This is a genomic window from Deltaproteobacteria bacterium (genome assembly GCA_016874775.1).
Classification (GTDB): domain Bacteria; phylum Desulfobacterota; class Binatia; order Bin18; family Bin18; genus VGTJ01.
The window spans coordinates 1-57,671 of record VGTJ01000001.1; the positions used below are offsets into that span (position 1 = coordinate 1).

General features: G+C 53.5%; 51 protein-coding genes and 1 pseudogene (1 of these 52 running past the window's edge). 23 read left to right on the forward strand and 29 right to left on the reverse strand.

Translation table 11 applies throughout. The features are described 5' to 3' along the window. Positions 1-125 precede the first annotated feature (125 nt). From FJ147_00005 to FJ147_00015, 3 genes are all read right to left on the reverse strand, one after another. Complete coding sequence (locus tag FJ147_00005) at positions 126-929, reverse strand: PEP-CTERM sorting domain-containing protein (GenBank protein MBM4254261.1); 804 nt, start codon at positions 927-929, stop codon at positions 126-128. Between the two features lie 220 nt (positions 930-1,149). After that, positions 1,150-3,516, reverse strand: a complete 2,367-nt coding sequence (locus FJ147_00010) for a hypothetical protein (protein ID MBM4254262.1) — start codon at positions 3,514-3,516, stop codon at positions 1,150-1,152. A gap of 155 nt (positions 3,517-3,671) precedes the next feature. Beyond that, positions 3,672-3,908 carry a hypothetical protein gene (locus FJ147_00015; GenBank protein MBM4254263.1) on the reverse strand — a complete coding sequence of 79 codons (237 nt, stop codon included), beginning with the start codon at positions 3,906-3,908 and terminating at the stop codon, positions 3,672-3,674. A 132-nt stretch (positions 3,909-4,040) separates the two neighbouring features. Here FJ147_00015 and FJ147_00020 point away from each other — a divergent pair, with 132 nt between their 5' ends. After that, the gene (locus FJ147_00020; GenBank protein MBM4254264.1) at positions 4,041-7,076 is read left to right on the forward strand and encodes a hypothetical protein; all 3,036 of its coding nucleotides are present in this window, start codon (positions 4,041-4,043) and stop codon (positions 7,074-7,076) included. Between the two features lie 198 nt (positions 7,077-7,274). Here the strand turns inward: FJ147_00020 and FJ147_00025 are convergent, their stop codons facing one another. The 4 genes from FJ147_00025 to FJ147_00040 all read right to left on the reverse strand — a co-directional run bounded on the left by FJ147_00025 (position 7,275) and on the right by FJ147_00040 (position 9,840). Further along, positions 7,275-7,730: a hypothetical protein gene (locus FJ147_00025; GenBank protein MBM4254265.1), complete on the reverse strand. Its 456-nt coding sequence runs from the start codon at positions 7,728-7,730 to the stop codon at positions 7,275-7,277. A 219-nt stretch (positions 7,731-7,949) separates the two neighbouring features. Beyond that, entirely contained in the window at positions 7,950-8,945 is a 996-nt protein-coding gene (locus FJ147_00030; protein ID MBM4254266.1) for a sigma-70 family RNA polymerase sigma factor, read from the reverse strand. Between the two features lie 197 nt (positions 8,946-9,142). Continuing rightward, complete coding sequence (locus FJ147_00035) at positions 9,143-9,622, reverse strand: hypothetical protein (GenBank protein MBM4254267.1); 480 nt, start codon at positions 9,620-9,622, stop codon at positions 9,143-9,145. After that, a complete protein-coding gene (locus FJ147_00040) occupies positions 9,619-9,840 on the reverse strand; it encodes a hypothetical protein (GenBank protein ID MBM4254268.1) in 222 nt (73 codons plus the stop codon). Before FJ147_00040 ends, FJ147_00035 begins: the two co-directional genes overlap by 4 nt. Positions 9,841-10,252: 412 nt before the next feature. Between FJ147_00040 and FJ147_00045 the strand changes: the two genes are divergently transcribed. The 4 genes from FJ147_00045 to FJ147_00060 all read left to right on the forward strand — a co-directional run bounded on the left by FJ147_00045 (position 10,253) and on the right by FJ147_00060 (position 13,975). Next, the gene (locus tag FJ147_00045) at positions 10,253-11,767 is read left to right on the forward strand and encodes a gluconolaconase (GenBank protein ID MBM4254269.1); all 1,515 of its coding nucleotides are present in this window, start codon (positions 10,253-10,255) and stop codon (positions 11,765-11,767) included. A 123-nt stretch (positions 11,768-11,890) separates the two neighbouring features. Further along, a complete protein-coding gene (locus FJ147_00050) occupies positions 11,891-12,454 on the forward strand; it encodes a lipocalin-like domain-containing protein (protein MBM4254270.1) in 564 nt (187 codons plus the stop codon). Between the two features lie 31 nt (positions 12,455-12,485). Then, complete coding sequence (locus tag FJ147_00055) at positions 12,486-13,076, forward strand: DUF3011 domain-containing protein (protein ID MBM4254271.1); 591 nt, start codon at positions 12,486-12,488, stop codon at positions 13,074-13,076. A 215-nt stretch (positions 13,077-13,291) separates the two neighbouring features. Continuing rightward, on the forward strand, positions 13,292-13,975 hold the full coding sequence (locus FJ147_00060; protein ID MBM4254272.1) for an NUDIX hydrolase: 684 nt from the start codon (positions 13,292-13,294) through the stop codon (positions 13,973-13,975). 204 nt (positions 13,976-14,179) lie between these two features. Here the strand turns inward: FJ147_00060 and FJ147_00065 are convergent, their stop codons facing one another. Next, a complete protein-coding gene (locus FJ147_00065; GenBank protein ID MBM4254273.1) occupies positions 14,180-15,157 on the reverse strand; it encodes an NAD(P)H-quinone oxidoreductase in 978 nt (325 codons plus the stop codon). Positions 15,158-15,168: 11 nt separating this feature from the next. Then, positions 15,169-15,963, reverse strand: a complete 795-nt coding sequence (locus tag FJ147_00070) for a hypothetical protein (protein MBM4254274.1) — start codon at positions 15,961-15,963, stop codon at positions 15,169-15,171. Positions 15,964-16,320: 357 nt separating this feature from the next. On the opposite strand from FJ147_00070, the gene FJ147_00075 reads away from it, so the two are divergent. Beyond that, positions 16,321-16,767, forward strand: coding sequence for a rhodanese-like domain-containing protein (locus FJ147_00075; protein ID MBM4254275.1), 447 nt, complete (start codon positions 16,321-16,323; stop codon positions 16,765-16,767). A 71-nt stretch (positions 16,768-16,838) separates the two neighbouring features. On the opposite strand, the gene FJ147_00080 is transcribed toward FJ147_00075, so the two are convergent. Genes FJ147_00080 through FJ147_00090 form a run of 3 tightly spaced genes read right to left on the reverse strand, consistent with a single transcriptional unit; the run spans position 16,839 to position 18,956 of the window. Then, a complete protein-coding gene (locus tag FJ147_00080; GenBank protein MBM4254276.1) occupies positions 16,839-17,558 on the reverse strand; it encodes a pyridoxine 5'-phosphate synthase in 720 nt (239 codons plus the stop codon). A 27-nt stretch (positions 17,559-17,585) separates the two neighbouring features. Beyond that, complete coding sequence (locus FJ147_00085) at positions 17,586-18,347, reverse strand: 3-oxoacyl-ACP reductase FabG (GenBank protein MBM4254277.1); 762 nt, start codon at positions 18,345-18,347, stop codon at positions 17,586-17,588. Between the two features lie 33 nt (positions 18,348-18,380). Next, positions 18,381-18,956: a hypothetical protein gene (locus FJ147_00090; protein MBM4254278.1), complete on the reverse strand. Its 576-nt coding sequence runs from the start codon at positions 18,954-18,956 to the stop codon at positions 18,381-18,383. Between the two features lie 129 nt (positions 18,957-19,085). Here FJ147_00090 and argE point away from each other — a divergent pair, with 129 nt between their 5' ends. Then, on the forward strand, positions 19,086-20,282 hold the full coding sequence (argE, locus tag FJ147_00095; GenBank protein MBM4254279.1) for an acetylornithine deacetylase: 1,197 nt from the start codon (positions 19,086-19,088) through the stop codon (positions 20,280-20,282). A 75-nt stretch (positions 20,283-20,357) separates the two neighbouring features. Here argE and FJ147_00100 read toward each other — a convergent pair whose 3' ends face one another. The 5 genes from FJ147_00100 to FJ147_00120 all read right to left on the reverse strand — a co-directional run bounded on the left by FJ147_00100 (position 20,358) and on the right by FJ147_00120 (position 26,102). Continuing rightward, complete coding sequence (locus tag FJ147_00100; protein ID MBM4254280.1) at positions 20,358-21,830, reverse strand: GAF domain-containing sensor histidine kinase; 1,473 nt, start codon at positions 21,828-21,830, stop codon at positions 20,358-20,360. Beyond that, a complete protein-coding gene (locus FJ147_00105) occupies positions 21,811-22,689 on the reverse strand; it encodes an HDOD domain-containing protein (protein ID MBM4254281.1) in 879 nt (292 codons plus the stop codon). The genes FJ147_00100 and FJ147_00105 overlap by 20 nt, the downstream gene beginning before the upstream one ends. Continuing rightward, positions 22,686-22,994 carry a hypothetical protein gene (locus FJ147_00110; GenBank protein ID MBM4254282.1) on the reverse strand — a complete coding sequence of 103 codons (309 nt, stop codon included), beginning with the start codon at positions 22,992-22,994 and terminating at the stop codon, positions 22,686-22,688. The genes FJ147_00105 and FJ147_00110 overlap by 4 nt, the downstream gene beginning before the upstream one ends. 321 nt (positions 22,995-23,315) lie before the next feature. Further along, positions 23,316-24,335, reverse strand: coding sequence for a cation transporter (locus tag FJ147_00115; GenBank protein MBM4254283.1), 1,020 nt, complete (start codon positions 24,333-24,335; stop codon positions 23,316-23,318). Positions 24,336-24,827: 492 nt separating this feature from the next. Continuing rightward, entirely contained in the window at positions 24,828-26,102 is a 1,275-nt protein-coding gene (locus FJ147_00120) for an amidohydrolase family protein (GenBank protein MBM4254284.1), read from the reverse strand. A 55-nt stretch (positions 26,103-26,157) separates the two neighbouring features. Here FJ147_00120 and FJ147_00125 point away from each other — a divergent pair, with 55 nt between their 5' ends. Then, positions 26,158-26,370, forward strand: a complete 213-nt coding sequence (locus tag FJ147_00125) for a hypothetical protein (GenBank protein MBM4254285.1) — start codon at positions 26,158-26,160, stop codon at positions 26,368-26,370. A 327-nt stretch (positions 26,371-26,697) separates the two neighbouring features. Here the strand turns inward: FJ147_00125 and FJ147_00130 are convergent, their stop codons facing one another. From FJ147_00130 to FJ147_00140, 3 genes are all read right to left on the reverse strand, one after another. Further along, positions 26,698-27,099: a hypothetical protein gene (locus tag FJ147_00130; protein ID MBM4254286.1), complete on the reverse strand. Its 402-nt coding sequence runs from the start codon at positions 27,097-27,099 to the stop codon at positions 26,698-26,700. A gap of 158 nt (positions 27,100-27,257) precedes the next feature. Beyond that, entirely contained in the window at positions 27,258-28,427 is a 1,170-nt protein-coding gene (locus FJ147_00135; GenBank protein MBM4254287.1) for a mandelate racemase/muconate lactonizing enzyme family protein, read from the reverse strand. 8 nt (positions 28,428-28,435) lie between these two features. After that, positions 28,436-29,512, reverse strand: a complete 1,077-nt coding sequence (locus FJ147_00140) for an LLM class flavin-dependent oxidoreductase (protein ID MBM4254288.1) — start codon at positions 29,510-29,512, stop codon at positions 28,436-28,438. 183 nt (positions 29,513-29,695) lie between these two features. Between FJ147_00140 and FJ147_00145 the strand changes: the two genes are divergently transcribed. The 7 genes from FJ147_00145 to epsI all read left to right on the forward strand — a co-directional run bounded on the left by FJ147_00145 (position 29,696) and on the right by epsI (position 37,026). Then, entirely contained in the window at positions 29,696-30,073 is a 378-nt protein-coding gene (locus FJ147_00145) for a carboxymuconolactone decarboxylase family protein (GenBank protein MBM4254289.1), read from the forward strand. Between the two features lie 133 nt (positions 30,074-30,206). Further along, positions 30,207-31,511, forward strand: coding sequence for an MFS transporter (locus tag FJ147_00150; protein ID MBM4254290.1), 1,305 nt, complete (start codon positions 30,207-30,209; stop codon positions 31,509-31,511). A gap of 97 nt (positions 31,512-31,608) precedes the next feature. Beyond that, complete coding sequence (locus tag FJ147_00155; protein MBM4254291.1) at positions 31,609-32,811, forward strand: acyltransferase; 1,203 nt, start codon at positions 31,609-31,611, stop codon at positions 32,809-32,811. Positions 32,812-32,930: 119 nt separating this feature from the next. Continuing rightward, entirely contained in the window at positions 32,931-34,208 is a 1,278-nt protein-coding gene (locus FJ147_00160; protein ID MBM4254292.1) for a M20/M25/M40 family metallo-hydrolase, read from the forward strand. A gap of 16 nt (positions 34,209-34,224) precedes the next feature. After that, positions 34,225-35,175: an aldo/keto reductase gene (locus FJ147_00165; GenBank protein MBM4254293.1), complete on the forward strand. Its 951-nt coding sequence runs from the start codon at positions 34,225-34,227 to the stop codon at positions 35,173-35,175. Between the two features lie 448 nt (positions 35,176-35,623). Beyond that, positions 35,624-36,406, forward strand: a complete 783-nt coding sequence (gene xrt / locus FJ147_00170) for an exosortase (GenBank protein MBM4254294.1) — start codon at positions 35,624-35,626, stop codon at positions 36,404-36,406. After that, positions 36,367-37,026: an EpsI family protein gene (epsI, locus tag FJ147_00175; GenBank protein MBM4254295.1), complete on the forward strand. Its 660-nt coding sequence runs from the start codon at positions 36,367-36,369 to the stop codon at positions 37,024-37,026. The genes xrt and epsI overlap by 40 nt, the downstream gene beginning before the upstream one ends. Positions 37,027-37,407: 381 nt before the next feature. Here the strand turns inward: epsI and FJ147_00180 are convergent. Beyond that, a pseudogene (locus FJ147_00180) lies at positions 37,408-37,737 on the reverse strand (nucleoside 2-deoxyribosyltransferase). 80 nt (positions 37,738-37,817) lie between these two features. Between FJ147_00180 and FJ147_00185 the strand changes: the two are divergent. After that, complete coding sequence (locus FJ147_00185) at positions 37,818-38,072, forward strand: acyl-CoA dehydrogenase family protein (GenBank protein ID MBM4254296.1); 255 nt, start codon at positions 37,818-37,820, stop codon at positions 38,070-38,072. Positions 38,073-38,081: 9 nt separating this feature from the next. Continuing rightward, complete coding sequence (locus FJ147_00190) at positions 38,082-38,981, forward strand: acyl-CoA dehydrogenase (protein ID MBM4254297.1); 900 nt, start codon at positions 38,082-38,084, stop codon at positions 38,979-38,981. Between the two features lie 18 nt (positions 38,982-38,999). On the opposite strand, the gene FJ147_00195 is transcribed toward FJ147_00190, so the two are convergent. Together FJ147_00195 and FJ147_00200 are read right to left on the reverse strand one after the other, a co-directional pair. Further along, positions 39,000-40,196, reverse strand: a complete 1,197-nt coding sequence (locus FJ147_00195) for an MFS transporter (protein ID MBM4254298.1) — start codon at positions 40,194-40,196, stop codon at positions 39,000-39,002. A 4-nt stretch (positions 40,197-40,200) separates the two neighbouring features. Beyond that, positions 40,201-41,706, reverse strand: a complete 1,506-nt coding sequence (locus tag FJ147_00200) for an MFS transporter (protein ID MBM4254299.1) — start codon at positions 41,704-41,706, stop codon at positions 40,201-40,203. Here FJ147_00200 and FJ147_00205 point away from each other — a divergent pair. Together FJ147_00205 and FJ147_00210 are read left to right on the forward strand one after the other, a co-directional pair. Beyond that, on the forward strand, positions 41,438-42,136 hold the full coding sequence (locus FJ147_00205; GenBank protein ID MBM4254300.1) for a DMT family transporter: 699 nt from the start codon (positions 41,438-41,440) through the stop codon (positions 42,134-42,136). The two genes, FJ147_00200 and FJ147_00205, sit on opposite strands and share 269 nt — an antisense overlap. After that, on the forward strand, positions 42,133-42,564 hold the full coding sequence (locus FJ147_00210) for a DMT family transporter (protein ID MBM4254301.1): 432 nt from the start codon (positions 42,133-42,135) through the stop codon (positions 42,562-42,564). Before FJ147_00205 ends, FJ147_00210 begins: the two co-directional genes overlap by 4 nt. Before the next feature lie 1,158 nt (positions 42,565-43,722). Here FJ147_00210 and FJ147_00215 read toward each other — a convergent pair. The 3 genes from FJ147_00215 to FJ147_00225 form a co-directional block, all read right to left on the reverse strand. Further along, complete coding sequence (locus FJ147_00215) at positions 43,723-45,075, reverse strand: amidase (GenBank protein ID MBM4254302.1); 1,353 nt, start codon at positions 45,073-45,075, stop codon at positions 43,723-43,725. Positions 45,076-45,185: 110 nt separating this feature from the next. Continuing rightward, a complete protein-coding gene (locus tag FJ147_00220; protein ID MBM4254303.1) occupies positions 45,186-45,641 on the reverse strand; it encodes a VOC family protein in 456 nt (151 codons plus the stop codon). Between the two features lie 162 nt (positions 45,642-45,803). Next, positions 45,804-47,126 (reverse strand): MFS transporter, encoded by a 1,323-nt coding sequence (locus FJ147_00225; protein MBM4254304.1) that lies wholly within the window; start codon positions 47,124-47,126, stop codon positions 45,804-45,806. 205 nt (positions 47,127-47,331) lie between these two features. Here FJ147_00225 and FJ147_00230 point away from each other — a divergent pair, with 205 nt between their 5' ends. Together FJ147_00230 and FJ147_00235 are read left to right on the forward strand one after the other, a co-directional pair. Beyond that, the gene (locus FJ147_00230) at positions 47,332-49,122 is read left to right on the forward strand and encodes a M3 family oligoendopeptidase (protein MBM4254305.1); all 1,791 of its coding nucleotides are present in this window, start codon (positions 47,332-47,334) and stop codon (positions 49,120-49,122) included. A gap of 39 nt (positions 49,123-49,161) precedes the next feature. Beyond that, complete coding sequence (locus tag FJ147_00235) at positions 49,162-49,974, forward strand: crotonase/enoyl-CoA hydratase family protein (GenBank protein ID MBM4254306.1); 813 nt, start codon at positions 49,162-49,164, stop codon at positions 49,972-49,974. 1,127 nt (positions 49,975-51,101) lie between these two features. Here the strand turns inward: FJ147_00235 and FJ147_00240 are convergent. Next, positions 51,102-53,153, reverse strand: a complete 2,052-nt coding sequence (locus FJ147_00240) for a hypothetical protein (protein ID MBM4254307.1) — start codon at positions 53,151-53,153, stop codon at positions 51,102-51,104. Beyond that, entirely contained in the window at positions 52,879-53,394 is a 516-nt protein-coding gene (locus FJ147_00245) for a hypothetical protein (protein ID MBM4254308.1), read from the reverse strand. Before FJ147_00245 ends, FJ147_00240 begins: the two co-directional genes overlap by 275 nt. 231 nt (positions 53,395-53,625) lie before the next feature. Here FJ147_00245 and FJ147_00250 point away from each other — a divergent pair, with 231 nt between their 5' ends. Both FJ147_00250 and FJ147_00255 read left to right on the forward strand, forming a co-directional pair. After that, positions 53,626-54,204 (forward strand): hypothetical protein, encoded by a 579-nt coding sequence (locus FJ147_00250; GenBank protein MBM4254309.1) that lies wholly within the window; start codon positions 53,626-53,628, stop codon positions 54,202-54,204. 371 nt (positions 54,205-54,575) lie between these two features. Then, entirely contained in the window at positions 54,576-57,467 is a 2,892-nt protein-coding gene (locus FJ147_00255; GenBank protein ID MBM4254310.1) for a hypothetical protein, read from the forward strand. 104 nt (positions 57,468-57,571) lie between these two features. Here FJ147_00255 and FJ147_00260 read toward each other — a convergent pair whose 3' ends face one another. Next, positions 57,572-57,671: the 3' portion of an SCP2 sterol-binding domain-containing protein gene (locus FJ147_00260; protein MBM4254311.1), read on the reverse strand. Its footprint extends 524 nt past the window's final position; only the last 100 of its 624 coding nucleotides appear in the window; its start codon lies beyond the right edge, outside the window; the stop codon is at positions 57,572-57,574.

Sequence of the window (57,671 nt, forward strand, 5' to 3'; positions counted from 1 at the left end):
CAAAGGCCTACAGGTCTCCGACGATGAGTTTCAAGCGCTCAATATCAAACCCGGTAAGTTTCATGGCGATTGGAACTATACGCTTCTTCCTCGCTCTTAATCGGTAACTTAATTCTTGCCCATGCCTAACAGACCGCTTTCCGTTGGAATCGCCGCTGGATCAACAACAGAAAGATCCCAGAGACGAACAGGCCGATGGTCCCTGGCTCCGGAACCGCGGAGATGTCTTTGAGCAATGTGAGATCCGCGTTGCCGCCATTCGGAATAGTGAAATTGTGCTGAAAGGCAAACTGCAAATCCCCAAGTCCCGTCGGGCTTCCAGAGTTATCCAGATTCGTTAGGCCTGAATCATTGAAACTATCGATGAGATCATCGAACAGCGCAATTTGGAAAGCTTGACCTGCCAACGAAGGACGGACGTTTGCGACCACGAGTCCATCTCCTTGAGTGATTCCAATCGCGTCGCCTGAGGCTTGCTGATCGAGCGAGGTGCCATCCAGATCGAAATCACTTAAAGAGAATAGCGAGATCGTCAACGGAGCGCCGCTGGTGTTGATGAGCGAAATATCTTCTCTAATCTGCGATGCCCCACTCCCATTCGCTCCGCCATTCAGGGTGTACTCAAGGTCAACATCGAACCCCGTGCCATTATACGAGAGCGTGGCTGTATTCCCGCTGGTAGCAGCGGATGAGAGCGACAACGTATCGAGCGACGATTCTTGCGTATCACTGCTAGTTCGTAGCCAGAACCACTCGCGTGACAGGTGACTCACGCCATCGACGTTCCACGTGAACAACCCATCTTGGCTGTTGGTATCAATGGAGATCGATGAGTTGTTATCGATAACATCGAGGACGACAGCGACCGCTGGAGATGTGAAAGTCATGAAGGTTGAGAACGTCATTGCCAAGAGTACTTGTGTCCGCATAGTTGAAGCTCCTTTCTTCTAACAAGAGGAAGAGGGTGAAATAAAAATGACGAAAGACCGGATGAAGAAGGAGGAGATAAGGATAAAGGAGGGCGGGAGAAAACACGCCGGAAGTTCCTGCACGTTTCTCCTGTCTCCCTTATCCGTTTTCTCTTATCCATTTCGCCCCGTCTTATATGCTGTCCCATGTCACAACGCAAGCTGTTCTAGGTATCAGTTACTACTTCGCACATGGTCTCGCGACGAACGGAAACGTTGAGGTGGTGATGTCGATCGTCTTCAAGAACCGTATGAGTTTTGTCCGGTCCTTAGGATTGCTCAGGGTGTCCACGCCACCTGTGCCAGCACTGCGATGGGTGACGTTATTGAGCACGCATTCTAGATCTGGGCACTGACCGTTATGCAGGTACGGTGCACCCACGAAGACTGACAACAGCGAAGGGATGTTGAACCCCAATACGCCGTTGGCCACCAGAATCGGTGGATTCACTTGGGTCACACCAGCCGCTCTGACTTCGTTAAATGCGTTCGGATCAAACGTCCCTACATCACAGAGGAAATTCTTGAGTTGAGCGGCTTGAATCTCGGCGGCGTTTGGTGGCGGTGTGAAATCAACCTGGCTACTCGTCCAGTTCTGTCCACCATGACACTGCTGACAGTTGGCTGCTGCGAACAACTGCCGTCCTGGCGACTCCTCTTGTCCACGGAGAGGAGAAATAGGAGCACGGATGCCAAACGCAATGTATGAACAGAGGGCATCGAGATCAGCGCTCCGTCCTGTCGTGGAGGTTGGGGTCAGGTTGACGACTGCTTGCCCATCCGCAATCAACCCTTGCCCGCCGGAGACATTGCGGATGTTCAATTCGAAATCTTGGCATTCATCGCGCACCGCAGACCAGTTGAGCACCCGTTGCTTGAAGTTGGGCAGTAGTGGCCCACCAAACGCATTGAGAAAGGTTGGGCTTTGGGGGTGCTCGTAGGTGCTTTCCATCGAGATCGTCTGGCGTGGTCCATCACCGAACATCCAGGTGACACCGTCCATGAGGCCATTGGGATGACAGCCGTAACACGATCCCCAGCCGAAGTCGGACATGCGTCCAGCTGGAGGGAGGGAGCGTTCTTCGGTGCCTGTTGGACCTATGGCGGTGTTAAACAACTGATGCCCTCGGCTTACGATTGCGGCGAGCGAACCTGGGGTCGGGAGATCCGTCGATAAAATCCGCGCCAGCGTTTTGTATTTGCTTGGATCAGTGCCAGCAATATCGACGACCGCGACATCACGTGTGATCAGACTCATCACGTACGCACGGGTATCGGTGGAGTTGATCACAATACCACGCGGATTTTTGCTACCGATCGTGTCATTGGGATCTGGTTGAGTGATCTCGTGGGGATCTTTTAGCTCGATGCGAATGATATTCGCTGGCGAGTTGATGGTAGGGTCACCACTGCCATTGAGTTCCACTCTCAGCAGTCGGTTGGTTGCTGCGAGAGGGATAAAGCCTTCACTTTTACTTTTCTTGAAGGCAATCGCCAAAGGATTGGTATTGAATAAGCGTTTACCTACCGGCTCACCCCCAACACCGACATTCATGTTCAAGAACGCTGCCTGCACTTCGGCGAGGGCATTGATGTCGATCGACGACAAACAACTCTGCACGTTGACATTGAAGCGAGCGTTCCCGTCTGGTGATGAACAGGTGCCTGGCACATAGGCACGATGGCCCCTGATGACGATACTTTGGAGTAGGTTTGGAAAACCGGAAGTTGGAACCAGCGTATTATCCGGGTTGGCAGGGTCCGCCACAGGAATACGTTGCAACACACTCCCACGTGAGGAGAACCCCATCAGCGCTGGGTTCAGCTTAATGGTGGTCGCGACACGGTCGTGCTTTGTATCAATCACCACAACCCGCCCTTCTTTACTGTCATCCAGACCTTCAGTCGCAGGAGAGTTGCCTTCGCGAAGCTGGGCGAGGAATAATGTCACGAACACCGTCTTGCCGTCTTCGCTAATAGCGATGGCTCTGGGTTTTGAGCCAACGCGTTTGATCGTTCTGATGACTTTGTCGTCACTGGTCCGAATGACCGAGACATAGTCAGATGAGAAGTTGGCAATATAGACTTTCTCACCGTTCGGGGTTACTGCACATCCCCACGGTTCAGTGCCGACCTGCACAGTCGTGATGACCTGATATGTCTGCGCGTTGATGACTGTGACTGTATTGCTGCCATGATTGGTGACGTAGGCTTTTTTATTGTCCGGGGTAAGCGCGACACACACCGGATCATCGCCTACCGGAATTTCAGCGACTTTCTGATTTTTGTCATTCCATACGTCATGCACGGTGACGGTATCGTTTACCACCGGCTCGATAAGATCAACGTTTGGGTTGACCGCCCAAACGTATTTATCGTCGCTCGTCAGTGCGATCGGGCTTGAGTTGGTCGGCAGGGCAAACGATACGCCGCTCGGAGTATGCGCTCCTAAAACTAAAAGGAACGCCGTACAGGAAAAAATTGTTCGTACATACCGCATGAGAAGTCCTCCTTTGCTGTTGATTGCGGTGTCATTCGTTGACGTCATTTCTTGCCGTAGTGATGATATGATGATGTAAAAAGCGGAAAAGCTGCAGAAGAGAGAAGGAAGTTTTCGGGCAAAGTTGCCCTACAGGTAATTCCTCAGAGTCTGCTGCTTTTATCGGGCCTCACCTCGGGTTATTAGCGGGCGTGTCTGCCCTCTTATGAGGGGTCTTCCTTTCCTTGTTTTTCACCGAGCATTTGTGCAATAAAGGACCAGAGTTCTTGCAGCGAGCGGAAGTGAGAGCTGTGGCCTGACGCCACATGTTCGACGCGGCCAGCGACTCGCCGCTGGTGCATGTCGGTGGTTGTCGTGAACTGGACAACAAACGCCCGGTCAGTGGGGAGTGAGGCCTGCTGCGATTTCGCTCGGTGCGTCACAAGCTGTATTTCACCCATTGCGATAGTACAGTGTAATCGAACTCCGGTGACCATTCACAAAGCAAACAATAGGCTACGGATCGGCAGAAGTCATAAAGAAACGGTAAAGTTTCGGTAAATTTTTGGTAAAGCGGCCCCAGAGTGGCATGAATGAAGAGCGAGGAAAGAAGTATGGCAGCGGAGGTACTCTCATTCGGACCCTTTCGTTGTGATCCCCGCAACGCGCTTATGTGGCGGGACGAGCAGACGGTGAGTTTGCCGCCGAAGGCGCTCGAGGTGTTACTGTATTTGTTGCGTCACCCTGGCCAGTTGGTCAACAAAGAAGAGTTACTCAAAACCATCTGGGCAGAGACGTATGTCGGTGATGCGGTGCTGAAAGTCGCAATTGGCGAAATTCGTAAAGCATTGGCTGATGATCCCAAGAAGCCACAATTTGTCGAAACCGTGCATCGTCGCGGATATCGCAGGCTTGCTCCGTTGCGTGCGGCTTCGCCCGCTCAGGAGTCGGGGGTGAGGAGTCAGGAGCCGGTCAGAACGGCACAGAATGACGTTGACCGTTATCGTGATCATACCGTAGTTCTTCCAACCCCTGACCCTCGACCTCTGTCCCCTGTCCTCGTTGGTCGCGAAGCCGAACTGGCGCAACTGCACGCAGTATGGGCCAAGGCGCTCAGCGGGCACCGCCAGGTTGTGTTTGTCACCGGTGAGCCGGGAATCGGCAAGACCACGCTCATTGAAGCGTTTTTGTCTGAAGCCTCACAGGGGGTTAGGGGCTGGGGGCTAGGGGCTGGCGAGGACGAAGCGCGAAGAGCAGAAAGCAAAAGGCAAAACGTAAAAATTTGTGATACTCAGCCCTTAGCCCCCGGCCTTCAGTTTTTACCTTCCCTACCAGCCCCAAGTCCCCAGCCCCTAGCCCCTCAGCTGTGGATTGCACGGGGGCAATGTGTTGAGCACTACGGCGTTGGCGAGGCATACTTGCCGATACTCGAAGCGCTCGGGGATTTAAGTCGCCGGTCACAAAAAGAACAAATAGTGAAATGGCTGATGCAATATGCGCCGACGTGGTTGGCGCAACTCCCGGCATTGACGAACCTCTCAGAGCGCGAACGCCTGCATGACGACATTCTTGGCGCTACGCCCGAGCGCATGTTACGCGAAGGTGCAGAAGCGTTTGCTGCGGTGACCCAAGAAATTCCGCTCATTCTCGTCTTAGAAGATCTCCACTGGGGCGACTATGCCACATTGGATTTATTGGCAGCGCTTGCCCGTCGTCGTGAAGCGGCACGATTGTTAGTCCTTGGTACTTACCGACCGGTTGAGGTCATCGTCAGTGAGCATCCCTTGAAAAACCTGAAACACGACCTCAAAAGGCAGGGACAGTGTGAAGAGCTGGCCTTAGCGCTACTGACGCCAATCGAGGTTGTGACGTATCTCGCGCGTCGTTTTCCTAAAAGTGCCTTTCCCGAGCGGGTTGCTGACCTGCTCCATCAACGCACCGACGGCAATCCACTCTTTTTGACGAATGTGGTGGAAGATCTCATCGAGCAGGGAGTATTCCGCCGGCAGGATGGGCAGTGGGAATTGTATGGGACGACAGCGCAAGTTGCTGTAGGCATACCCGAGAATACGCGGCGAATGATTGAGCGACAGATCGAGCGGCTGACGCCAGATGAGCAGCAGATAGTAGAAGCGGCCAGTGTGATAGGCAGGGAATTTCCGGCGGCTGCGGTAGATGCCGCGCTCGCCGCGTCGGACGGGACGAGTGAAGAGCGGTGCGAACAACTGGCGCGTCAGCAGCGTTTTTTGCAAGTGCGGGAACCACGAACGTGGCCTGATGGAACAATAACAGGTAGTTATGCGTTTACGCACGCCCTCTATCAGAGGATTCTGGTGCAACGTATACCCCCGGTGCGGAGACTGCGTCTCCATCAGCGGATTGGCGAGCGCTTGGAAACAGCCTATGGCGCACAGGTCGATACGATTGCTGCTGAGTTAGCCATTCACTTTGAACAGGCACGAGACTATGACCGTGCACTCCGCTATCTGCAGCAGGCAGCTGAAAATGCTGTCCGTCGTCACGCATATCGTGTGGCGCTGCGCTACCTCGATAGAGGATTACAGTTATTACCCCATCTTTCCGAGACTCCTGAGCGTACACGGCACGAGCTACGGCTGCAGGCGACGTTGGGACCAACGCTGATGGCAGTCAAAGGGACTGCAGCGCCGGAAGTCGAACAGGCGTATCTGCGGGCCCGGGAACTGTGTCATCAGACCGAAGAGACCAGCACTCTTTTTCCGATCCTCCGAGGCCTTTTTGCTTCAGTCGTCATGCAAGGGAAGCTGGCCACTGGCCGGGAATATGCTGAACAGTTGCTACACCTCGCGCAGAACCGTGATGACTCCGCATTGCTTCTACAAGCACGCTACGCGTTGGGAATGACGCACTATCGACAAGGGCAGTTTGTCACCGCTCGAACCCACTTGGAAAAATGCCTCACCCTGTATGATTCGCGGCAGCATCTTTCTTATACCCTGCCCTACGGCGGTGCTGATCCAGGGGTTGGTGCACACTGTTTTCTGGCCTGGACGCTCTGGTATCTCGGCTATGCAGACCAGGCGCTTGCCCACGGGCGTGCAGCAACGACGTTGGCACAGTCGCTGGCTCATCCCTATAGCCAGGCATTCGCCCGCAATTTTGTCGCGTGGGTCCATAAACTCCGTGGCGAGCCGGTTGCTACGCAAACCAACGCCGACGCCGCCATTGCTATTGCTGCAGAATATGAATACTCACAGATGGTCACATTGGGAACGGTTTTACGCGGCTGGGCGCTCGGTGCCCAAGGGTACACAGACGACGGTTTGTCTGAACTGCAGCGCGGCATAGAGGCGTGGCGGGCGACTGGAACTGAAGGTGGCCGCCCCTATTTTCTGGCGTTACTCGCGGATGCATACGGAAAGGCCGCGCGGGTTGTCGAGAGTCTCTCCCTTGTGGACGAAGCTATAGCCGCGGTCGATAAGAACGAAGAACAGGTGCACGCTGCCTATGTCTATCTCCTCAAGGGACGTTTTCTCCTCACACAGCTTCCAACCCCGACCTCCAAGGTGAAGCTGAAGCGTGTTTTCGCCATGCGTTACAAGTCGCGCGACGCCAGAAGGCCAAGGCGATGGAGTTACGGGCAACCGTGAGCCTCGGCCAGCTCTGGGCTCACAACGGTAAACAACGTGAGGCGCGACAGATGCTCGCCAAGATTTACCGCTGGTTTACTGAGGCACATGCGACGGCTGATCTCCGCGAGGCGCAGGAATTGCTCGATCAATGGTCATGAACTGCGCTGTACGCAACAATGGGCGGTTCCCGTGTTCGTAACAGAGAGTTTGCGAGTTTCAAGCTGCGGATTTGATGCGCCGTGGTTTTAACACGGCATGACCAGTCGGGCGGGCAACGTGGAGCAGTGGGGCCTGCTGCCAACGACGAAGCCCGCGACGAATATAGTTTGGTTCCAAACCTAAGGCCACACAAATGTTGACAAAGGCAAAGGGCCAGGATGCGTTATTGCTCTCGAACCACCGCTCAGCTTCATGTGCGAGCCGTCGCTCCCGTCGGCTCTTGGTCGCGAATTGTTTTTGCCAACAGGTGAGCGCGTCCTCAAGCACGGCGCGCATTAAAGCCTGGACGCCGTGCATCGATGCAGGTGTTGAACCGAGATGGTAAAACTGTTCAGGTAATACCGCCACTGGTGAGAAAGTGTGTGGTCCAGTTTGCCAAGTGCTTGATAGCGCAGACAATGGACGAGTGAGGGCGTGCGGGCGAGTCACCTGGTCATAGCAAAGTGTTGTCATACACTACTCCTTCTTTATGATCGCGTAGCGTAATACGCGAACTGTTCACCGTTTACAGTGTGCGCAATGCGCACCAAAAGAGTAATCCTGACAGCAGGAAGCTGCCGATGATAACTGTCATTTCTGCTTTGCGCTCTTGGGTCCAATACGCCTGCCAAGCCACTTTGCGGGTATAGAAGAATCGGTGCAGCACATGTCCGCAGGGCGTCGAGTGCGTTTTCATGCGGCCTTCCTCCTGTGTCGTTGAGGTTCTGGTTTCTTCTCCTGTAAGGTCTGTGTCGAGCGTTTCAGATACATCCGCAAGCGTACCAGCGCGCGTTGTTCGCGTACTCGCACTTGCTCACGGGTGCAATGCAATTGTTGGCTGACTTCCGCCAGCGTATAGGGGCGGGTCTTTCCGATTCCGAAGCGCAGACGGAGAATGTCCGCCTCCTGGGCCGGGAGACTAGCAAGAGCATGATGTAACTGTTTGGTCGTGTCCGCGTTCTGGAGAGTGCTCTCAGGAGACGCCTCTTCAGGGGCTGCGATGAGGTCGATTAATGAGCCATCGTTCTTTTCTTCAAGAGCAGCATCAGAAAAGCCGTGCGTAGGTTGTTGGCAGGCTAGCGTGCGAGCAAACGCCTCGCGTATCCACCAGACCGCATACGAGGCGAACCTCACCCCTCGGTCAGGGTCGAACTTCTCCACCGCGCGCATCAGTCCTAGGGCTCCCTCCTGAACGAGGTCAAGGAGACTTACACCCTGCTGTTGATAACGCCGAGCTAACATGACAACGAAACGAAGATTGCGATGCACCATTTCGTCCCGGCAGTGGCGGAAGTGAGCGAGATGCGCGTGCATCTGTGTCAGCCAGGTCTGGAGGGAGGCAGGAGGGGGCTGTGTTGCGTGCCGGTTACTCTGCTTGACATGTGCTTCGACATGGTACACAAGGCGTAGGATGTCTCCCTCACTCAGTGTGTCAGATGATACTGGCAGCAGCTGTTCGCCAACATGATGGAGAAGGAGAGCACGATGGGTTTGGACTGAAGTGATCAGCGCGAGCCACGCGGCCCGCGTCCGACAGGCTAAAGCGTATTCCTCTGCGCGATCGAATCGCGGACAATGCGCAAGATCAAGCGAGAACAAGTGTAACAGGTTCGGTGTGGTTAGTGGGCGTTGTTTTTCTTGCTCCGATTCAGTTGCATCGTGACTGTAACTCTGTTGAGAGATACTCATTGCTACCGACTCCCTACTTTTTTGTGTCGACTTGCGAAGAAGATAGACAAGGGCGAAGTCGAAGTCATAAGGAAACGGTCAAATTTTGGTAAAGTTTTGGTAAAGGCGCTGAGCGAGGCTGAGATTGTCCTACATGTGGACCTTATCCGCCCCCCTCTCTCCGGTCACGGAGAGAGGGAAAAATCACTGAAATCTACTTATGGGAAGATCGGTGTCTGCGCATCGATCGATTTGAGGAACTTCACCAACCGTTGGCGGTCTTTGGGCTTGCTTAAGGAATCAGTCCCGTTTGTTCCTGCACTACAGTGCGTCACGTTTTCCACGACGCATTCCAAGGTCGGGCATGCACCACTATGAAAAGAGGTTGCATTGATGACGGACACTGTGCCACTGACCGTGTTGGTGACATACACCTTGCTATTGTCAGGCGTAATGGCGATACACCCTGGTTCATCTCCTACGGTAATCTCCTTCGCTTTCTGTGCGCCTCCACTGCTGACATCAAAAATGGTGACCGAGTCGTTGTCTGGATTGGCAACCCACAGTTGACGATCGTTACTCGCTAACGCGATCAGGGTCGAATGTGTGGGTTTGGCCCACAATGGTGTTGCTGTTATCGTGACGCCTAACGTTGTCGCGATGGCAGCGGCAAAGAAACGTCTCCTGGATCTCTTCATATCTCCTCCTCCTGTTTGCTTTGGTTTTCTTCTAAGACCGATGTGATGAATGCCAACAACTCCTCAATGGAGCCACAACGACGAGCACGACCAGACGAAATATGTTCCACGCGCCCATAGATGCGTCCCTGGGAGAGGTCAGCCTGAGTCGACAATTGGAGGACAAAGGCGCGACGAGTGGGGAAAGTGTGCACTTCAGTAGGTGATGCTTTGGGCATATTGGGCTCGCTGTATCGTGTTCGTTCGCTCTTCCGTTATCTCGCGGTTTTCAGTCTGGGGAAGATATAAGGGAAACCGACAGTGAAGTCGTAAGCAAATTGTAAAATTTCGATAAAATTTTCGTAAAAGTTGTCTATCGTGGCCGAGGGCCACTACCGCAAAAACCCCTTCCGAGACGGGTGCCTGAAGATAATTTGTTGAGGAAGATCAAGACAATGCGCTTAAAGAGAGAAGCGATCGGTGCTGGACTTGCATTGTAAGTAGGTAAATAGTACCGAGCATCCGAGACGGATGAATCACCAAGACAACAAAAAAGGAGGAAACACGATGAACCGCTATCAATCCGCAGGTAGTGCAGGCCCAAAAGCTGCCGCAGGGTGGCAAATCACCCATCTCTCACCAGCGAGTGGGTTGTTTGGCGCCAATGGGATGCGAGTTGGCCCTGATGGTCGACTCTATGTAGTCCAGGCATTTGGCAGTCAGATCAGTGCGATCAACACCGCGACTGGCGCGTGCGAGACGATTTCTCCCGTCGGTGGACCAATCGTTGCCCCGGACGATATCGTGTTCGATTCGCATGGAGTGATGTATGTGACAGAAGTGATGAATGCGCGAGTGTGTGCGCGGACCCCAAATGGTGAAACACGGCTGATTGCCGATAATGTTCCGGCTGCGAATGGCATCACCGCGTATAAAGATCGTCTGTTTATGGATGAATGCCGCCCTGATGGGCGATTGTTTGAACTCTTCCCTGATGGCCGAGCGCCACGGCTGATCGCTGATCATCTTGCGTTACCGAATGCGCTTTCCGTAGGACCAGACGAGCAGATCTACTTTCCGCAAATTGCTGCTGGTGAAATCTGGCGGGTGCCGCTCAATGGGGGGACGCCACAACGTTTCATGTCGGGGTTAGATGTACCGACGGCCGTGAAGTTCGATCAAAAGGGTGTCCTTACGACGACTCAGGCAGGCAATGGTGAGATTCTCAGGATCGACATTCAAAGCGCTGCGAAAACGGTGGTTGCCAAAGTGCGACCAGGCATCGATAACTTTGCGGTCGATGCTGATAACCGGCTGTTCATTTCTCACTTTATCGATGGTGGGGTCGCCGAGATCCTCAATAATGGCCAAGAACGTGTCTTGGTTCCAGCCGGCTTGCTTGGACCGATGGGACTCGCCGTTGGCGGTGATGGGACACTCTATGCTGGTGACGGTATGAGTGTCGTGGTGATCTCACGCGATGGTAAGCGTAGTCGACCGGGGATGCTGCTTGATGAAGGATTTCCAGGTTTTGTTCGTGGTGTTGCGGCTGGTCCAGGTGGAGCACTGTATGTGACCAATTCGGCTGGGTCTGTCAGCTCGTATCATCCTGGGACGCGCGCGTCTCAGGAATTGACGACCGGTTTGCAAGAAGCCTTGGGATTGGCCTGTGCGCCAGATGGATCGGCGATTGTGGCTGAAGCCGGTGCGGGCAGAGTAGTGAAGGTCAGCACTAAAGGTGACGTGTCAGTTGTGGCGCAAGGATTAGGGCGGCCTGCAGGTGTTGCGGCAGCGTCGGATGGTTCCTGCTATGTCAGCGAAGCCAGTGCCGGTCGTGTGATTAAACTCAACGGTGGGAAAAGTACAGTTGTGGAAGGACTGCAAACCCCGCATGGTGTTGCCCTTGCTGGAGATCAACTGCTCATTCTTGATGTTGGCAGTAAAGAACTGACGAGCTTCTCGCTATCAACTAAGCAGCGTCAAACTATTGCAACGCATCTTCCGGTGGGTGCTGCTCCTGGCATCACCCCGAAGCCACTCATGGGCATAGCCGGTCTAATCCCTGGCCCCCTCTCACCCTTTGCCGGATTGGCGGTTGGCAGTGACGGCACGATTTACCTTGCTGGCGATGGCGAGGGCAGCGTGTTGGCGGTGAAGAGAGCCTAGGAGTGTCAAACGGTTCGCAGTTCGGAGTCGAGAGAGTAGGGTGGGCATTGCCCACCTGAACTCATCAAATGTGGGTTCGTGCGTCAGGCGCGCGAACCCTTGGTTAGGGGAGGCGTAGTGACAATGAGAAAACTGTCACTTTTAGTTATTTTCCTTGGACTCGCGGGGTATATCTCTGTGACCTCGGTATATGCTGAAGAGAAGTTAGAAAAAGCAAAGAGGGAACGTATGAGCAACAAATCAGAAATCGCGAGCAAATTTATTGGCACCTGGCGGCTGGTTTCTGTTGAAGCACGACGACCAAACGGGGAGGTCGCACCAACGCCTGCTCGGTATGGCGCGAAACCTATGGGCTATTTGATGTACGACAACACCGGGCACGTTGCGGTACAGATCATGCGACCAGATCGTCCCAAGTTTGCTGTGAGTGATATCGATAAAGGAACGCCCGAAGAGCTGAAAGCGGCATGGGAAGGGTATAGCGCGTATCTCGGGACCTACGAAATCAACGAGGCTGAAGGTTTTGTCGTCCACCATGTCGAAATTAGTTCGTTTCCCAACTACGTCGGTTCCGATCAGAAACGGTTCTATGAACTTTCTGGCGACACCCTCGTGCTAAAGCCCCCGCAACGACAAGTGGGCAACGAACAGCTCAACATGCGAATCACTTGGCAACGTGTGAAATAGACTTTATACGTGGGAAGGAGGGGGTGTTGGTATGAGTAAACCGCAATGGTTTGTGTCGTTGGGCAGGAAAGCGTGTGTCTTCTCGCTGCTCACAGGCCTGAGTGTGATCGGCTTGCTATCAGTGCCAGCTCAAGCTGCACAGTCGATTAACTGTGCAAGTGAGAGCGGGCGGCATCAGTATTGTCGAGCACAGACTGATGGGTATGTGCGGCTTGACGAGCAATACTCAGACGCTCCGTGTGTGGCTGGACGGACCTGGGGCTATGATGATTGGGGTGTGTGGGTAGATAACGGCTGCCGTGCGCGCTTTATTGTCGGGCGACGCGACTATTATAACGAGCCACGTAAACGACCCCGCGACTACGATCGGCGCGATTACTATGATGAGTCTGCTCCTGCGGCCCAAACAACTCGCTGTGCCAGTAAAGGTGGTCGGTATAGTTACTGCCCAACCGATACTGGTGGTTACGTTCGACTGGAACGGCAACTCTCCGATCGGCAGTGTGTCAAATGGCAGTCCTGGGGGTATGATTCTGGTGGAGTATGGGTTGATCAAGGGTGTCGCGCGGAATTTACCGTCGGTCGTCGGCGCGGCTATTCCCGCGACTGGCCGTGGCAGTAGCATCCTGAGGACAGCAACGGTGAGACTGAAGACGAACGGGAGAACCGGCGCCCGCCCTTCTCCCGTTTCCTTTTTCTCTGATTTCCCGCATCAGCTTTTCCCCTTCTCGCATTCTTTCATTTGCCGATCCATTGTTCGAGCTACCGACTCTCCGTTCCTTCTCTCTGTATAGCTCGGCGCTAGCCGTATTTCTTTGCACCCGCTATAGTAGCCGGATGGCAAACGCACCCGTAGTTACTCCAATTCCTTCAGCAACAGTTATTCTTGTCCGTGAAGCCGGTGGGCATCTTGAAACCCTGCTTCTGCGACGTAACTCAAAAATCGCCTTTCATGGCGGCGCATGGGTTTTTCCCGGCGGACGTATTGACCCAGAGGATCATACGCCGGAAAGCCCTGAAGACATGTTGGCTGCAGCACGGCGGGCCGCTGTACGTGAATCTCAGGAAGAAGCTGGTTTGACGGTACCTCATGAGGAGATGATTTGGGTGTCTCACTGGACCACTCCAGAAGGACAACCGCAAAGATATTCGACCTGGTTCTTTCTGGCTGCAGCAAGAGATGAGGCGGTACAGATCGATGGCGATGAAATCCATGATCATCGCTGGATGCGGCCTGATCTCGCATTAGCTGCACAACGTGAGAAAGAAATTGAGCTTCCCCCACCAACCTTTGTGACACTGACGAAGTTGTCAACCTATCGTTCAGTGACCGAGACGCTTTCTCACCTCAGCGCAAGAGAGCCTGAAATCTTCGTACCACGCTACACCAAAGTGACTGGAGGCATCTGCTCGATGTACGAAGATGACGTTGGCTATCCTGATGTCAACGTCGACCGTCCAGGCCAACGTCACCGTTTGTGGATGATTGAGAGCGGGTGGAAATACGAGAAGACCAGCTAAGGCAGTTCGGAGTTGCAGATAGTTCGGAGTTCGGTGTCTCAATCAAACCCCAAGAGATTGGCATACCGGTGTTGTCACTCTGAGTGCAACGAAGGGTCTCTCTGAGAGATTCTTCGCGGAGGTTATCCTGAGCGTAGTCGAAGGGCTCAGCATGACACCTCTGCGAGGGTGCAACATAAAGTGTACGAATGTGCTGTGGCTGAGTTAGACCTCAAGGACAATTTTCCCAAAGTTGCGGTTTTCCTCCATATAGCGATGCGCCTCGGCGGCCTTCGCTAGTGGGAAAACACGATCGACGATCGGTTTGATACGGCCTGACGCCAAGAGTGGCAGCCATCGCTCGCGGAAACGTTGCGTGATGTCGATCTTGTCGGCAAGGGTGCGTGCGCGCAACACTGAGCCGAATATCTGCAACCGTTTGGCCATGATCAGTTGCAAGTTGGCTTCGACTTTGACACCACCCATCAACCCGACCAGCACGAGTCGGCCACCGATCTTCAAGCTCTGCAGGTTTTTATTCCAATAGCCTGCACCGATGAAGTCTTCGATCAGGTCGACCCCCTGACTATTTGTGACTTCTTTGACCCAATCAGCAAAGTCTTGCTCTTTGTAGTTACAGCCTGCACTGGCTCCGAGTTCGATACAGCGTTGAATCTTCTCTGCTGAACCAGCAGTGACAAGAATGCGCGCGCCAATCTCACGTGCCATCTGGATACCAGCAGTCCCGACACCACTTGCTGCGGCGTGAATCAGCACTGTTTCCCCAGCTTGAAGATTGCCAAGGGTGAACATGGTCTCTTGCGCGGTAAAAAAGACTTCTGGGACTGCGGCAGCCTGAACAAAAGTCCACCCGGAGGGAATTGGAATTGCCATCCGGGCGTCGAACACAGTTTTCTCGGCATACCCGCCACTGCCGACGAGTGCACAGACGCGATCGCCTGGTTTGACGCCTGTGACAGCAGAACCGACTGCTTCTACTTCACCCGCCAGTTCAAGGCCGAGAATATCGCTTTCTCCTGGGGGAGGAGGATAGTTCCCTGCACGCTGTAAGGTGTCGGCACGATTCAGCGCAGTGGCGCGTACACGTACTAAGATCTGCTCTGCTGTGGGAGTGGGGTCCGGAACGGTTACGAGTTGTAAAACCTCTGGGCCACCAGGATTGATTGCGCGAATTGCTTGCATGAACCCTCCCGTTATTTCCCCGAAAACTGGGCTTTCCGTTTGGCCACAAAGGCATTTGTGCCTTCGATAAAATCCGGCGCTTGCGCCGAGATGGTGATGAGCTGCGCTTCGCTGTGAAGATGATTCTGCAAAGACGTGTTAAAGCTTTGATTGAGAAGGAGCTTCGTCCGTCCGAAAGCTGCGGTTGGTCCTTGCGCGAGTTCATTGGCGAGTTTCATTGCTTCTGGCATGACGTGTTCCGGCGGCACAACGGCATTGACGAGACCGAGCGTGAGCGCCTCCTCTGCACCGACCGGCTTATTACGGAGAAAAAGTTCGGTCGCACGGCCAATTCCAACATACCGTGGGAGGAAGAATGACGAACTCGAATCTGGACTTGCGCCGATGCCAAGAAATGCTGTTAGGAGATTCACTTTAGGTGAAGCAATGCGGAAATCACAGGCGAGCGCTAAGCCCAGACCGCCACCTGCGGCAACGCCGTTCAATGCGGCAATAATCGGCTTTGGCAACTCGCGCATGGCAATGATGGTTCCGTGCAGTACTCGGAATAACTCATCGAAGCTTTCAATCGAGCGGTTCGCTTCGCGGACTGCGACCATGAATTTAATGTCACCACCACCACAGAACGCGTTACCGTTGCCGGTCAGAACGATGGCGCGGATGCTGTCCTCAGCACCGCACTCGCGCACGGCTTGTTGGAGGCCAACGGCAACGTCTTGACTGAGAACGTTATAACTTGCTGGGCGATTGAGTGTGATGACTCCAACGCTTCCTTCGCGGTTCCAATACACAGCTTTGTCACTCATAGCTTCCTCCTCGGGAAAAACGCGTGAAACATGATGCGTGAGAAACGGATCGTAAAGCGGAATGAGTTCAACGTACAAGGGGGAGGGGTGGTCTCATAAGGGTAGGTTTTTATCCAAGCCACAATTGGCACGGATTGCCCCTCGTGAGGATCCGCGTGTTCGTCATGCCCGCGCAGGCGGGCATCCAGGAGCTTCACCCCTGAACGATTGCGTATGCTCCCTGGATTCCCGCTTTCGCGGGAATGACGTCTCGTCTTTGCTCAGCGTAAAAGCCTACCCCTAAAAGGGAGGGGTGGTTACGTGTTGCGTGTTACGTGGTACGTGTTGCGTGTTCATTCGTCATAGAAGGAGGTTCACATGGCCGTCAAACAACTTACTCCACAACAAGCCCATGACCTTATGCAAAAAGATACGGCTGTCATCTACCTCGATGTCCGCACTGTCCCAGAATTCTCCGCTGGACATCCGCAACGAGGGATCAATATCCCTGCTTTTTTCTTTCAACAACCAGGGCAACCCTCGCCCAACCCAGACTTTGTCAAAGTCGTTGAAGCAAATGTTGCCAAGGATGCGGTGATCGTCGTTGGCTGCCAAGCTGGTGGCCGCTCGCAACGGGCAGCCGATATGTTGGACAAAGCTGGCTATTCCAACGTCTCCAATGTCATGGGTGGCTTTGGTGGCGGACAAGACCAAGCTGGAAAGCCCCTCGCTGGCTGGCGTGATACGGGCCTCCCGGTGACGACCGACAATGGAGAGGGCGCAAGTTATACCTCGCTGGCGGCGAAGGCAGGAGTAAAAGTGTAAGTGTTCTTTCTGCGGGGTGCTGGGCAAGGTCCGCCCTACATCGTGCGGTGTAGCGGGCTTGTCCAGCAAGGCTATGTTTCTAACGCCTGCAAGTATGCCTTGACCGCATTGGTGAATCCCATATACAGGGCATCACAAATCAACGCATGACCGATCGACACCTCTAATAACCCAGGGAGGTTCTGCGCCAAAAAGGGGAGGTTCTTGAGGTCAAGGTCGTGCCCGGCGTTGACGCCAAGTCGGATGTCTTGTGCGGTTGCTGCAGCGCGATGATACGCTTCATACACGCGTTGACCCTCAGGGGTAGCGAATGTTCTCGCGTAGCGCTCTGTGTATAACTCGATGCGGTCGGTACCGATGTCTTTTGCCCGTCGCACTTGTTCAGTATCTGGCTCGAGAAACAGGCTGGTGCGGATACCGTTATCTTTCAACTGTTGCAAGACGTCGCGTAACCAGTCGACATCCCCTTTGAGATTCCAACCCGCGTTAGATGTCAGTACATCTGGTGGGTCAGGGACCAACGTGCACTGCGTTGGTCGCACCTGACACACGAGATCAAGAAACTCCGGCGATGGATACCCTTCGATGTTGAACTCCACGCTCAGCATCGCGGATAAGTCCAAAACATCGCGGCGACGGATGTGGCGCTCGTCAGGACGTGGATGGACAGTGATGCCGTGGCAACCCGCTGCGATCGCGGTTTGCGCAGCATGGATAACGCTTGGGTTATCTCCACCGCGGGCATTACGGAGTGTGGCAATTTTGTTGACGTTGACGCTGAGTTTGATCATGGCCGATTATTCACTCACTCCTTATTTCTACGACGTCGACACCCGTAAATCAGTTCCACCACTCACTGGTAGTGTGACTCCGGTGATATAACTGGCTTCGTCAGAGCAGAGAAACGCCGCGGCGTTGCCAATATCCTGCGGCTGACCGAGGCGACCGATGGGAATCTGCTGCGCATACGCTTCCTTTTGCTGTCGCGTGAGCGCACTGTTCATCATCGGTGTTTCAATCGGGCCTGGCGCAATCGCGTTGACCCGAACTCCATGTTTCGCCACCTCATAGGCGAGGTCGCGAGTCAAGGCGACGACTCCTGCTTTTGAAGCCGCATACGGGACATGCGGAACGGTGTAGTGGAACGCGGCAATCGATGCGATGTTGACGATCGCTCCCCGTTTCTGCTTGATCATTTCTTGCACCACGCGATGGCAGCAGAGGAATACGCCTTTGAGGTTGACACTCAGAACGTTATCCCAGTCAGCTTCGGTTTGTTTGTCGATCGACTTTACGACAACGACGCCGGCATTGTTCACCAGCATATCGATCTTGCCGAAGCGGTCGAGCGTTGTTTGTACCAGGCGATCGACATCCGTCGCCTGGGTCACGTTCGCCTCTACTCCCACAGCCTGGACGCCGAGTGCTTGCGCAGCCGTGACGGTTTGCGTTGTCCGGTCTTGTTGTAGTTCATTGATGACGACATGCGCACCTGCGCGCGCTAAACATAACGCGACCCCTTGACCGATGCCTTGGCCACCGCCAGTGACAATCGCTACGCGCCCATCGAGTTTGGTCATATCTCTCCCCTCCTTTGTGGCGCGACCTTACTCTTAATCATGAGAGAAAATCAATCCGTTCTCCACCCGCTGACAATACTCAGCTGCGCGCTGGAGAGGAACGTAATGCGCAAAGTTGAGATGCTCGAAAAACGCCTGTTGGTCGGTGTAACGAAAGCCATGTGAGGTACAGTAGAAATATGTCGGCGCACGTGTTGGGGCGGTTGATAGAGAAGGGGTTGAACCGGGAGCACCGATTGGAGGTGGGCCAGCAGGGCTGAGCCGTTGCCGATAGACGAATCGCCGACTGGAAAATCCAGGTGAGAAGAACGGAATGCCCTGGCGAAAGGACGACGACGATCCGAACCGTGGCGGAGATGGACAGTACGGAGAGCGACCGAACCCCGGAGAACGAAATGCCGGGCTGCCGTAGTTCGTAAATGGGCCTGGACTCCCAAAGTTACCGTACCTACCTCCGCCAAAATGTTGGTGTCCACCGAAAGATTGTCCACCACCGAAATGACCACTGCTATGTCCGCCACCAAAATGCATCCCTCCCGTCCATCCTCTCGCAGGAAAGAGTACACACGCTGTGAGAACGAGACAAAAGCAAACAAGCGATTTTTTCATGAGCGTATCCTCCGTAGGGAATCAACAGGGGCTTGTCCTACACTGCTATATGACTATTCTGCTCTTTTCATGACGCGGATCAATCCACGCACGTGCTCAATGATGAAAAATTGAGCTAAGGGGAACCGAATGAATACCTATCTACAGGAAGTCGCGAGTCGTCTAGTGTCCTTTGATACCGTCAGTAGCAAGAGCAATGTTGCTGCCGTAGAGTATCTCGGATCTCATTTGGCTGATCACGGATTCTCCGTGGCTTTCCATCGCATGGATGTTGGTGGAGTACCAAAGGCCAACCTTGTGGCTTCTGTTGGTCCACCTGAACCAAACGGGCTGATCATCTCTGGCCATATTGATGTTGTGCCTTTTACAGGACAACCCGGCTGGACGCGTGACCCACTGCAGTTGGAGATTACCGACTCACATGTGTACGGTCGTGGAACCTCTGACATGAAAGTGTTTCTTGCCCAATGTGTTGAAGCCGCTAAGCGGATTGATCGTGCTACTCTGAAGCAACCGCTAGTTTTTCTCTTTACTGCCGATGAAGAAGTCGGCTGTCTTGGAGCAGCGAAACTCCTGCCGGTATTACCAGAGTTCTTTCGCGACATCCCCCAGCCACGGCAGGCCTGGATTGGCGAACCGACCTCTTACCGCATCGGCTACACACACAAGAGCATTATCGTTTTTTCTATCACTGTACGGGGGAAAGGTGGCCACAGCAGCATTCCTGAACAAGGAGTGAATGCGATTGCGGTCGCAGGGAAAGTCATTGAGACGATCGGCCGCTACCAAGCCGAGTTGCGAACGCAATCGTCACCGGCGTTTATTCGTGAGTTTCCTGAATCGCCGTATACGACACTCAACTTTGGTATGATCCGTGGTGGTACCGCAGCAAACATGATTGCCGAAGAATGTACGATTCAAGTGAGCTATCGCTCATTGCCGGATGTTGACCCGCTATTGGTCCATCGTGAAATTGCTCGCCGCGTACAGCAGATTGACCCGCGAGATTATGGTTCGCCCGAGCATAGGGCGACGATCGTTGTGGGTGAGGCGTTCGTGGTGCCGCCGCTACTTTCCCCACGCGATACGGTTCTTGAGAAGACGTTAGCGACTATTCTCAAGCAGGAATCGAGCGGAGGGATACCTTTTACCACCGATGGCTGTCAGTTCTCTCAGGCAGGGATTACCTCGATCGTTTGCGGTCCTGGGGATCTCGACCAAGCCCACCAGCCAAATGAGTACATTCGCCGAGAAGCATTCGAGCAGGGTACGGATGTCGTACTTTCCGTTATCCACAGCTTGTGTGGAGCGACGGTGCGAGGGTAATCGTGTCGCCCGCACAAATCTGTAGCGTGCGCTGCGTGCACGCTACACCGAATGAACCATGTCGTGTCTGACGCTTTACGCAGCACTTGACGATACTGCTGACTCGGTTGGCAATGAGAAAAAGATCCGGCTGCCTTTTCCCGGAGAGCCTTCGACCCAAATTCGTCCACCATGCCGATCAACCAGCACTTTACATAACGCGAGGCTCAGACTTGCACCCTTCCGTGCTGTGGTGGTCTGTCCGTCCTCTTCGAATATGGGCTTAAAGAGCTGTTCTTGCTGCTCTCGCGAGAGGCCGATGCCGTTATCGGTGACACCGACGGTGACTTGTTTCCCTTCTCGTGCGGCACCTACGAGGACGTAAGCTCCGGTACGTTTCGAGTTTTTGATCGCGTAGCTGACCAGACTGGTCAGGATCTGTTGTAACCGCCCTGGGTCAGCGTAGATTTCCATGTCCTGCGCAACGGTATTGAGGAGTTTGACGTTATGATTCTTTGCCAAAGAGCCCAAGGCCTCAAAAGTTTTCTGCACAACGAGAGCAAACGTGAGACGCTGCGGATACAGGACGATCTTTTCTCCACGGAGCACGGACACGTCCAGCAGATCGGTGAGCATTGATAGGAGTGAAGAACTGTTGCGCGCGCACATGTCGAGCAGCTGTTGACCTTCGGGTGGTAAGAGGTCACGCCACTCTTCGCGAATGACGTCGAGTGAGCCAATGATCACACCCAGCGGATTGCGTAATTCATGCGAGGTTGTCGAAAGTACACTGTCCCGCATACGATCGGCCAAAGATAAGCGCTCAACGTCGTCATAGGCACTGCGCAGATCGATTTCCATGTCCTGTAATTGCTGTTGCAGGGCGGCATTGGCTTTGGTGAGGTCAGCCGTACGATTGCGGACCTCTTGATCAAGCTCTGCCCGCTGGCGTTGGAGGGCCACTTCACGTTGAGAGCTTTCCAGTGCGAGTGAGGTCTGACCAGCGAGAATGGAGAGGAGTTTCAACTCGTACGGTGCAATGTCCTGTTCGGTACGTTCACCAGCGATTAACGCCATACCATGGACTTCTTGCAAGGTGACCAGTGGAATAAGCAGGATCGATCGCACGCGTGGATGGTAGTGATGGACTCGTTGACTGGCACAAATAGTTGGCCGACTCCGACGGAGAGCAAGGGCAAAGTTCCCTTGTGCAATTTGCAGTTGCGTTTCGTTCTCCAGGTCGGCCTGGAGTCCCGAAGGCACGCAGCGTTCGAGGGTGAACTCATACGTGCGCGGGTCAACGCGGTAGATCGCTGACAAGACATTTGGCAGTAGCGTTTCGACTTCGGCAAGAAAATAGGACAGGAGATCAACCGGTAGCAGATTGACGCTCGATCGCTTTTGTAAGTTCACCCAGAGGGATTCAACTCGATCAAGGTATCTGATCAAAGCCTGGGTTTCCGCTTGCAGTCGGCGTAGCTGAACTTGCGGGTCGGGTGGCGCTGGTATCGCCGCCGAACCACCAATCCTGCTCTCTATGTTTGTGTCGTCATTCCGCATAATCGCCAAAGAGAATGGTCATGAGGTGTGTTACTTCACGTTGCGTCGCGCGCAAAACTTCCGCGAGGTGGCCGGAAGATAGGCGCAACACTTCCCACGATAACGGGACAAAGGGTGGGAAGTGGCAACTGCCACTGAATCCCAAGCCGAGTCCGATACTAATTAAATCCGCACAGTGGACGACATGTTCGTGTAACGTCGGAGACAGCAAATCCGGGACGGACGGGGAATGGTGATAGGCTACTGCCCGTTGGATCGCAGGAGACAACCCCCAGCGATGCACTAAAAAACCTCCGGTTTGCGTATGCGAAAACCCCAGAACTTTTTGCTCTGCCGCTTCAAGGGTCAAGCGCTCTGCAGTTGCCAGCGCGACCACAGTGCGAAACTTGTCTGGTGCATAGTGGTTATGAATCAGCTTACCGATATCGTGTAGTAATCCAGCAACAAAAAATTCTTCAGGACACTCGGCGCCGATCCACGAAGCAAGTTGTCGTGCCGCTGCCGCGGTACCCAAGCAATGCTCCCAGAAGGTATGTATAGATAATGCGCCATGCTGCTCCTGTTGGAACATGTCGATGACGCTCGTGGTCAAGATCAACTGTTTGAGGGCATCGTACCCGACCGTGCGAATCGCCTCGCTTACCGTCGCTACTGGCGTGTTCAAGCTATACAGCGGTGAATTGACAAAATGGAGCAGCCGAGCGGTGATCACCGGATCTTGCCTGATGATCCGTTCAATCTCCCACAGCGAAAAAAAGGGATTATCGATAGTTGAAGAGAGCCGCTGGTACACTTCCGGTAGCGTCGGCAGATCATGAATCCGTTCAACGACCAGTGCCGGTTCTCCTGTCAACAATTCCGGTATCATACCCTAAGTGCCCCTTCGCCTTCTGCCTCTTTCAGTGCAGACAATTTGACTAAGCGCTGGAGTTCCATCACAAACACATGCTGGTCGGCACCGTAGAACCGATCTTCAATGATTGCTGCACATTCTTGCAGCGTGCTACTGGTCGACATTCGCATGTCAATTTCTTGTAAGGTCGGTTCAGCGATCCCTTGCACTTCAACGTCGATCACACCCCAGGTTTGCAGGAGGCTGATGACACGAGTGTCAAGAATCGTTCCGGCATCAGCTAACTGCTGCCGGTAGTCATTAAATACCGGTTTACTCAAAACCATTCCAGGTTTCAGGATAGATGCTGTCACACGTCCCATGGCTGTGCTCGCTATAGGATTTATCGGAAGGGCGCGAGGTTTCTGAAATGAGCACAGCAGCTTTACACACTCTCCACCCGGGAGAGGGCTATATCTGACAATCTTTGGGTCTGTCAAATGGAGGAAAGATAGATATTCGGGTAAAGCTTTTATCGGGCACGGGGAATAATTCATCAAAAATAGAGGTAACTGACTATTTTTTCTTGATTTTTGCCTAAAAAGGCAAAGGGAAACACCAGGAATCGCGATGTTGCTGGCAGCGCTAGAATAAAAGGTTGGCTAGTCAGCGGCAAAGGTGCGAAGGGTGGGATCACCAATGGCTGATTCGACGGTCCAGGGGAGAGTAGCGCGGAAAGGGAGATCACGTACTGGACATTCTAACAGCCGACAGCTTCGACAATGGTGGGAAGTACACGGGTCAAGGTGGACGAGTACCTCTCCCTGTCCACCGAGATGTTCAACTACCCATTCTGAGATTATTGCCTCCGCGGTGTGGCCCTGTTCAAGATTCCAATAGCGCGGAAGGGTCAGATGAAAGTCTATATGATGTTGGGTGCCAGAACTCCATGAGCGGAGGTGATGGAGGTCGATCCACTCCGGGCGGCGGATATGCTGCAGCGAATCGACAATTCCCTGCAGTACCTGTTCGTCGGCGGTATCGAGGAGATGGCTGACCGATTGTCGGATCAAGGCGACACCGGAAATAATGATGTTCACCGCTACAACACAAGCCGTGATGGGGTCGAGAATGGTCCACCCAGTGGCAGCGACGAGACCTAACCCAATAACGACACCGATGCTGGTATAGACGTCGGTTAAGACATGGGTTCCATCTGCCGTGAGTGCGAGGGAGCCGGTGCGCTTTCCCGCTCGAATCAGCAACCATCCGAGCAGGGCATTCGCGACTGTTGTTCCCACGATGAGCAGAATACCGATATCGAGTTGGACCAAGGGAAGCGGTGTGAAAAAGGCGGGAATTGCTTTCCAGAGAATAGCGAGCGCGGCCAAGATAATAAGCGCACCTTCAAACCCGGCAGAAAACGACTCGATTTTTCCATGTCCATACGGATGGGCACGGTCAGGAGGTTGTGCACTGAAGGTGATACTGTAAAACGCAAAGACACTGGCGACGACATTAATGATGGACTCAAGCGCATCAGATAAGATCGCCGCTGGCCCGGTAAACGCGGCGGCGAGAAACTTGATGATGAGCAGAGCAGTGCCGACACAAACCGACAGCAAAATTGCCCGCCGCCGTAGTGTGAGATTATGGGACTCTCCGGCAGAAAGGGTAGTCATTGCCTACAGAGTGTAGACAAGAAAAAACGATGTGGCGATGAGGGGGAATCCGGAAGACGAATGGGTGAATGGGAGAAACTGTAGAAGAATCGGGGAAGCAGGGAAACGAAGAAACGGTGAGAAAAAAGGGGAGAGGAGAACTAGTAGTCAGTCCATTTAATTTTGAGGGATAGGGTTTCGTCATGCCCGCGCAGGCGGGCATCCAGGGAAATTCAGTAGTGGTCTGTCGTTAAGTCTCCTGGATTCCCGCATTCGCGGGAATGACGTCCCTTGAGCTATCCATCAAAACTTTCTGGACTATCTACGAGTGGCTCGCCACAGAGATTCTGACAGGTTGAGATTGCTGCGTCGCTCCGCTCCTCGCAATGACGAGGGTGGGGGTCATTGCGAGCGCAGCGAAGCAATCTCGTTGCACCTTTGACTGTTCACCTGTCAAAATTGCTGTGGTCATCTACTAGTCTCCGATTCTCCCCATCTCCGGTTCGTTCTTTATTATGCAGCCTTCTGCACCCGGGCCTTACTCGGTGTCAGTTGGCAGGTCACAAACTGTCCGCCTTTCATGACGACGTCGAGGTTATCACGGTTTTTCAGCACACCGATGTCTTTTGCTGGGTTGCCATCGACTACTAATAGGTCTGCGAGCTTGCCAGCTTCGATCGTCCCACCTTCTTTACCGAGGCCGAGCAGCTCATAGCCGTTCTTCGTTGCCCAGGTAATGACTTCTAACGGAGAAATGCCAGGGCCTTTGACGTAGGCTTCAAGCTCTTTGGTGTAATCGCCATGCGGCATCGAGCCGATACCGAAGTCATCACCAATAACGAACTTCACACCAGCTTTTTGCGCTTTGGGGATAATGTTGTAGGAGTGTTCTAATCCTTTGGCCATTTCTTCAACACCGCCAAAACCGCTCTTGCCGGTCTTGCGTTTCTCTTCCACCATCATCCAGGGGAAATATAAGCTTGGGGTGACGAAGGTGCCTTGTTTGACCATTTCTTCGATGCACTCTTCATCCATCATATCGCCATGATCGATGACATCGATGCCCGCTTTGAGGCCAGCAAGGATACCTTTCTTCGAGATGATATGGCCGCGAATTTTCTTGCCACGTTCGTGCGCAGCTTCGACAGCGGCGTCGATTTCCGCTTGGCTCATGGTCATGACATCTGCGGACCACATGAGGCCGTGTCCACCAGTGGGATAGAGTTTAATGATTTCAACGCCACCCTTAATTTCTTCACGCACGGCTTTACGAAAATCGTCTGGTCCGTCACAAATGCGCGCGAGGCCATCCATGTTGAGCTTCCAGAAATTGGGGTGGCAATCGACAGAGTCACCGGTGGTGACGAGATCGCGTCCGCAGGCGAGAAAATGCGGGCCGGGGATCATGCCGTTATCGATCGCCTTTTTCAGCGTGACATCGATGTTGTGCATCGTCCCTGCACCGACCGCACCAGTGTATCCAGAGCGAAGCAGCGTCTCCGCGTTCTTGGCCGCAATGAGTGTCAGATACGTAGGCGGATGCTTCATGTCGATGTCGTTCATGCTGAACACGTTGTCATACGCCACATGATAGTGACACATGGCCATACCCGGCATCAGCGCTTTGCCACCGAGATCATAAATAACATCCTGTGCTGTAGGTTTCGGTAGATTGCCGTTCGTCCCGACGGCTTTGATGCGATTGCCTTCGACGACAACCGTGGTATTTGGTTGTGGTTTATTCACTCCATCAATCAGATTTGCCCCTCGGAAGAATACACGTCCCATAGGAAGTCCTCCTTACGTATTTTCACAGTGTCGCCGCAGGTAACCTGAGCGCCCAATGGAATTCCTTATCTGCCTCGGCTGTGAGGTTGTCAAGGGAACGTTACGGCTGATGGCAGTTCTACCTGCCTATCAACGCCTCGGTCTTGCGTGGCGACCCTTGCTAGGTGCACTGCGTCAACCACGCACTCACTCGGCACCGGTCGCACCAGAACGCGTAGCCAAGGCCACCGCTACCCCACATGAATTGTTCTCCGGTTTCGGTGGGTAGCTCAGAATCGAACTGCGCTAAGAACTGCATTGTTGTTTTACACTGCGGACAGGTTGGATAATCAGGGCTTTGAATACAGCACGGGGCACCGCCAATATTGTTGCACCACACTATGCTTCTAGTAGTTCGTTCAGTTCGCTCATTACCGAACCTCCTTGCCCTACAACGACTATCGGCTAAGGAAAGTTCGAACGAAGACAGTTGAGAGACACTTCGTTAGTTGCGTATTCATTCGGCGATGATCACACCAAAACGTACAGCCAATTCCGCCACTGCCTCACACGAATCGTTCCCCTGTTGCGGTGAGCAGCCAGGAATCGCACTGCTCTACGCTTCCTCTTCGACTTGTAGTTCATTGAGTGCGACCTGGACAAGCCACTGCAGTCCGGCGAACACGACGACCCATGCTGCCATATATTGCAGGGCGATCAGAAAACTCTGAGGCTCGCTGGATGGATAGAAGAACGTATAGGCATGACGGGCGGGGACAGCGGACCGTCCCCAGAATACGAGAAAACGAACAAACGTGTACTGCATCCACCGTGCCGAGCTGCCCATCAAACAGAAACAGATCCCGCTGGTGACAATAGCAACCAGAAGGAAGCCAAGTTCGAGCGGTGACCAGAACGATGCAATCAGTGAAAATGTGAGTGCGGCAATGTAAACGTACGGTGCTTTTGATGGAACGGTTGAAGTGTGATTTTGCGCTGGATGTGAGGCGTGGTTCATAGCCGCGTGTTCCTTGGGAGGAGGCCATCGACTGTTTTCATGCGCTTTCTCAGTGCGCGCGAAGACCGGTACTGCTCCCTGCTGGGGCTATCGGCTGGAAGTCGCTAACGTTTATTGTGGTGGAGATTTTATGAGGACGAGCGTTCACCTGGAGACTGCTACCCACGCACGTTCAAACTCTGCCCTGTAGATGTGTACGGATAACGGCCGAAGACTTCGGTATTCAATGTGACGCCTAATCCTGGACCTTCAGGGACGGCGATGTTTCCATCACGAAAAGTGAAGGGTTCCTGGAACAGTGGAGCTTCTAGCGTGCAACCGGCAACCTCGACGTACGTACAGCCGGGCAGCGCAGCCATGAGATGTAATGTCGCAACAAAACCAGGGCCAAAATAGAACGAGTGCGCGGCGACTTGCGTTCCGTGCCTCACTGCCAGTTCGGCTATCTTCTTCCATTCACTGATCCCGCCCACCTTGGTGACACTCGGCTGTACGATATCTGCTGCTTCGCGCATGAAGAGACTCTGGAATCCGTACACGGTTCCTTCATTTTCACCGCTGGCGATCGGCATTCCCGCACCTTGCCGGACATACGCAAGGCTCAAGTAATCATCGGGTGGCCATACGGGTTCCTCAAGCCATGCAGGCCGATACGGTGCGACGGCACGAGCGAACGCTAACGCATCTTCTTTATTCCACGGACAATTGACATCGAGCATCAACTCGACATCGTTTCCGGCCACACGTCGCGCAATCTCTACCGACTTGACATCGATCTGGTGTAATTTGATGGCGTGAAAGCCTGCCTCTAAACAGCGCGCGACAACTTGGGCAACTTCTGGTGGATTGTGATACCGAAGCAGGCTGACATAGGTCGGTAACAATCGCGCTTCAGTGCCGCCGAGCAGGCGATACAATGGCTGTTTCTTAACCTTGCCGAGAATGTCCCACAATGCGATGTCGATGCCGCTGAGTGCAAACAAGCCAATACCACGTCGTCCGTATAACGAAGCCGCCTGACTTAAGCGATCCATCACCACTTCCGGCTGTGTCGGGTCCGCACCGATCAACATCGGTGTGAGGTCTTCAATGACGGCGCAGACGGCGTGCGGTACGCCATACGCGAATGCCTCGCCAAGACCGACGACACCAGCGTCAGTAAAAACCTGAATGATGATTTGTCGGCCCAGTCCGGTAGACCACGGCGACTCAGGGGTCTCGTGTCGTAACGGAATAGCCAGTGGAGTAGCTTGGACAGCGGTGATCTTCATATTGCGGATTGGTGATTGTGGATTGCGGATTGAATTTGCGGACCTTCTATTCCGCATTCCGCATTCTACAATTGCCGAAGTTCTGGCATAATTTCTGTGGCGAACCGCGACATGGCCTTCAAAACTTTCTCGTGTGGCACTAACCCACCAGGGTTGAACCAGCAAATCAGTTCTTTCATGCCTAACTTACTGTGTAGTTCTTTGACTTTGGCAATACATTCCTGTGGTGCCCCAAAGATAGCGATACTCTCGTTGATCTTTTCAAAGGTGATCGAATCGACCATTTTTTGCACTTCGTTGAGATAGCGATACGTCTCGTCAGTTGCTTTTGATCCTTCTGATTTGGCGCCTGCTCGGACCATGCCGGAAACGGTGGAGAAGTAATTCTTTAAGCTAGGTTCAATATCCTGTCGTACTTGCGCAAGGCTGTCACCAGGATGAAAGAAAAACATCGTCGAAACATCGGGACTGCTCCCTCCGCCATTCCCCGTACCTTCAGCCCAAGCCTGACGGTAGGTTGCGACCTGGTCAAACATCCGCGGTAGAGGATTTGTGACTGAGGCAACAAACACGGGGTAATGGTGCTTGCCAGCAAATACTGCCGTATCTGGACTATTAGCGGCGACACGTAGCGGAGGATGCGGCTTTTGTAATGGCTTAGGGACCACACTGGTCTCAGGAATGGTGAAATACTTCCCCTGGTGAGAAAATGACTCTGTGAGCCAGGACTTTTTGATCACTTCAATTGCTTCTTCAAAACGCTCACGACTCTCGTCACGCGAAACGTTATATCCGGCAAAATGTAAAGGAATCGCTCCACGACCAACGCCGAATTCTAATCGTCCGTTGGTGAGAATATCAACGGTCGCGCCTTCTTCAGCACTGCGTAATGGATGGTTGAGCGGAAGCAGGTTCACGGCGATTCCGAGGCGGATACGTTTGGTGCGCTGAGCAATTGCCGTTGCGACATACAGCGGCGAGGACATGATGGAAAAAGCTTTGTAAAAATGCAACTCAGCGAGCCACGCACAGTCGAATCCAAGCGCGTCACCATGAGCGACTTGCTCCATAGTTTCTTGATAGCGAACAGTTTCCGACTGAGCGTCGGCACACGGCAGTTGATAAAAAAGACCGAATTTCACAATAGCCCTCCTTGGTCGGTTCTGCGATTGCTAATCATCATCAGCGTACTCAGTAACCGCAGCCCTTCTTCAACACCGAGAGCGGTGCTCTGTCAAGGCTCATCTGCTTGTGCCGTCGCTTAGTCTTGAGATATAGTCCCGGCTTCTAATTGTGAGGTCACATAAAAAAAGGAGGAGAGCATTATGGCGAATAAAGCTGATCTCGAAAAAGGACTGGAGTTGCGCAAGAAACTGTTGGGGAAACGCAATGCTGGTGCTGCCAGCGCGATCGGAGAACTCGCGCCTGACCTGGAAGAGATGATCAACGAAGTGGTGTTTGGTCGCGTATGGACCCGTCCTGGACTCGAACCCAAGATGCGCAGCGCAATTACCATTGCCTCGTTGATGGCGATGCAACGGCTGCCACAGTTAAAAGGACACATCGCCAACGGGCTCAATATGGGGTTGAGCAAGCAAGAGATCATCGAGATCCTGACCCACATCGCTTTCTATGCAGGCGTGCCGACAGCAGTGAACGCGTTCCAGCTCGCCAAGGAAGTGTTTAAGGAAGAAGGCATCTAGGGCAATGAAAAATTAAAAATGAAGAATGAAGAATTGGGAAGCCAGAATGCAGCTTCTAATGTTCTGAACTCCATCAGTCTTCGTTTTTCATTTTTAATTCTCAATTTTTAATTCGTCATCTCCCGGAGGGCTCATGCCCGTTCGCTACAGCATTATTGGCCTGCTTTTTTTGAGTACGATCATTAACTATGCCGACCGCGTGAACATCGCGGTGGCGGGCGCAGATATTATGCGCCAGACAGGGTGGGATAAAGAGCAGTTTGGTATCATTCTTTCCGCTTTCCTGCTTGGCTATGCGCTGTTCCAATTTCCAGGGGGCCGAATTGCTGATCGCTGGAGTGCACGAAAAGTGTTGGCACTGTCGTGCGCTGGGTTTTCCCTTTTTACTGCCTTGACCCCGCTTGGGCAGTACGGAATTTGGCCAATGCTCTTGCTCCGTTTCCTGGTTGGTGCGTGTGAGTCCATCAGTTTACCGGCCCTCGCGGTGTTCAACGCGCGTTGGGTCCCACGACAGGAATACGGGCGAGCACAGACAGTGAGCATTTCTGGCACCTCGATCGGGCAGATGCTTGCCTATCCCACCACAACCTGGATCATCGAAGCGTTTTCTTGGCCAGTGGTATTTTACTTCAATGCCGCGCTTGGGTTTCTGTGGATGGCGTTGTGGCTCTGGTACACCACCGACACTCCCCGCGAACATCCAAAGGTGGGTACAGAAGAGCGGGATTACATTGAAGCCCACGTGCTTCCACGCGCTTCGCAACAACACCAGCCCTCCTTCTGGTCGATAATCAAGACACCGTCAGTGATCTTTCTGTGCCTGACCTATATGCTGTACGCGTTTGTGGCGTGGATCTTCATTTTATGGTTGCCCACCTATCTCGTTGAAGGCCGTGGATTAGCACGGATGGAGATGGGCAAGATCGGGATGCTCCCCACATTCGGAGGCTTCCTTGGCATGATTACGGGAGGAGCGATTTCAGATTGGCTGTTGCGTCGGGGATTCGGGACGCGCGTTGCCCGTGCGCGGTTTCCGGGCATCAGTGTCGCGTTGGCAGTGCCGTTCCTCTTACTGGGGGTGAACGCGCCATCGACCGGGCTCTCGATCGTGCTCTTAACGATTTTTTATTTCATCTTCTCACTCGCAGTGTCTGGCTATTGGACTATGCCGCGGGAACTTGCGCCGCAAGCTGTTGGGGCAGTCGGCGGTGTGATGAACACCACGGGTAACTTCGCCGGGCTCTTTGGCCCGACAATCGCGGGGTTCATCATTCAGGAGACAGGGAGTTGGATCATGTTGTTTTATGTGGCGGCTGGGGTGGCGCTGGTGAGCAGTGTGGTGTTTACGTTCTTCGTGCGGACAGAGCCGATTCATATCCTTGGGATGGAGATACCCGACGAGAGTCAAGACACCGCAGCCTCCGGCTTTGGGCACTGACAACGCTCAGCGTGCGAAGCGGAGAAAAATACTATACACTTCATCAAGACGGCAACCTTTTCATCAGATGTAAACCGCTACGACAAGGAAACAGAGGATGGATGAGGCGACGAAACCAGCTCAACCCGCGATACGACTCACCTGGCTCGACAGTATGAAGGGGATCTCGATTCTCTGGATCGCCTTTTTCCATTTCTATACGACGTATACGAATCATCGCTATCCTGACCCGCTCGGGCCAGCCTATTTCCCTAAGTTTCTTGAGCAGTGTACGCCATCAGCCAGCACCCTGTGGTGTGTGAGTCATGGCTTTTGGGTGGCGGTCTGGTCAGTGGGGTTTCATGCAGTTGCTGTCTTTCTCGTCTTGAGTGGTTTTGGGCTGACCTACTCTTTGGCGAAGACGGGCGTTCCGGAAGATGGCTGGCTGGGCTGGTATCGCGGACGCTTGTTACGCTTGTTCCCCATGTACTGGGTGGCCCACTTCGTGTATCTCGTGTCACCGTTTGTGGCTCGTCCTGAGCCGATCGACTACCGTTTCTTCCTGAGTCTTTTGGGAGACCGTGTCTATCCGGTGTACTCGCTCTTCTACTACATCAATCCGGCGTGGTGGTATTTTGGCTTGCTGATTCAACTCTACCTCATCTTTCCGCTGTTGTTCCGTATGCTGCAGAAGCTCGGGCCGGTCTGGTTTCTGGTGGTCTGCGGTGTCGCGACCGTAGTCATTCGTTATCTGTTGCTCTTTACGATCAGTGCGCACGGTTATTACGTCCAGGGAGCGTTTGGCGGGTCGCGGCTGTGGGAGTTTGCGTTAGGGATGGTGCTGGGCTTGCTCTATCGCCGCTCGGCGAGTGATGCTGATGATCGACTCTTTTCGTTTCCGGCGATCACCGGTGGCGCTGTTCTGTATGTGTTGGGCTTATATAGCTACGCCAATTCTGTGACGTACATCTTTAATGACGCACTCATCGGCACTGGACTGTTTGTGATTCTTGCTCACGTTGCGCGGTGGTGTGATCTCCTGCCACGGTTCGGTGGGACCTTAGCCTACGTTGGTGCATTCTCATACGGGCTGTATTTGTTGCACCAGCCCTATGTCATTTACTTCGGTGAGCGCATGCGCGAGATGCCTGAACTTCTCTTTAGTGTCCTGGCGTGGGGTATTATCGCGTTGATTACGATAGCTGCCATTCCGCTCGAACGCTATGTGAATCAACTGACGAATTGGGTGTTGGATCGGAAGAAAGAAAGCCGTCAGCCACCAGCCGTCAGCTATCAGCCGAATCTTGAGATCAAGAGTTAAAGAAAGTCGAAATTCACCAGCCGAAAATGGAGAGCGCTTACATGAACGGGGCGGAGTAGAGCCTGTGGTTTGTCTCTCTCCAGTCCCCAGTCCCCAACCCCTAACCCCCAAAGAGAACGTTGAACTCACTCAAAGATTGGCACCTCAACGAAGACCGTTTCCTCCGTGTCCTCAATGGCATGATGGAGGTCAGCGAGCGCCTGCAAAATTTTCCACAGAAAGATAAACCGCAACCACAAGAAGATCTGGCTGGCGATATCGTTCTTTCTGAACTGACCCCTTTGATACAAGAGGGCGGCCTTCGCGCAGAACGTGTGAGCTACGCTGAGGGGCGAGGCAACCTGCTGTTGACCTATCCTGGGAAGAGCACCCGTACGGTGGCGTTTGTTGGTGCGCATCTTGATGTCGTTCCGGCAGACCCTGCCGAGTGGCAACGCCCGCCGTTCATGTTGCAAATCGAGGGAGAACGCTTATATGGGCGTGGAGTCACAGATTGTTTGGGACATGTCGCTGTTGTGACCGATCTGTTTGCGCAGTTGGCTGAACATCGAGTTGAACTTGACTGTAGTGTGGTAGCGGTCATTATTGCGAATGAAGAACTCTCCTCAGTCAGCGGTATCGGTATTGGAAAATTGATGAAAGAGGGGAAGCTCGATCACCTCAAGAACGGGCCTCTGTATTGGTTGGATAGTGCTGACTTCGGTCCAACTATCGGCACGGGTGGTATGGCGACGTGGAAACTCACCGTGGAAGGAAAGGCTGCCCATTCGGGTTTTCCGCAAAACGGTATCAACGCTGCAGAACTTGCCTTTGCCGTTACCCAAAAGCTGCAGGAGTGGTTCTACACCAATTACCCGCCACATCCGAAGGAGTATGAATACGGTTTTCTTGTGCCGTCGTCGTTCAAACCGACTCGGGTACAGGCTGAGAATGATACCTTGGCCAAGATCCCGGCCAAGGCAGTAGTCGAAGGGGATATTCGTCTCACTCCTTGGTATTCAGGACAAGAAGTGAAGGACGGAGCACTGGCGTTCGTACAAAAACTCGATGTGAGTCAACTGGTGGGTTATGGCCCAAGTCGCTATCAGGTTGCGGAGGCGATCGGGACGGTGAAACTTGAACTCGGTGCCCCAGGAGGTGGGATTGCTTGCGACCTCGCCTCGCCAGGGTATCATGCGTTGCGTGAGGCGATCCTCGCTGTCCGTGGCGACGCCCGTCCGTTCGCCCTCACGGGGACTCTCCCGTACGTACGTTCTCTCCAACAGCACGGGTTTGACGTACACATCACGGGATTCGGGCGGATGGACACTTACCATGCGCCGAATGAATTTGCGGAACTGGGGCATATGCGCGACGGGTTTCGTATTCTCTGTGAGATCATTTCACGCTTTGGCTGAATGAAAGGAGGAAGCGATGCACTATCGAACACTGGGGAGAACTGGCGTACGCGTGTCCGACGTTGGTTTTGGCGCGATGACCATTGGCGGTGAAATCTTTGGTGCAACCGATGACCAAGAGTCGTTGCGTGCGCTGAATCATGCTCTCGATATGGGCATGAACTTTATCGACACTGCGGATGCCTATGGGCGCGGTCATAGCGAGGAACTATTGGGACAGCTACTGAAAACCCGTCGCAAAGATGTTGTCCTTGCGACCAAGGGCGGCAACCAGTTCACCGTCCGACAAGGACTACGCAACTTCGACCCTGACTATATTACCTCTGCGCTGGAAGCGAGTCTCAAACGGTTACAAATTGACACTATCGATCTCTATCAGTTGCACAATCCCTCACCAGAAGTGATGCGACAAGGTGCGATCTTCGAGCGGCTCGACCGCTGCAAACGTGAAGGTAAGATTCGTTTCTACGGTGTGTCGTTGGAGAAAACTGAGGATGGCCTTGTCGCGATCGAGACCGGCAAGCCCGATACGCTACAAGTCGTGTACAACATTCTGCATCAAGACCCCGAAGAGCAGTTGTTTCCCCTGGCGCAGAAAGAGAACATCGGTATTCTTGCGCGTGTTCCCCTTGAGCGTGGCGTACTTACGGGACGGTTCAAGAAACGCGAGGAATTTGTCGAGAAAGATTGGCGGCGCGGCGCATTTCCTGAGGACGGACTGGCACAGACGCACGCAGCCGTGGAGAAGCTGGACTTTTTGGTGAAAGGTGATGTGCCGAATCTTGCTCAAGCCGCACTGCGGTTTATCTTGAGCCACCCCGCAGTCTCGACGGTGATTCCAGGGATACGCACCGTACGACAAGTGGACGACAACCTTATCGTCAGCGGGAAAGTGCTATCTGGTACCGATTTGGTCCGGCTACGGGAATTGTATCGCAGCGAGTTCTATCAGTTGCCGTTTCACTAAATAGGACCACAGAAGATTTGTACACTTCCTGACGCATAGTGAAATCCTCCCTAGTACCGTGTTTCGCAAGTGCATTAGCGGTGAAATCGTAGGGCGCGTACCACGCGCTAGTCAGTTGGCGCGCTTCGCACGCCCTACAACTGTTTGTTTAAATCTTAGTTGAAAGGGTTGACGTTGGAAGCTGTTACCCCCACAAGGTCCAAAAGAGTTCCAGCTCAAGACTATCGATTTTGTGGAAATATGCCCCTTCTCCATTCTATGTAACTATTTCCACACTACAAATAAGGATTTATGGTGCCTGTACAAGAGTATGATACCTCGCGTAGTCAACACGGTTTGCGGTCCACAGCTTCCCCGGTTGCAGTTCAACCGTCTTGGTTAGGAAAAACCACAGTTCGTTTTTCTTGCGGTTCTCCTCGTAGTACTCTACCGAAACGTTTTCAGAGATCTGGCTATCGACTGGTGGGAGAACCCTGATTACGTTCACGGGTCACTCGTGCCCTTTTTTACGCTATTTCTCTTCTGGAAGCGGAGAGAACAAATACAGAGATTGACCCACACCGGACATAATGTCGGTATTTTTCCTATGCTCCTTGGCATTGGTATGCTGTTAGTGGGCGAGCTTGGGGTTGGTGAATTTCTCATGCGTTGCTCATTACCCGTGACGGTCGCTGGCCTTATCCTTTTCCATTGCGGTCTGCAAACTTTACGCCTGTGCATTTTTCCGTTGTTGTTTTTCTTCTCAGCGATTCCACTGCCAGCTCTTGCTTTTAACGCAATCACGTTCCCTCTACAGACGCTCGCGGGGCAATCTGCTATCTGGGTGCTCGACGCTTTCGGAATTGCCGTGACAAGCGACGGCAATATTATCTATCTCAGCAATATTACCTTAGGTATTCCCGAAGCGAGTAAGGGAATTCGGTCGCTGATTTCGCTCGTAATGCTAGCGGCTATTTGGGCTCAGCTCACCTTGCCGTCTATTGTGGAAAAAGCTGCGTTCGTTTTTCTTACTATTCCTGCAATCGTTGTTGCCAATATGTGTCGGATTGTGCTGACTGGAGTTGTCAGCCAGGCATGGGGGAAATCTTCTGCGACAGGGATCTTTCAGGTATTCTCTGGCTGGGTCACTTTCCTTGTCGCAGTTGTTTTTCTAGCAACAGCGCATAGTGCGCTACGACTTAGCAAAAGGGTATTTGGGAAGGATCGTGTGTGCAAAACCGCTATAGAATAATCATTTCCTGTTGTCTCCTGATCGGTGCAACTGTCTTGCTAGAGCAGCGTGTAGAAGAGGAAAAACCACAACTCCATCGCCGCCTGAGTTCCCTCCCTACAACAATAGCGGAATGGCGTGGTGACCAGGGCGTTGCGCTCAACGCAAGAATTCACGATCGCTTGCAGTTTAGTGATTACCTCAACCGTCGGTATGTTGACTCTACTGGGCGCTTTCTGTGGTTGTATATTGGTTACTGGGAGTCTCAACGACGTGGAGCAGTTCCTCACTCTCCGAAACATTGCCTACCTGAAGATGGATGGAATCCGATTGAAGCTCGGCGTATTACATTTCCTCTTGCGCCGGGAACAACTCCGGTGGCAGTAAACCGCTACGTTGTGCAAAAAGATGAGCAGCGATACCTTGTCCTCTATTGGTATCTCTCCCAAAACCAACCTGTCGCTGACGAAACATTCTATCGGCTGTTACTGGTGAAGAACGCTTTGTTGTCTAACCGCACGGATGGCGCTCTAATCCGCATCACGAGCCCTTTGTATGGCACAGTGGAGGAAACCTTCGCGTATCAGGTAAAATATGTTCAGACGATGTATCCTTTCTTAAAAATTCTTCTACCCGAATAAACACACGAAGAGTGATCCTTCTACGTTTTCAACTGAAAAGCTAAAATTCCTACCCGAAGAAGGGGCAGTTACGTATTGTGTAAGTCTTCATCCATTCTTCCAGTGAGGTACGCGGGGCATCCTTGGTAAACTTGCTTGCTGCATCTGGCATGGCCTTGAGTTTTGCCCAGTCCGTTTTGCCTTTAGTGCTTTGTGTAGCGTGCGAGCCACGCTTTGTATTCATGTTTTTCTGCCTTCCGTAGCGAAATCAAACGTAGCTCGCTCGTTTCTCTCACTGAATGTCATTACTTATGCGGGGTGGAGGTCTTCTTGGCTGAGAAGACCGAGTTCCACAAAGCAGCCATAAAGGTCCTCAGTCGTGCGATAAAACGCGATGGCAGAAGAAAGTCCCTGCAGCGTTGCTGAGATATCCGCGCCTTCGGGGGCAATCGTAAACACCGGAATGCTATGCGCATAGGCATAGCCCGCTTCGATGCCGAGGCCGACGCCTTTTTCAGTGAGGTCGACGACAAGGATATGGCAGGAACGTATCGCATCAAATGTTGTGGTCATCAGCTCGTGTGGAGCTAAGGTCACCGCTCCCCAGTGTTCGATATCACGCTGCATGCAGATCGTTTCGAACCCACAGGTTGTGAGTATCTGGGAGATCGATTCGATAGCTTTCCGATTGCGATTGTCCAAATGATACTTGATACTGAGGTACGCTTTCATTCTTGACCTCCAACGATCGTCTTGTTACTCGACTGCGGGTCAGATTGCAAATTATTTTTGCATGGGAAAAGATTGGCCCTATGAATTGGACATTGTCTGCAGATGAACAAACGATCGTGTCTCTTATCGCGCACCTTGCGCGCGAGCGGTTCGCTCCGCGAGCAGCCGATTATGACGCTGAGAATCGCTTCGCGACAGAGAGCTATGCTGATCTTCGAGAACACCGACTGCTTGAGCTGACGATTCCACAAGAATACGGCGGGCGAGGCCTCAGCTCGTTGGCGTATAGTTTGGCGATGCGTGAGATGGCGAAAGGTGATGCCTCAACGGCGTGATCCTTCAATATGCATGCGACGATCATGACGATTCTCTCTTTGTATGCTTCAGAGGAACAAAAGCGGCGTTACTTTGGTGACGTGATCTCGCAGGGAGCGTTGTTCGCCTCTCTCGGTTCCGAACCTGCAGGCAGTCCGAACTCGCCGCGGTTTTATGTCGAGACCTCGCTGAGCAAAACCGCCAATGGCTATCGACTCAACGGCGAAAAGCACTTTTGTTCGATCGGCACTGCTGCGGCGTATTACTTTGCCTTCGCGATGATCGACGGCACTACCGGACCTCGGGATGGGCTGGTGAGTGTCGTGGTGCCGAAAGGCACGCCGGGCGTGACATTGAGTGAGACCTGGAACTCGATGTCAATGCGCGCGACGGCCAGTCACAGTATCTCTTTTTGCGAGAGTAGTGTCGCCAATGAGCACATCATTGGTGCACCTGGGGAAGTTGTTGTCGGCGGAGTGGGCAGTGAATACGTTGTGGGCTATGCGGCCATTTACCTTGGCATTGCTGAAGCGGCGTACGAGTTTGCCCGGGACTATGCACGAACGCGCGTCGTCAAACCAGACACACGTCCAATTAGTCACAGCCCGTTGATGCAACGCTACATGGGGGAAATGAGCGTCAATCTTGAAGCCGCACGCCTCATGAGTATGCAAGCCGCGATGACGGCACGTCCTGGTGTTCCTGAACGTGTGTTTGCCCTCCAGCAAGCGAAGTATTTCTCGGTGGAAACAGCGATGAAGGTTACCGATATTGCGCTGCGCGTGTGTGGTGGTCGAGGTCTCCTCAAGGACTTTCCATTAGAGCGCTACTACCGCGATGTGCGTGCCGGGGTGGTGATGTTCCCCAGCACGGATTTTCTCCTCTTACAAATTGGCCGGACGGAGTTGGGGTTGAGAGTTAATGAGTAGACGAGGCTGACTATCTCTCTAATCCCCATCTGCCGTTGCCATTTGTAACTTTCTCATCGGCGCTGCTTGCGGCGGTGCAGAGGAGGGCAGGAAGAAGACAATCAGCCACGGCAGGAGTGGTAGGATACTAATGATTTGCATGGCGGTGTCGACGCCCCAGGTGTCGGCAATCCAACCAAGGCCGGTGACCCCAAGTCCGCCAGCACCGATGCCGACTCCGGTCATCAGACCGGCTGTGACCCCTAATCGCCCGCGCATCAGTCCTTGAGCAATGACGAGTGTGACTGAGAACATCGGTGAGATACACATACCGATCAGCGCGAGAAACACGACACTGATGGGGCCGCTGGTATTGAGGAAAAGATAAATGAGCGGACACAAAACTCCCATGTTGAAGATAAGAAACAACTTGTGACCAATACGATCTGAGAGAGGGCCAGCGATCAAGGTACCAATGGCGCCAGAAATTAACAGGAGGGACAGTAACGAACTGACAACCAGCCCGCTCTCACCGCGTGCCGAGAAATACAGCGGGACATACGTGACCAGCCCTGAATGGACACAAGCGCCCAGCGTGACAATCAGCACGACGAGCGTCATGGCATACGCGGGAATTTGCGTGCTGCTCATATCGGTCTTAGCTTGTTGTTCGGCGTTGGTGCGAGCGAGCCACGGCAGTGACCAGAGAAAGAGTGCGCCGACGAGCAATCCTGGAATGAGCAATAACAGCAATCCAGGCTGACCAAATGCTGCTAAACAACCAGCGATTGCCAGTGGCCCGAGGCCGAAGCCAATGTTGCCACCGACCGAGAAGATCGAAATGCCGGTAGCTTTCTTCTCACCAGTTGAGAGGTACGCAGTTTTGTACGCTTCTGGGTGATAACTGGCGATGCCGATCCCGCTGAAGCAGATCAAACAGACGAGGATTGCGTAATTAGGTGCCAGGCCAACGGCAGCCATGCCGCAGGTCGCGGCAAGCACCCCGAACGGTAACAGCCACGGACGTGCACTGCGATCTGACATATGGCCGAAAATTGGCTGAATCAGTGATGACGAGAGATTCGCGACCAAGACAAGCGTACCAAGGGCAGTGTATGAGAGGGAAAAGGTGCTCTTGAGAAAAGGCAGTAGCGCAGGAAGCGCACCAGTGTTGAGGTCAACCATCGCATGTCCCAACCCTAACAAGGCCAACGCTTTTTTGTTCATGTCTTGCATATGCTTATGCCCTCGCTTCTTGGGGGGATGTTTTTGCTAATCGAGTGGTCACTTCGATTGGTTCAGGGATGACCAAAAAATAAAAAACTAGGAATGAAATTAAGGCCAAGCTCGCTGCTAGTAAAAATGGCGTAGTCCAATTCCCGGTCGCAGCAATAATATAACCAGCGGTCATGGGACCAAAGATCCCAGCGCAGTTGCCAGCTCCGTTCATGACACCAGAGATTGCACCTGTAAGCTTAGGATTCAGTTCCAGTGGTACCGCCCAGTATCCACCGCCAGCGATATTGAGGAAAAAGAGATAGGCAGCAAAACAGGCGACCGAGACCCCGCTCCACGGTACGTATACTGCTGCGACCAAGAACGGAATGCACAACGCGATACTTAACGCCGGCCCTTGTGCACGGGCGAAGCGTACGCTGAAGCCACGCTGTAAGAGCTTGTCTGAGAGGACACCTCCACTCGTCAAACCAATAAAACTTGCCATGGGCGGGATCATCCCGATCCACCCCATCTCTTGCATGGTGAAACCACGGACCTTCACCATGTAGGTTGGTAGCCAGAGAACCGTCATCCACAACCCATAAATGAGGCAGAGGTATGACAAAGAGAGGAACAATACGTGAGGTTCCTTGAGCAGCACCCAAGGTGAAACGGCCTCGCGTGAGCGTGGGGCGATGTTGGCTTCAATCTCTCGTAGCTCTTCTTTGGTCACCTTCGGATGTTCGGCAGGCGTGTTAGTGGCGAAGAGCCACCAAGCGATCAACCAGACAACGCCAACGACGGCATTAAAGTAAAACGCCATCGGCCACGAGAATGTAAGGACTAGCCAGGTTGTGAGCGGATATGAAATGACCTGACCAAGATACGAACCTGCGACACTTAACGTCTGCGCGCGACTGTACTCATGACGCGGAATCCAGCGCGAATTGAGCGAGGCATAAGCTGGAAAACTGACCGACTCAAACGCGCCGACGAGAAAGCGGATCAATAACATCAAGCTGTAGGCGATGCCACCAAGTGGCGTCAGTGCCGTAAACAAAGAGAACCCGATACAAGCCACGATCAAGACACGACAGGCATTCCAACGATCGGCAATGATGCCGCCGGGGAATTGCAGCAGCGCGTAGCCAGCCAGAAAGGCAGAGAAGATGAGACCGAACTGCCCCTCGTTCCATCCGAGCGCTGGCATCATCACCGGCGCGGCTACGGAGATGTTCACGCGGTCGGCATAATTGATCATGCTGCCAAGTGTTAGCAGACCGATCATTTTGTATCGTACCGGCAATGCCATCGACCCTCCTTTTTTTCTGCGGCAAACCAGTCGGCGGGATTGTAGCGGGAGTACCGTTGATTCCGCAAGGCGCTGGGAAACACAGAGGCGAACCGGGGAAACGGTGAATCGGGGAATCGGTGACAAGGAAGAAAAAGGTTTCTTTCCTCTCCGATTCTTTTTCTTCTCCGTGTCCCTCTGTAACCTGTACCTAATAACCTGTACCCTAGCCGCCATGTTTTACGGAGAATCTTTGGCGCTTATGTCGGCGCTGTTGTGGGGGACGATTCCGATCTTGGTACGGAAAGGCTTACCACATGCCAGTGCCTCCGTTGCTGTCGTGTTGGGATTGTTGGCGAGCGTGCCGCTGCTGATCGGTATTTTTTGCTTGCATCCGCGCTGGGTCACACAAGCAGTGACTCCTTCTGCGGCATTGTGGTTTGCAGCCTGTGGGATTACCGGCCCATGCTTGGGCCGGCTCTTCAATTACCTGGGGGTCGAGCGACTTGGGGCTGCACGGGTAACCCCACTGATTAATGCCTCGCCCTTATTCACGACCATGTTGGCACTGGTGTTCTTACGTGAACATATTACGCTGAAAAGCGCTCTGGGCATTCTCTGCATTGTGGCTGGAATCGCCGTTTTAACCGGACAGAAACGCGCATGAACCCGAAAGATCTTCTCTATCCATTTCTTGCGGCGCTGTGTTACAGCACCAATCCGATCATGGTGAAGTTGGGATTACGGAGTAGTAACGAGCCGTTACTTGGTGCAGCGATCGGCATGACGGCGAGTACGATTGTCTATCTCGCGTACTTTCTTGCTGCGGGAAGAACACGAGAGTTGTTCGCTGTGCCCCAGTGGGTGGGATGGTATTTTGCCGCGTCTGGTTTGTGCTCGACGCTTGGAGTGATGAGTTTCTTTGCCTCGTTGCAATACATTCCCGCTTCGGTTGTGGCACCGCTGACTGGTGCTGCACCGCTAGTGACTGTCACGTTAAGCCATTTCTGGCTCCGTGAAGTGGAACGCGTGACGTTCCACGACATTGTTGGAACCGTGTTGATCGTACTTGGCGTGGTGTTGCTGGTAGGGTGAGGAAGGAAGCGCGAACTCAGTGTTCCCTCCGCGGTGATCGGTCCTTACTCCTGCTGGTTCTCTTGCCGCAACGGAGCGAGCATCGGTAGAAGGTGACGCAGCGTCTCACGCCCTTTGTTGGTCTTTGTTGACTTTTGTCCCAGGGAAGCTGCTTTCCCTTGACCACTCCTGAAGAGCAGCAGGTGCGCCTTTGCGTGTGCCGGTCACGGGAGACAGGTCCAAGTCCTCCGACCAATAGGAAGAGCCAGGCGAGGCAGAGGGAGAGGGGTTCTTTCATGTGTTTGCTTCCTCGCTGAGAGACTGACTGCTAGTACTAACTGTGTCAGAAAGATTTCTCAATGACTCTGACTCCGAGTTGGAAGACTCGCCCTGAAGATGTCGAGCGTCGTCTAAAAGCAGGTCATTGGGAGCGTAAGGTAGGCCCTTCATCGCTCTGGCTGAGGGTGCGATCGAGAGCCGCGCTGGCCTCTTTTCGACCAGAGGAGATACACGCCCAAAGTGAGGAAAGTCCAAAACATATCTGAGGCGCTGACCCCAGAGAGGAATAGTTGGGTTTTCCGGGCTGGGTGAGAGAGCAGTTGAGTGGCTGGGGGAACGGTGACCGCTTGAGCTTGGTTTGATGCAAGCGGAAGGGAAAGAGGAGAACCCAACGTTGGTGCTTGCAGGGCATGGCCACAGTACCCACAGACATGAACATGCCCATAATTTTGCTTGTGGCATTTCCCACAGGATTGCAAACTGAGGAGCCTGGACATTGAGGGACCCTTTCTTGAGTTGGCGTGATGCTATGCTGTGCGGCAACCAGCACAACGCATGCCAGGCGTAGCACCCGTAGGATCACTCACAATGAGGGGAGAATGTCGTCGATAGTTGACAGTACGTGTCAACAGCAGTTGACACTTGCTGGGTATGCTGCGAAGTCACGGGAAGTGCTGGTGTCGTGTCTTTTCCGTCAAGGTACTTGAGAGTTCCTCGTAGCGATGTGCAGTGCTCCTCGCGCATGATAAACCGCACCGCACCGATGGAGTCGAACACGGGGAAAAAACGTAGGCCGGGATAAGCTGTGGGCTGTTTCCGGTACGAGCGCGCCGGAAACGCCGCGCGTATTCCGGTCGACAGTGACGATTGTCATAGGTTCAAATGAGCGTTGCTGGATGTTCAGGCGACGGGTGGTGCCTGGCGGAAATCCAGTACGCTCTCACACCATTGCCCGATGGCTAACAAGCGTTCTTCGGTAAACGCACCACTCATGAGTTGAACGCTGAATGGCAAGCCATTAGCACTGACACCAGAGGGCAAACCAAGACTTGGAATGCCACTGAAACTTGCCGGACCGTTGAAGGTCGGATCGCCGGTCGCACCCAGGCCGTGCGGCGCAGGGGCTGGAGTAGAGGGAGTCAGCAGCGCATCGACCCTCTGGCACAGAGCGTTCATCTCGTGGCGAAACTGTTGCTGATGACGACGGATTTCGATGCATTGAGTCGCGGTTATGGTACGGCCTTTTTCGATCAGGTCCTGCATCTGCTGGCTGTAGCGCGCTTTGTGTTGTGTATATCGCTCTCGGTGGGAGACCGCGGTCTCGACTTGCAGCATGGCAAAATGCGCATCGAGTTCACCGGCAAAACTCGGTGGCATTTGCACTTCTTCGATCGTCGCCCCAGCACGAGCAAACCGTTCGGCCATCGCTTCAACATGCTTGCGGGTTTCCTCATTTGCCTTTTCGAGGAAGAAGTCGCGCACGAGACCAAGCCGAGGAGCTTTGGGGGCACGTAGGCCGTTCGTGTAGCTGGGCACCGGCACCTTCTCAGTCGCTGGGTCGAGGGGATCATACCCTGCCAATACTTGTAGCAGCAAGGCAATGTCACTGACAGTGCGAGCAAACAACCCGACGTGATCGAGGCTCCAGGAGAGCGCGAAGAGTCCATGGGCGCTGACGCGCCCATATGTTGGTTTCAAACCGACGCAGCCACAATAGGCTGCCGGTCGAATCGTCGAGCCATACGTTTGCGATCCCAGCGTTCCTGGGCACATCATCGCGGCTACCGCTGCAGCTGAACCACTACTTGAACCACCGGGCGTGTGTTCGAGGTTCCATGGATTGCGCGTCGGCGAAGGCGCAAGCGCAGCAAACTCCGTTGTCTGAGCTTTGCCAAGGATGATCGCACCGGCCTCTTTCAGCAATCGTACAGTAGTTGCATCGTGGTCCGGGATAAAATTCGCGTAGATTGGTGACCCCGCTGTTGTCTTCAATCCTGCCGTATAGAAGATGTCCTTGAGACCGATGGGAATGCCGTGCAGCGGACCACGATACTGCCCGCGTTGGGCTTCTTCCTCCCGCAGTCGGGCGGTTGCCAGTGCAACCTCGCGATTGACCGTCACCCACGCTTGTACCCGTGGTTCGAGGTGGTCGATCCGTTCAAGGCATGAGCGGACAAGGTCGACCGGGGAAAGCTGTTTGTTACGGATTTGCTCAGTCGCAGCGGTGATAGTCAACGTGTACAGTGCTGTCATGAGAAACCTCAGTGCATTTGGGGCAGAATCGGAGAAACGGGGAATCGGAGAAGCGGAGAATAAAAAAGGTGGGGCGGTCTCCGGTTCTCCGACTCCCCATTTCAGTGTGCTTACTCGACCAGTTCATCTAACTGCACCAAAATCCCATCCGGATCGACCACGAAGGCACTATTGAAGTTACCATCCGGAGTTTTCGTCACTGATGGTGGGACGACAAACTCCACGCCCTTAGCTTTAAGTTCGTCGTAGACTTTGGGCAGATTCTCAACCCAGAAGGCAAAGTGATGAATACCAATCTGATCAAGTTTGATCGGTTCGCCACTGACAGGTTTATCGTTGTGCTCAGAGAGTACTAAGAACGCTTCGTCTCTGCCGCGTTTCCAATAGAGTGTCGCGACGCGCCGCTCTTCATGACTGTCCTTATACACGGCAGGCAGCACGGTGCCTTTGGTTTTTTGCACTTCATCACGTACGACCTGAAAGCCAAGCTTATCGCGATAGAAGGCGAGTGACTTATCCATGTTGCGAACGCCGATGGCAATGTGAGAAACACCTTTGGTTACCATAATGAGCCCTCCTTCTTTGTAAGCGGTCAGCAATTAGCGTTCAGCTATCAGCTTTTTAGAAAACTATCAGCCTTCAGCTGTCAGCCTCCAGCTGAAACTTCTATTCTATCTTTGCTGGCTGACCGCTGGGCGCTGATAGCTGATAGCTTCTATCCTTTGTCACTAATGTCGTGCGGCTGCAACCGCTGGGTTGTCAATGATCGCTTGGTTGGCGGCTTTGCCTTGTTTACTTTGGTGTTCGTAGCCTAACACGGGGATGAGGACTAACCCACCGATAACTTCACCAATACCGAGCGCAACGAAGCCCCAAAAGAACGTGCCACTTTGGTCGTACAAATAACCCAACAACAGCGGGCCCATAACGCCACCAAGCCCACCAGCTAAGCCCCCGACGATACCGATTGCCGTGCCGAACACGTGGCCCGGAATGAGATCAAAGACCAGCACGACGAAGCCATTTACTGCCGCGGCGTTGAGAAACAAGGCGAGGCTCATGAACGTAATGGTCGCAGTGGCGCTTTCACTCATTCCCATGGCGACGAGGGCAGGTAAGGTGAACACTGCCGCCACCAGAGAAACGAAGCTGCGACGATAGCCACGGTCACCAAGACCACCAGCGACGTACATCCCCGCGAACGCTGCCAGGTATGGAATGATGAGATAAATCCCACTCTTCATAATGGTGAAGCCACGTTCTTTGACCAGATACCCTGGGAACCAACTCATCGCCGTGAAGTAGACGCCAACACCAAAGAAGGCAGAAATCGTCAGTAACCAAAATGCCGGGATTCCTGAGAGGATTGTCATCCGTTCGCGAAACGACAGCGAAGCAGCAGTATCACCGTGCGCATTGGCAGTAGCTGGTTCTGATGCGAATGCCTCTCGCACTTCCGCTTTCTCACTTTCTGAGACCCAGGGATGTTCAAGCGGAGTATCGCGCATGACGACGGCAAACAGCACCATGACGCCGAGTGTCATAATGCCGACGATGACAAACATCATCCGCCAGTCCCACAAGTTGATGATCCAACCGACCAGTGGCATGCCGAACGCCACACCAAGATAGGCAAAACCGATGAAGATGCCGTAGGCGCGACCGCGCTCGGCGGGTAATAACCAGTTGTTTTGTAGTTTGTGATTGATGTTGACCGTGACGCCTTCGGTCAGGCCAAAGAGCAAGCGCACGACGGCAAACTGCCACAATGTCGAGCATGCTCCCGTGAGTGCAGTGAGAACGCTCCAGCCCAGAATCATCCAGGACGCGAAGTTGCGTAAGGGAATCCGATCGGAGACAAGACCACCAAAAAAATGGCCAAACAGAAACCCCCAGTAGTAGATGCTCAGAATAACGCCTGTCTGCATGCCATCGAACTTCAGCTCGTCCATGATCCGCGGCGCGGCTAAGGAGATATTGACGCGGTCAAGCACGAGGAAGAATGAAACCACCCATAAGACGCTAATGACGAGCAACCGCGTACCATGCATGGAGACCCCTCCTTAGTTAGGCTCACGTTCGGATGGCAAACTGGCAGGCGCACTCTAGCGAGGTGTATTCTGCTTGACAACGGTGTAGGGTGGGAACGTAGAACGTGGTGCGTGGTACGTGAAAGCTTGGGCCGAGAGGCTAGGGGCTCGGGGCTTGTTTTCACGCACCACGTAACACGCAACATCTGCAATTAAGGAATAAACTATGACCACCACCGGATTCAAAGCTGAAGGCATTCAATGGAACTTAGGGGAACTTTACACCAGCCCAGATGATCCACGTATCGAAGCTGATCTTACCGAAGCACGGCGACAAGCCGAAGCATTCGCGCAAAAGTACCGCGGCAAGCTGGCTGATAAACAACTTGATGGCGTAGCGCTGGCGCAAGCATTGCGAGAATATGAAGCGCTGGCTGAAGTCGAACACCGTCCATCGTTCTATGCCAATCTGTTTTTTGCCGCGGATACGCAAAATCCTAAGGCGCAGCAGCTGGTGCAACGCACTCGCGAAGCCGCCACGGAAACCAGCAACCTGCTCATCTTTTTCTCGCTCGAGGTGATCGCTCTCGATGATGAATATGTCGCTCAGCTTGTTGCTGCACCAGCAATGGCGGACTATCTGCACTACGTTGAAGCTTTACGGCGGTTTAAGCCACATACGTTGAGTGAGAAAGAAGAGCAGGCGATCAATCAGAAAAATCTCACCGGACGTCACGCCTTTGAACAACTCTATGAAGAACTGACTGGTTCACTGCGGTTCAAACTGCGGGTCGATGGTGAAGAGAAAGACTTGACCGACGGTGAAGTGATGGCGTTATTACGATCTCCGGACCGAGAGCTGCGCGAACGTGCGTTTACCACGTTTCTCGATACCCATGCTCAGCATTCACTGGTCATCACGTCGGTGTTCAACAATATTTTTCTGGACCACAAAGTTGATTGTGAGATGCGGCAGTATGATGATGTCGTGCTGCCGACACACCTCTCCAATGAGATTGCGCCGCAGACAGTGGAAGCGATGATGCAAGCGGTCGAACGCCATTATCCACTGGCGCAAGAATATTTCCGTATCAAGGCACGCTTGCTTGGGCTCGATACACTCAAGAACACCGATGTGTATGCACCAATTGAGGCGAACGAAGAGAAGCTGACGTTTGCCCAAGCACAAGAAATGATTCTGACGGCGTTTGGGAAATTCAGCGAGCCGTTTGCAGCCATTGCCAATGACTTTTTCAGTAAACGCTGGATCGATGCCGAAGTGCGGCCTGGGAAGCGGGGAGGGGCGTTCTGCGCGGCCTTTACCCCTCAACATCATCCGTATGTGTTGTGTAGCTTCAACGGCACTGGTCGTGATGTGTCAACCATCGCGCATGAATTAGGTCATGGCATCCATTATTCTCTGGCGCGCAAGCAACGCTTGGTGAATTACGATGCGCCATTGGTACTGGCCGAAACCGCCTCTGTGTTTGCTGAGATCGTACTTACTAAACACTTGTTAGCTGAAACGTCCAGTAAAGAAGCCAAACGTGCAATCCTGTGTGAGTTACTGGAAGAAATGTACGGCACGGTTTTCCGCCAGACCGCGTTGACCCGTTTTGAGATGGCTGGACATCACCAACGTCGCTCAGGGCAACTGACCGCAGACGATATTTGTGAGTTATGGTTACAAGAGCAACGCAAAGTATTTGGCGATGGCATTGAACTGATTCCCGCCTATCGTTGGGGATGGACGTATATCTCGCATTTCATTCACAGCCGGTTCTATTGTTACTCGTACTCGTTTGGTGAGTTGCTGACCTTGGCATTGTTCCAACGTTACCTTGAGGAAGGTGAGTCATTCGTTCCAGGCTACATGCAACTGCTTGAAAGTGGCGGTTCGCAACGACCTGAAGTCGCACTGGGGAAACTTGGCATCGACATCAACCAGCCCGAGTTCTGGGATCGTGGGTTTAGCGTGGTTGAGGGGTTTCTAGGAGATTTGCGGGCAACGCTCTGACAACAGTAGTCAGTCTTTAATTCAATTAAAGGAGACCCTATGGCTGAACCAGCCCTGTTGTATGAAAAACGTGATGGCATCGCCTATCTCACCATCAATCGCCCTGACAAACGTAACTCGTTTAGCCCGGAAGTGCTGTGCCGCATGGCCGACGCCTGGCAAGATTATGCGGCGGATGACTCACTGCGTGTGGCCATCATTACCGGCGCGGGTGATCTTGCCTTCAGTGCAGGTGCGGATTTGGGTCGACTGACGCCATTAACCTCCGGCGCACGTAAGCCGGAAGATGAATGGGATCACCGGTTGTTGGCCCATCCTGAACTCGGTCAGCAGGCAACCTTGCGCGGTATGGCGATGTATAAGCCGGTCATTGCGGCGATCAATGGTTTTTGTTTGGCCGGTGGCTGTGAGTTGATTCAAGCGACGGATATTCGTATCGCCGCTGAGAAGGCAACCTTTGCCTTGACCGAAGTGAAGTGGTCACTCATGCCGTTTGCTGGTTCGATGACACGACTGCCACGACAAATTCCCTACTGCAAAGCCATGGAAATCATGCTGGTGGGCGATACCTTCGATGCGCAAGAAGCGTATCGCATCGGTCTGGTGAATTACGTCCTGCCAGCGAATCAGGTGATGGCAAAAGCCGAAGAATTGGCCCGCAAGATTACTGAGAACGGCCCACTCGCAGTGCGCAGAATTAAACAGGTCGTGCTCAATGCCCTCGGTCTACCGCTCGACGAAGGGTTCAAGCTCGAAAATGCCGCAGCGAAAGAGATCTTAGCGACGGACGACGCAAAAGAAGGTCCTCGGGCATTCATGGAAAAGCGAAAGCCGAAGTACACGGGGAAGTAGGACTCCTCAGTCAGAAAATGTTGAGCAGGCATATAGGAATCCTCAATGAAATGGCAACAAGCAAATACAGACCACCCTTCGACAAGCTCAGGGTGTACGGGAGAGATACGGAAACGCTTGAACATTATCCGTTCGTGCTGAGCCTGTCGAAGCATGAACCGCATTCATACGGCACCTCACATTTAGGAGCCCTATAGTAACCAGCATCGTAGTGGAGAGTTAAGAGTTAAGAATGGAGGAAAAGAGGGCTCAGCTCTTTCTCAGTTCTTTTTCTGACTCTTCACGCTTCACTCTTAATTCTTCACTGACTTCCTATTGTTTACTTGTTGTCTGTAACGCCAACTCATCGAGCAATGTCTTGGCTGCCTGTAAGTCGGCAGTGTCGAACCCTTCAGTAAACCATGCGTACACTTCAGATAACATCCTGTGTGTTTCAGCCAGAGCTGGCAGTTGCGCAGATGATGGTGCGTGAGTCGTGTTGCGTGATGTCCGCTCATCTACTTGATGTTGTCGCAACCTCGCGAGACTCATCACGGCGCGCAACTCTAGCGATTTGGCGTGCTGTTGTTGAGCGATAGCGATAGCTTTGAGGAAACACTCCTCCACCTCCCGCATCACCCCATTGGGGGCTAGAGACTTGAGACTAGGGGCTTGTGGGGAAAAACCAGTCTCTAACCTCCAGCCTCTAGCCTCCGCGAGCGTTAGCTCGCCCTTGAGCCGATACAACTCCGCTTCATAAAACCGTTCGCCGGTGCTGTCTGCGATCTTCAGTGCTTCTTCCAATAATGACAATCCTTCTACGGCCTGTCCGACTTTGCCATCGGCTTCGGCTAGCATGGCCAAATACTGGGTGCGCTCGGATTCAGAACCGATCGCGCGCAATGCGTCGAGGCCTTCATGGATTCGTGCGATCCCGGCCTCATCTTGGTCTCGCTCTGTGAGTGCCCAGCCGGAAAACAACGTGCCGACCGCTGTCCACAGCGGAAAGCCGTATTCTCGCGACAAGGTTAAGATATCGTTCGCCCGTTCCTGCACAAGTTGTTCTTCGCGTTGAAAGCGATGAAACTGAGCTGAGAGTCCCAACGCTGTTGTATGCACGTGTGGATGAGAGACTTCATGGGCAAGCGTCAGAGCCGCATTGTTCCGTTGGCGGGCTTGATCGGGATAGCCACGAAACCACAGCGTCCAGGCGGCAAAGGCGCGTGAGGCGACACCAGGATCATCGCCGTAGAGCAACGCAATCGTACGGTGTCGTTGCACATCATAAAGGGCGATGCTCTGGTGAGATGTTCCTGAGCTGTAACGAGATCGCCGAGCAGAAACAGTACGTAGCCAAGCATGCCGTGTGCGCCCATGAGTAACGTTTGGTCGTGGGCATGTTGCGCGAGCTGTAGCAGTTGGTTAGCCAATTCTCGTGCGATAGCGAATTGTCCGCGGACAACGTAGTGGCGATAGAGCCCTGCCAGCGCGGGAAAGAGGGGTGGGGTAACCCCGATTTCTTGACATAACGTTCGGGCCTCAGCATACACAGCTTCCACCTCGGGTGCGGCGTGGCCTTTGGCTGTGACTAACGAGCCGCCAAGAATGAGCCGTAAAGACAGCTCTTGCTGTTTCCGTTCTTGGCAGTCAGGGAGATGAGTCAGTAACGACAAGGCTTTGGTGAAGTGCAGGATTGCTTCTTGGTGCGCATGGCGTCGAGTTGCGTTCCTGCCTGCTTGCCACCGATGGTGCAGCGCGCGAGGATAATCCCGTCCTTGCTCGAAACGTATGGCCAGTTCGGTTGCGATTTCTCGTGCCCGGCTTCCATACGCGGCTTCGAGTTGTTCGCCGATACGTTGATGTTGGATGATGCGTTGGCGTGCTGTGAGACGCTCAGCGAGAACTTGCTGATGCAAGACATGGAAGAAGCGATAACGGGAAGTGACCATGCCATTGGGCCACTCTTCGGTGCCTTTGCGTTGGAGAAACAGGGACTGACGTACGAGTCCCTCACAGCTGGCTTCTACTGCATCGATGTCCTCGCTCGCGCCTGCGGCAACTGCGGCAGCGGAAAACTCTCTTCCGATGATGCTTGCCGTTTGCAGTATGCGTTGCGCACTGTCGCTGACCTGGTCAATCTGATGCTCGATGAAGGCATGGAGACCACCGGGAATATCGAGATATTGCACCGTTTGCTGGAAACTCCAGTCACCGCCGCGACCGTCATTCACTTCTCGTGACACAATATAGTCCACTAAACTGACCATAAACAGCGGGTTGCCCTCTGTACGTTGATGAATCATCTGGGCGAATTGTTGGAGTCCAGACTGCACGGCGGGTGCAGCGATAGGGAGACGCGTGGTGATGTAGTCTGCAACCGCAGCGAGTGAGAGCGGCTTGATGACCAGCTCTTCGCAATAGTGGTGAACCTGGAGATCGTACTTCAACGATTTTAGTGGATGGTTATGCTGTTCTACATCGCTCAGGCGATAGGTCGCGATGATGAGGAGCCGCGCAGGCTGCGGACGACGTGCGACATACGACAGGAGATCAAGGGTGGCGCTGTCACTCCAGTGAAGATCGGCAAAATGAAACACGAGTGTCTGTTGCTCGGTCAGTGCTTCCAACGCTTCAGCCAGTTCTCGCAGCATCCGTTCTTTTGTGGAGCTGAGCACACGGGGGCGCAGCGCTTCGAGTGTTTCGTTGGTCACGACGCTCGGCATCTGCGCGAGCCAGGTCGGTGCGTTCCGACTCAGCGTGTCAACGATGTGTTCATGATCTGGTGCGCGGCAGAGTTGCGTCAATGCTTCCAGCACTGGCATGTACGGCTCGCCTTCACCAAACTGCGCCAGGCAGTGGCCGCGCGAAATAGCAACGTCCGCGTGGCCCGTCAATCGTTCTAGAAATGTTTCCACGACCGTGGTCTTACCGATCCCTGCTTCGCCAGTAACGAACACTATCTGGCGTCTCCCAGTTTTGGCAGCACCTAACCAAGAGTGAAGTTGTGTCAGTTCTGCGTTGCGGCCAACGAGACTGGAGGCGAGAGACTTGTAGGTTTGCAGGAGGGGGAGGGAGGACCAGCCCCAAGCCTCTAGCCTCCAGCCCCAAGGTGGGCGGCGTGGAGGTGGCAAGCGGAGCGATAAACTGATACCCGCGTCGATGCACGGTCTCAATAAACTGTGGAGCCTTTGCCTGGTCAGCTAAAGCTTCACGAATTTCGCGAATGCAAACTTTCAGGACAGCAGCACTCACACGAACATCCGGCCACAGCGCTGCGAAGAGTTCCTCTTTGGTGACTAACTGACCAGCGCGTCCGACGAGATAACACAATACTGAGAAGGTTTTGGGTTTAAGCGAGAGTTTTTCAGTGTCACGCCACAGATGCGCGTTGGCCACATCGAGACGAAACGCCCCAAAGCTGACGGTGTGGGTATCAATCATGTGCTTACCAAAAATTTACCGTACGTTTACCGTAAACTTACCGTAATTATTCGATTTTTTCCATCTTCTGGAAGGTGTGAGCCGTAAACCCTCATGTGAGCAGGAGGAGAAAAATGACAAACGAAAAGTGCCGGTCCCTGAAAAAGGTTGGTCGTGCTCCACCGTAGGCCCTCATCACGCGGCTATACATATAGGAACAACGACAACAAACACAATTTAGGAGTAACCCTCATGAGCATCAAGATACCACAGGCAAAAACCGACGAACCCTATTCTCTCAACCCACAACTGTATGGAGGACATATCATGAAGACATTAGCAGCATCTCTAGACTCACAATTCTTAGGAGAACTCTCTATGAAAGTGAAAGCTTGTCTGCTCGGTTTCATTCTCGCTCTATTCACTGTTTCCCCCGTCCTTGCCGCGGCTGACTACGAAGACTGGTGGCTCTGCGCCAACGAATGCGCGCCTAGCGATTCCGCCTGTGTCGATAAGTGTACTGACGACTACAATAAGACGCATGCTACTCCCTATCCGGCGGACCTCTGCATTCAGGTATTGACCGATACTGGCTTTTTGACGGCAAAGACGGGATTAGAACGCGCCTCGCATGTGAAAGGACTAAAGCTCAAACGTGGGACAACTGAGGGGGTTGCGTGTGATGGGAAACCCGGCCTCGTCACTCCGTGCCCAGCCGGTTCGGTGCCGACTCCGTTCCAGATGCCAGTGTACGATAACGCTGGACTCTTTGTGACATGTTACAAGACCATCTCAGTCTGTGTCCCGGCAACCCTAGAACCTGCGAAATAGATACTCCCTAGCTCCTCCTCGTCTTGCTGAGTGCCACTGTCCATATCCGAGAGGTCGAAGACAACCACAGGTCAGTAACTGCCTGTGGTTGTTTGTCTGTTGTTGGTCTGACTTCTCCCCGCCAAGAGGGTAGTCTGCAGAACGCCATCTAAGGTCCTGTTTTCTCTTGTAAATGAGGACTTGTCTTCGGAGTAGGTATCTCCTATAGGGATGAGTCTGGCAAAATAGACAACATAGCAGGAATTCCTTCCAAGGACTCCTCTAATAAGGACTACAAGATCATTAAGCTATCTGAACGTTCAGCTCTCGATATTCAGGTGGAGGTGCGAGCGAGTACGTTGCATGTAACGAGTCGGCGTCGCTGGCCTGCAATGATGCGCAACTTCGTGGTGACTATGATATGGGGATGCGTAGGGCTGTTGAGCTTTGCGGCTCGCGCTGCTGCTGAACCGAGCCTCACTGCTAGTCCTGGCACGCTCGCTAGCGGCGGAACTGTGACAGTAACCTGGAGTGACATCACGAACCCCACGAGCCGTGACTGGATCGGATTGTATCGTCTGGGATGGGCGGATACGGCCTACTTATCCTTTCAGTATGTCAATTGCAGCCAAACTCCCGGTGCTACCCCGCGGGCCAGCGGCTCGTGCACCTTCGGACTCGGCGGCTCTGGTAACTACGAATTCCGTTACTTCCGTAATAATGGGTTTATCAAGGTGGTTACGAGTAATCCGGTGACCGTAGGAGCAACCGGGACGCTGCCGACGGTGAGTATTCAAGCGACGACGGCGACGGCAGCAGAAGGGGGAGCAGCCGGGCAGTTCACCGTGAGTCGGACGGGCAGTACGACGAGCGCATTGACGGTGAACTACACGGTCGGCGGGACGGCGAGCAGTGGTGGTGATTATCAAGCTCTGAGTGGGAGTGTGACGATCCCAGCCGGGCAGACGACGGCGGTGATTGCGGTGACCCCGGTGGATGATACGGCAGTGGAGAGCAATGAGACGGTGGTGGCGACACTGAGCGCGAATGCTGCGTACACGGTGGGGACACCGGCGAGTGCGACGGTGACGATCACGGACAACGATGTGGGCAGTGGGCCAACGCTGACGGCAAGTCCGGCTACGATCCCGGTGGGTGGCGCAGTAACTGTGAGTTGGAGTGGCGTGACGAATCCCAGTGAACGCGACTGGATTGGGGTGTACCAGCCTGGCCTACCAAATACCGGCTATTTGGCCTGGAAATATGTCAGTTGCTCGCAGACGCCAGGAGTGCCGCGGGCGTCAGGGTCGTGCACCTTCTTCCCCGCACCCGTCGGCATCTATGAATTCCGCTATCTGCGCAATGATAGCTATACGAGCATCGCTACCAGTAATACGGTCCATGCGAGCGCAGTAACCGTGCCTAGCGGATTTAACCAGTCAATTTATGTCAATACGCTCATCGCGCCAACCGCGATGGCCTTTGCGCCTGATGGGCGGCTGTTTATCGCCGAGCAAAGTGGTCGAATACGTATCGTTACCGCGGATGGTACGCTGCTACCAACCCCCTTTGTTGATCTCGCTCCCCAGATTAGTACCGGCAGCGAGCGTGGGCTCCTTGGGATTGCGGTTGATCCCAACAGTACCCCTCTCTATGTCTATGTTTACTACACAGCCAGCGTGCCAGCGCCCCACATTCGGATCAGTCGCCTGGTTGCCAGTAGTAACCAGGTCAACCTGAGCAGTGAAGAGATCTTTCTTGAACTTGACAACGTCGTTGCCGGGAACCTGAATGGTGGTGGATTGCATTTCGGCAGTGATGGCAAGCTGTATATTGCCACTGGGGAGAACTCTAGCCCCAATCTCTCGCAGATGTTGATTAGCACCTTGGGCAAGATACTGCGGGTCAACCCTAATCCGGCGAGCTTTATTCCAGCGGACAACCCGTTCGTGGCGCAAACGACCGGGAGAAATCAGGCCATCTATGCGCTTGGTCTCCGCAACCCCTTTACCTTTGCGGTCCATCCAGCCAACGGCAGAATCTTTGTCAACGATGTCGGGCGCTTGGATTTTGAGGAGGTGAACGAAATTGGGCGGGGGCTGAACTATGGCTGGCCGTTGTGCGAAGGACCGTGTAACGACGTGCGTTTCACCAATCCCGTCTATGCCTATGACCACGCGCAGGGGTGTGCGGTGACCGGCGGAGTGTTTGATGATCCCCGCGTAGCCCAACTGCCGTCTGTGTATGAGGGGAATTACTTCTTTGCAGATTGTTGCAATGGCTGGATTCGCCGACTAGATCCGGCCAATGGGAACACTGTAAGTGATTTTTCTTCGGGCTATGGGCGCATCGTCGATCTAGACTTTGGACCTGACGGAGCGCTCTATGTCCTCGACGCGAATTATTACGATGGTGGTGCACTTCTGCGCACCGTGTATCAACCGACCAACCAACCGCCCAGCATTACGTTACACCCGGCGAATGGGCGTGTCGGGATAGGACAGGCGGCCACCTTTACGGTTAGTGCGTTGGGCACACCTCCATTGACCTATCAGTGGCAGAAAAACGGTAGTGATATTCCGGGGGCGACGACAGCCTCGTATCTCACGCCCAGTGCTATCCTGGCTGACAATGGCGCAACCTTCCGTTGTCGCGTGACGAATGCATTTGGGACTGCCACCAGCAATGCTGCCACACTCACTGTGATCGGACAGGCGCCATCAGCTTCCATTGTGCTGCCTGCACTTGGGACGTTGTATACGGCTGGGCAACCAGTGAATTTCTCTGGGCAGGCGTCAGACCCCGAAGATGGCGTATTACCGCCGTCAGCTTTTACCTGGGATGTGGATTTCCATCACGACGACACTGGTGAGCATGTTCACCCTGCCGATCCGCCGGTGAGCGGCATTGTCAGTGGGTCATTCACCCCGCCGACCAATGAGGAAGCCTCAGCGAACGTGTGGTATCGGATAATCTTGACCGTGAGAGATTCCGATGATTTGACGTTTACGACGTATAGCGATGTTTATCCGCGTACCGCGTTGATAAGCTTGGCCACGAACGTACCGGGGCTACAGCTGACGCTTGGTGGGACTCCGGTGACGGTGCCACACGCAGTGCTTGCAGTGGTTGGGCACGAGCATACGTTAAGTGCACCCCTCACACAGACGATCAATGGGCTGACGTATATATTCACCGGCTGGTCCGATGGTGGTGCGGCAACGCATACCATTACGACGCCAGAGACCGATACGACGTACACTGCTAACTACCAACTGCAGTGAGGTGGAGAGGGGGCGCTTTTGTAAATCCTGTCTGATGTGTGCCATTCCTAAAGTTTGGGTTTAGCAATGGCACACATCGGCCTTTCCAGGTTTCGCCAAGAGGATCACATCATCGCCGCACCAAATTGCATCGCGAGCGCCATATCACCCGTAACTTTGATAATCCCGCCCATGAAAGCCATCTGTGGATTGATCTCGCCACGG

Bases quoted from the DNA above. Each gene is read 5' to 3' on its own strand.
- FJ147_00080 (MBM4254276.1), bottom strand. From the start codon at position 17,558: ATGATCAAACTCAGCGTCAACGTCAACAAAATTGCCACACTCCGTAAT.
- FJ147_00150 (MBM4254290.1), top strand. From the start codon at position 30,207: ATGCCCGTTCGCTACAGCATTATTGGCCTGCTTTTTTTGAGTACGATC.
- FJ147_00020 (MBM4254264.1), top strand. From the start codon at position 4,041: ATGAAGAGCGAGGAAAGAAGTATGGCAGCGGAGGTACTCTCATTCGGA.
- FJ147_00250 (MBM4254309.1), top strand. From the start codon at position 53,626: ATGAGCATCAAGATACCACAGGCAAAAACCGACGAACCCTATTCTCTC.
- FJ147_00155 (MBM4254291.1), top strand. From the start codon at position 31,609: ATGGATGAGGCGACGAAACCAGCTCAACCCGCGATACGACTCACCTGG.
- FJ147_00005 (MBM4254261.1), bottom strand. From the start codon at position 929: ATGCGGACACAAGTACTCTTGGCAATGACGTTCTCAACCTTCATGACT.
- FJ147_00215 (MBM4254302.1), bottom strand. From the start codon at position 45,075: ATGACAGCACTGTACACGTTGACTATCACCGCTGCGACTGAGCAAATC.
- FJ147_00065 (MBM4254273.1), bottom strand. From the start codon at position 15,157: ATGCAAGCAATTCGCGCAATCAATCCTGGTGGCCCAGAGGTTTTACAA.
- FJ147_00055 (MBM4254271.1), top strand. From the start codon at position 12,486: ATGAGTAAACCGCAATGGTTTGTGTCGTTGGGCAGGAAAGCGTGTGTC.
- FJ147_00075 (MBM4254275.1), top strand. From the start codon at position 16,321: ATGGCCGTCAAACAACTTACTCCACAACAAGCCCATGACCTTATGCAA.
- FJ147_00205 (MBM4254300.1), top strand. From the start codon at position 41,438: ATGCTGCCAAGTGTTAGCAGACCGATCATTTTGTATCGTACCGGCAAT.
- FJ147_00145 (MBM4254289.1), top strand. From the start codon at position 29,696: ATGGCGAATAAAGCTGATCTCGAAAAAGGACTGGAGTTGCGCAAGAAA.
- argE (MBM4254279.1), top strand. From the start codon at position 19,086: ATGAATACCTATCTACAGGAAGTCGCGAGTCGTCTAGTGTCCTTTGAT.
- FJ147_00245 (MBM4254308.1), bottom strand. From the start codon at position 53,394: ATGATTGATACCCACACCGTCAGCTTTGGGGCGTTTCGTCTCGATGTG.
- FJ147_00255 (MBM4254310.1), top strand. From the start codon at position 54,576: ATGATGCGCAACTTCGTGGTGACTATGATATGGGGATGCGTAGGGCTG.
- FJ147_00220 (MBM4254303.1), bottom strand. From the start codon at position 45,641: ATGGTAACCAAAGGTGTTTCTCACATTGCCATCGGCGTTCGCAACATG.
- FJ147_00085 (MBM4254277.1), bottom strand. From the start codon at position 18,347: ATGACCAAACTCGATGGGCGCGTAGCGATTGTCACTGGCGGTGGCCAA.
- FJ147_00050 (MBM4254270.1), top strand. From the start codon at position 11,891: ATGAGAAAACTGTCACTTTTAGTTATTTTCCTTGGACTCGCGGGGTAT.
- FJ147_00115 (MBM4254283.1), bottom strand. From the start codon at position 24,335: ATGACTACCCTTTCTGCCGGAGAGTCCCATAATCTCACACTACGGCGG.
- FJ147_00070 (MBM4254274.1), bottom strand. From the start codon at position 15,963: ATGAGTGACAAAGCTGTGTATTGGAACCGCGAAGGAAGCGTTGGAGTC.
- FJ147_00060 (MBM4254272.1), top strand. From the start codon at position 13,292: ATGGCAAACGCACCCGTAGTTACTCCAATTCCTTCAGCAACAGTTATT.
- FJ147_00185 (MBM4254296.1), top strand. From the start codon at position 37,818: ATGAATTGGACATTGTCTGCAGATGAACAAACGATCGTGTCTCTTATC.
- FJ147_00225 (MBM4254304.1), bottom strand. From the start codon at position 47,126: ATGCATGGTACGCGGTTGCTCGTCATTAGCGTCTTATGGGTGGTTTCA.
- FJ147_00015 (MBM4254263.1), bottom strand. From the start codon at position 3,908: ATGGGTGAAATACAGCTTGTGACGCACCGAGCGAAATCGCAGCAGGCC.
- FJ147_00230 (MBM4254305.1), top strand. From the start codon at position 47,332: ATGACCACCACCGGATTCAAAGCTGAAGGCATTCAATGGAACTTAGGG.
- FJ147_00190 (MBM4254297.1), top strand. From the start codon at position 38,082: ATGCATGCGACGATCATGACGATTCTCTCTTTGTATGCTTCAGAGGAA.
- FJ147_00105 (MBM4254281.1), bottom strand. From the start codon at position 22,689: ATGATACCGGAATTGTTGACAGGAGAACCGGCACTGGTCGTTGAACGG.
- FJ147_00165 (MBM4254293.1), top strand. From the start codon at position 34,225: ATGCACTATCGAACACTGGGGAGAACTGGCGTACGCGTGTCCGACGTT.
- FJ147_00040 (MBM4254268.1), bottom strand. From the start codon at position 9,840: ATGCCCAAAGCATCACCTACTGAAGTGCACACTTTCCCCACTCGTCGC.
- FJ147_00035 (MBM4254267.1), bottom strand. From the start codon at position 9,622: ATGAAGAGATCCAGGAGACGTTTCTTTGCCGCTGCCATCGCGACAACG.
- FJ147_00090 (MBM4254278.1), bottom strand. From the start codon at position 18,956: ATGAAAAAATCGCTTGTTTGCTTTTGTCTCGTTCTCACAGCGTGTGTA.
- FJ147_00120 (MBM4254284.1), bottom strand. From the start codon at position 26,102: ATGGGACGTGTATTCTTCCGAGGGGCAAATCTGATTGATGGAGTGAAT.
- FJ147_00025 (MBM4254265.1), bottom strand. From the start codon at position 7,730: ATGACAACACTTTGCTATGACCAGGTGACTCGCCCGCACGCCCTCACT.
- FJ147_00130 (MBM4254286.1), bottom strand. From the start codon at position 27,099: ATGAACCACGCCTCACATCCAGCGCAAAATCACACTTCAACCGTTCCA.
- FJ147_00200 (MBM4254299.1), bottom strand. From the start codon at position 41,706: ATGGCGGCTAGGGTACAGGTTATTAGGTACAGGTTACAGAGGGACACG.
- FJ147_00030 (MBM4254266.1), bottom strand. From the start codon at position 8,945: ATGAGTATCTCTCAACAGAGTTACAGTCACGATGCAACTGAATCGGAG.
- FJ147_00125 (MBM4254285.1), top strand. From the start codon at position 26,158: ATGGAATTCCTTATCTGCCTCGGCTGTGAGGTTGTCAAGGGAACGTTA.
- FJ147_00195 (MBM4254298.1), bottom strand. From the start codon at position 40,196: ATGCAAGACATGAACAAAAAAGCGTTGGCCTTGTTAGGGTTGGGACAT.
- FJ147_00235 (MBM4254306.1), top strand. From the start codon at position 49,162: ATGGCTGAACCAGCCCTGTTGTATGAAAAACGTGATGGCATCGCCTAT.
- FJ147_00210 (MBM4254301.1), top strand. From the start codon at position 42,133: ATGAACCCGAAAGATCTTCTCTATCCATTTCTTGCGGCGCTGTGTTAC.
- FJ147_00135 (MBM4254287.1), bottom strand. From the start codon at position 28,427: ATGCGGAATAGAAGGTCCGCAAATTCAATCCGCAATCCACAATCACCA.
- FJ147_00010 (MBM4254262.1), bottom strand. From the start codon at position 3,516: ATGACGTCAACGAATGACACCGCAATCAACAGCAAAGGAGGACTTCTC.